The organism is Acidobacteriota bacterium (genome assembly GCA_009861545.1).
Lineage (GTDB): Bacteria > Acidobacteriota > Vicinamibacteria > Vicinamibacterales > UBA8438 > WTFV01.
This window is the reverse complement of record VXME01000092.1, coordinates 1-57,671: the sequence shown is the minus strand read 5'-3', so window position 1 is coordinate 57,671 and position 57,671 is coordinate 1. Positions and strand designations below refer to the sequence as shown.

General features: G+C 69.0%; 45 protein-coding genes, 1 other RNA gene, 1 pseudogene and 1 CRISPR repeat array (1 of these 48 running past the window's edge). Of the genes and pseudogenes, 32 read left to right on the top strand and 15 right to left on the bottom strand.

Annotated elements, in window-relative coordinates; all coding sequences use genetic code 11:
• Positions 1-813, top strand: partial view of a CRISPR-associated endonuclease Cas1 gene (gene cas1, locus F4X11_15240; GenBank protein MYN66362.1) — the 3' end only. The gene continues 822 nt to the left of window position 1, outside the view; the window shows 813 of its 1,635 coding nt (coding positions 823-1,635); its start codon lies beyond the left edge, outside the window; its stop codon occupies positions 811-813.
• 4 nt (positions 814-817) lie between these two features.
• On the top strand, positions 818-1,105 hold the full coding sequence (gene cas2, locus F4X11_15235; protein ID MYN66361.1) for a CRISPR-associated endonuclease Cas2: 288 nt from the start codon (positions 818-820) through the stop codon (positions 1,103-1,105).
• Between the two features lie 210 nt (positions 1,106-1,315).
• A CRISPR array of direct repeats spans positions 1,316-5,028; the repeat unit is 36 nt; unit sequence GTCTTCCGCGGGGAATACCCGCGGCCTCATTGAAGC.
• A 161-nt stretch (positions 5,029-5,189) separates the two neighbouring features.
• Here the strand turns inward: cas2 and F4X11_15230 are convergent.
• Both F4X11_15230 and F4X11_15225 read right to left on the bottom strand, forming a co-directional pair.
• Entirely contained in the window at positions 5,190-6,467 is a 1,278-nt protein-coding gene (locus tag F4X11_15230) for an IS110 family transposase (GenBank protein ID MYN66360.1), read from the bottom strand.
• Positions 6,468-7,028: 561 nt separating this feature from the next.
• Positions 7,029-7,121, bottom strand: a pseudogene (locus tag F4X11_15225) (heparin-binding hemagglutinin).
• A gap of 722 nt (positions 7,122-7,843) precedes the next feature.
• Between F4X11_15225 and F4X11_15220 the strand changes: the two are divergent.
• From F4X11_15220 to F4X11_15210, 3 genes are all read left to right on the top strand, one after another.
• Positions 7,844-9,211, top strand: a complete 1,368-nt coding sequence (locus tag F4X11_15220) for a sigma-54-dependent Fis family transcriptional regulator (GenBank protein ID MYN66359.1) — start codon at positions 7,844-7,846, stop codon at positions 9,209-9,211.
• 25 nt (positions 9,212-9,236) lie between these two features.
• An RNA gene (gene rnpB / locus F4X11_15215) (RNase P RNA component class A) lies at positions 9,237-9,652 on the top strand.
• Between the two features lie 66 nt (positions 9,653-9,718).
• Positions 9,719-10,696, top strand: a complete 978-nt coding sequence (locus F4X11_15210) for an NAD-dependent epimerase/dehydratase family protein (protein ID MYN66358.1) — start codon at positions 9,719-9,721, stop codon at positions 10,694-10,696.
• A gap of 37 nt (positions 10,697-10,733) precedes the next feature.
• Here F4X11_15210 and F4X11_15205 read toward each other — a convergent pair whose 3' ends face one another.
• Positions 10,734-11,312, bottom strand: a complete 579-nt coding sequence (locus tag F4X11_15205) for a hypothetical protein (protein ID MYN66357.1) — start codon at positions 11,310-11,312, stop codon at positions 10,734-10,736.
• Here F4X11_15205 and F4X11_15200 point away from each other — a divergent pair.
• Positions 11,233-12,357 (top strand): glutamate--cysteine ligase, encoded by a 1,125-nt coding sequence (locus F4X11_15200; protein MYN66356.1) that lies wholly within the window; start codon positions 11,233-11,235, stop codon positions 12,355-12,357. The genes F4X11_15205 and F4X11_15200 overlap by 80 nt on opposite strands.
• Positions 12,358-12,371: 14 nt before the next feature.
• Here the strand turns inward: F4X11_15200 and F4X11_15195 are convergent, their stop codons facing one another.
• Positions 12,372-13,160: an ABC transporter ATP-binding protein gene (locus F4X11_15195; GenBank protein MYN66355.1), complete on the bottom strand. Its 789-nt coding sequence runs from the start codon at positions 13,158-13,160 to the stop codon at positions 12,372-12,374.
• 18 nt (positions 13,161-13,178) lie between these two features.
• Here F4X11_15195 and F4X11_15190 point away from each other — a divergent pair, with 18 nt between their 5' ends.
• Positions 13,179-14,240, top strand: a complete 1,062-nt coding sequence (locus F4X11_15190) for a glycosyltransferase family 9 protein (protein ID MYN66354.1) — start codon at positions 13,179-13,181, stop codon at positions 14,238-14,240.
• On the opposite strand, the gene lpxD is transcribed toward F4X11_15190, so the two are convergent.
• Positions 14,218-15,246 carry a UDP-3-O-(3-hydroxymyristoyl)glucosamine N-acyltransferase gene (gene lpxD / locus F4X11_15185; GenBank protein ID MYN66353.1) on the bottom strand — a complete coding sequence of 343 codons (1,029 nt, stop codon included), beginning with the start codon at positions 15,244-15,246 and terminating at the stop codon, positions 14,218-14,220. The genes F4X11_15190 and lpxD overlap by 23 nt on opposite strands.
• A 45-nt stretch (positions 15,247-15,291) precedes the next feature.
• Positions 15,292-15,981 (bottom strand): hypothetical protein, encoded by a 690-nt coding sequence (locus F4X11_15180; GenBank protein ID MYN66352.1) that lies wholly within the window; start codon positions 15,979-15,981, stop codon positions 15,292-15,294.
• Positions 15,982-16,087: 106 nt separating this feature from the next.
• Here F4X11_15180 and F4X11_15175 point away from each other — a divergent pair, with 106 nt between their 5' ends.
• The 3 genes from F4X11_15175 to F4X11_15165 all read left to right on the top strand — a co-directional run bounded on the left by F4X11_15175 (position 16,088) and on the right by F4X11_15165 (position 19,837).
• Entirely contained in the window at positions 16,088-17,371 is a 1,284-nt protein-coding gene (locus F4X11_15175) for an amidohydrolase (protein ID MYN66351.1), read from the top strand.
• 88 nt (positions 17,372-17,459) lie between these two features.
• The gene (locus F4X11_15170; GenBank protein MYN66350.1) at positions 17,460-18,722 is read left to right on the top strand and encodes a hypothetical protein; all 1,263 of its coding nucleotides are present in this window, start codon (positions 17,460-17,462) and stop codon (positions 18,720-18,722) included.
• Positions 18,723-18,814: 92 nt separating this feature from the next.
• Entirely contained in the window at positions 18,815-19,837 is a 1,023-nt protein-coding gene (locus F4X11_15165; protein ID MYN66349.1) for a hypothetical protein, read from the top strand.
• A gap of 138 nt (positions 19,838-19,975) precedes the next feature.
• Here the strand turns inward: F4X11_15165 and F4X11_15160 are convergent, their stop codons facing one another.
• The 4 genes from F4X11_15160 to F4X11_15145 all read right to left on the bottom strand — a co-directional run bounded on the left by F4X11_15160 (position 19,976) and on the right by F4X11_15145 (position 24,484).
• Positions 19,976-21,001 carry a hypothetical protein gene (locus tag F4X11_15160; protein MYN66348.1) on the bottom strand — a complete coding sequence of 342 codons (1,026 nt, stop codon included), beginning with the start codon at positions 20,999-21,001 and terminating at the stop codon, positions 19,976-19,978.
• 135 nt (positions 21,002-21,136) lie between these two features.
• Positions 21,137-21,625, bottom strand: coding sequence for a hypothetical protein (locus tag F4X11_15155; protein MYN66347.1), 489 nt, complete (start codon positions 21,623-21,625; stop codon positions 21,137-21,139).
• 6 nt (positions 21,626-21,631) lie between these two features.
• Positions 21,632-23,587, bottom strand: coding sequence for a C cytochrome precursor (locus tag F4X11_15150; GenBank protein ID MYN66346.1), 1,956 nt, complete (start codon positions 23,585-23,587; stop codon positions 21,632-21,634).
• Positions 23,588-23,842: 255 nt separating this feature from the next.
• Positions 23,843-24,484 carry a hypothetical protein gene (locus F4X11_15145; protein MYN66345.1) on the bottom strand — a complete coding sequence of 214 codons (642 nt, stop codon included), beginning with the start codon at positions 24,482-24,484 and terminating at the stop codon, positions 23,843-23,845.
• 123 nt (positions 24,485-24,607) lie between these two features.
• On the opposite strand from F4X11_15145, the gene F4X11_15140 reads away from it, so the two are divergent.
• The 14 genes from F4X11_15140 (at position 24,608) to F4X11_15075 (ending at position 41,880) form a co-directional block, all read left to right on the top strand.
• On the top strand, positions 24,608-25,273 hold the full coding sequence (locus F4X11_15140; protein MYN66344.1) for a hypothetical protein: 666 nt from the start codon (positions 24,608-24,610) through the stop codon (positions 25,271-25,273).
• Between the two features lie 141 nt (positions 25,274-25,414).
• Positions 25,415-27,565: a carboxypeptidase regulatory-like domain-containing protein gene (locus F4X11_15135; protein MYN66343.1), complete on the top strand. Its 2,151-nt coding sequence runs from the start codon at positions 25,415-25,417 to the stop codon at positions 27,563-27,565.
• Positions 27,566-27,799: 234 nt separating this feature from the next.
• The gene (locus tag F4X11_15130) at positions 27,800-29,773 is read left to right on the top strand and encodes a hypothetical protein (GenBank protein MYN66342.1); all 1,974 of its coding nucleotides are present in this window, start codon (positions 27,800-27,802) and stop codon (positions 29,771-29,773) included.
• Positions 29,774-29,983: 210 nt separating this feature from the next.
• Positions 29,984-30,943, top strand: coding sequence for a hypothetical protein (locus F4X11_15125; GenBank protein ID MYN66341.1), 960 nt, complete (start codon positions 29,984-29,986; stop codon positions 30,941-30,943).
• Between the two features lie 145 nt (positions 30,944-31,088).
• On the top strand, positions 31,089-32,099 hold the full coding sequence (locus F4X11_15120) for a hypothetical protein (GenBank protein ID MYN66340.1): 1,011 nt from the start codon (positions 31,089-31,091) through the stop codon (positions 32,097-32,099).
• Between the two features lie 88 nt (positions 32,100-32,187).
• Positions 32,188-33,192, top strand: a complete 1,005-nt coding sequence (locus tag F4X11_15115) for a 2-dehydropantoate 2-reductase (GenBank protein ID MYN66339.1) — start codon at positions 32,188-32,190, stop codon at positions 33,190-33,192.
• 12 nt (positions 33,193-33,204) lie between these two features.
• Entirely contained in the window at positions 33,205-34,449 is a 1,245-nt protein-coding gene (frc, locus tag F4X11_15110) for a formyl-CoA transferase (GenBank protein MYN66338.1), read from the top strand.
• A 188-nt stretch (positions 34,450-34,637) separates the two neighbouring features.
• Positions 34,638-35,246, top strand: coding sequence for an RNA polymerase sigma factor (locus F4X11_15105; protein MYN66337.1), 609 nt, complete (start codon positions 34,638-34,640; stop codon positions 35,244-35,246).
• Positions 35,243-38,008: a serine/threonine protein kinase gene (locus F4X11_15100; protein ID MYN66336.1), complete on the top strand. Its 2,766-nt coding sequence runs from the start codon at positions 35,243-35,245 to the stop codon at positions 38,006-38,008. Before F4X11_15105 ends, F4X11_15100 begins: the two co-directional genes overlap by 4 nt.
• A gap of 78 nt (positions 38,009-38,086) precedes the next feature.
• A complete protein-coding gene (locus tag F4X11_15095; GenBank protein MYN66335.1) occupies positions 38,087-38,458 on the top strand; it encodes a hypothetical protein in 372 nt (123 codons plus the stop codon).
• A gap of 44 nt (positions 38,459-38,502) precedes the next feature.
• Positions 38,503-39,018: a hypothetical protein gene (locus tag F4X11_15090; GenBank protein ID MYN66334.1), complete on the top strand. Its 516-nt coding sequence runs from the start codon at positions 38,503-38,505 to the stop codon at positions 39,016-39,018.
• A gap of 285 nt (positions 39,019-39,303) precedes the next feature.
• Positions 39,304-39,867, top strand: a complete 564-nt coding sequence (locus F4X11_15085; GenBank protein MYN66333.1) for a hypothetical protein — start codon at positions 39,304-39,306, stop codon at positions 39,865-39,867.
• Between the two features lie 244 nt (positions 39,868-40,111).
• Positions 40,112-40,702 (top strand): hypothetical protein, encoded by a 591-nt coding sequence (locus F4X11_15080; GenBank protein ID MYN66332.1) that lies wholly within the window; start codon positions 40,112-40,114, stop codon positions 40,700-40,702.
• On the top strand, positions 40,699-41,880 hold the full coding sequence (locus F4X11_15075; GenBank protein ID MYN66331.1) for a ParA family protein: 1,182 nt from the start codon (positions 40,699-40,701) through the stop codon (positions 41,878-41,880). The genes F4X11_15080 and F4X11_15075 overlap by 4 nt, the downstream gene beginning before the upstream one ends.
• A gap of 174 nt (positions 41,881-42,054) precedes the next feature.
• Here F4X11_15075 and F4X11_15070 read toward each other — a convergent pair whose 3' ends face one another.
• Complete coding sequence (locus F4X11_15070) at positions 42,055-42,648, bottom strand: hypothetical protein (protein ID MYN66330.1); 594 nt, start codon at positions 42,646-42,648, stop codon at positions 42,055-42,057.
• Positions 42,649-42,926: 278 nt separating this feature from the next.
• Between F4X11_15070 and F4X11_15065 the strand changes: the two genes are divergently transcribed.
• The 3 genes from F4X11_15065 to F4X11_15055 are packed head-to-tail and all read left to right on the top strand — an operon-like array spanning position 42,927 to position 46,547.
• Positions 42,927-44,285, top strand: coding sequence for an aminotransferase class I/II-fold pyridoxal phosphate-dependent enzyme (locus F4X11_15065; GenBank protein ID MYN66329.1), 1,359 nt, complete (start codon positions 42,927-42,929; stop codon positions 44,283-44,285).
• Between the two features lie 4 nt (positions 44,286-44,289).
• The gene (locus F4X11_15060; protein ID MYN66328.1) at positions 44,290-45,921 is read left to right on the top strand and encodes a carboxylesterase family protein; all 1,632 of its coding nucleotides are present in this window, start codon (positions 44,290-44,292) and stop codon (positions 45,919-45,921) included.
• Positions 45,921-46,547, top strand: a complete 627-nt coding sequence (locus F4X11_15055; GenBank protein ID MYN66327.1) for a carboxymuconolactone decarboxylase family protein — start codon at positions 45,921-45,923, stop codon at positions 46,545-46,547. Before F4X11_15060 ends, F4X11_15055 begins: the two co-directional genes overlap by 1 nt.
• An 82-nt stretch (positions 46,548-46,629) precedes the next feature.
• On the opposite strand, the gene F4X11_15050 is transcribed toward F4X11_15055, so the two are convergent.
• Positions 46,630-47,667 (bottom strand): prolyl oligopeptidase family serine peptidase, encoded by a 1,038-nt coding sequence (locus tag F4X11_15050; GenBank protein ID MYN66326.1) that lies wholly within the window; start codon positions 47,665-47,667, stop codon positions 46,630-46,632.
• On the opposite strand from F4X11_15050, the gene F4X11_15045 reads away from it, so the two are divergent.
• From F4X11_15045 to F4X11_15035, 3 genes are read left to right on the top strand one after another with little or no spacing between them, the layout of a single operon-like run.
• The gene (locus F4X11_15045) at positions 47,595-49,325 is read left to right on the top strand and encodes a flavin monoamine oxidase family protein (protein ID MYN66325.1); all 1,731 of its coding nucleotides are present in this window, start codon (positions 47,595-47,597) and stop codon (positions 49,323-49,325) included. The genes F4X11_15050 and F4X11_15045 overlap by 73 nt on opposite strands.
• A gap of 40 nt (positions 49,326-49,365) precedes the next feature.
• Positions 49,366-50,067: a c-type cytochrome gene (locus F4X11_15040; protein MYN66324.1), complete on the top strand. Its 702-nt coding sequence runs from the start codon at positions 49,366-49,368 to the stop codon at positions 50,065-50,067.
• A gap of 46 nt (positions 50,068-50,113) precedes the next feature.
• Entirely contained in the window at positions 50,114-51,031 is a 918-nt protein-coding gene (locus F4X11_15035) for a hypothetical protein (GenBank protein ID MYN66323.1), read from the top strand.
• A 120-nt stretch (positions 51,032-51,151) separates the two neighbouring features.
• On the opposite strand, the gene F4X11_15030 is transcribed toward F4X11_15035, so the two are convergent.
• Positions 51,152-52,537, bottom strand: coding sequence for a hypothetical protein (locus F4X11_15030; GenBank protein ID MYN66322.1), 1,386 nt, complete (start codon positions 52,535-52,537; stop codon positions 51,152-51,154).
• 687 nt (positions 52,538-53,224) lie between these two features.
• On the opposite strand from F4X11_15030, the gene F4X11_15025 reads away from it, so the two are divergent.
• Positions 53,225-54,034, top strand: a complete 810-nt coding sequence (locus F4X11_15025; GenBank protein ID MYN66321.1) for a site-specific DNA-methyltransferase — start codon at positions 53,225-53,227, stop codon at positions 54,032-54,034.
• Entirely contained in the window at positions 54,031-54,822 is a 792-nt protein-coding gene (locus F4X11_15020; protein ID MYN66320.1) for a hypothetical protein, read from the top strand. Before F4X11_15025 ends, F4X11_15020 begins: the two co-directional genes overlap by 4 nt.
• Positions 54,823-54,894: 72 nt before the next feature.
• On the opposite strand, the gene F4X11_15015 is transcribed toward F4X11_15020, so the two are convergent.
• Positions 54,895-56,664, bottom strand: coding sequence for a PQQ-binding-like beta-propeller repeat protein (locus F4X11_15015; GenBank protein ID MYN66319.1), 1,770 nt, complete (start codon positions 56,662-56,664; stop codon positions 54,895-54,897).
• Between the two features lie 66 nt (positions 56,665-56,730).
• A partial coding sequence (locus F4X11_15010) for a beta-lactamase family protein (GenBank protein ID MYN66318.1) occupies positions 56,731-57,671 on the bottom strand: 941 nt, incomplete at its 5' end.

The following is a 57,671-nucleotide window of genomic DNA, read 5'->3' as shown; positions in this document are numbered from 1 at the left end:
AGCTACGGCGGCTGGTTCTTCGGCCACACCATGGGCAACGGGCACAAGAACGTCGAGCTGCGGACGGCCCAGTACCGGGCGAGCTTCGACGAGACGACCTGCCTGCGATTCGCCCGGGGGCTCGTGACCGCGAAGATCCAGAACTGCCGCACGTTGCTCCGCCGCAACTGGAAGCAGGCCGAGAGCAGCAACCCGGTCCTGGTCGACCTGAGGGGCGACGGCCTTCGCGCGGCCCGAACCGAATCGCTGCCCGAGCTGCTCGGCGTGGAGGGGACCGCCGCGGCCCGCTACTTCCGGTCCTTCGGCGCCATGTTGAACGAGTCGGCGTCGGACGCGGAGTTCGCCTTCGACTTCGAGACGCGCAACCGCCGTCCCCCGCGGGATCCGGTCAACGCCCTGCTCTCGTTCGCCTACTCGCTGCTCGTCCGATCCTGGACCGTGACGCTGGCCGCCGTCGGTTTCGACGCCTACCGGGGCCTCTACCATCAACCCCGCTACGGCCGTCCGGCGCTGGCCCTCGACCTGATGGAGCCGTTCCGCCCCCTGGTAGCCGATTCGGTGGTGGTGCAGGCGATCAACAACGGCGAGGTCCGACCGAACGACCTCAAGACGGTCGCCGGCAGCGTCAACCTGACCGCCGACGGTCGCCGCCGCTTCATTTCGACCTACGAGCGCCGCCTCGGCCACGAGGTCGTCCACCCGCTCTTCGGCTACCGCGTCAGCTACCGGCGCCTGATGGAGATGCAGGCCCGCCTGTTCGGGCGCTTTCTTCTGGGCGAGCTTGCCGAGTACCCCAACTTCACGACGCGGTGATCCCGTGGAGCATCTCTACATCGTCGTCTACGACATCAGCGACCCCAAGCGGTGGCGGCGGGTGTTCAAGCTCATGAAGGGATATGGCGAGTGGGTCCAGCTCTCCGTCTTTCAGTGCCGCCTGAGCCGCCGCCGGCAAGCCGATCTGGTTGCGCGGCTCGACGGGATGATCGATCATGCAGAGGACCACGTCGTGCTGGTCGACATCGGCGCCGCCGATGGGGTGGAGCCGCGCTTCGTGAGTCTGGGGAAGAAGTTCCGTGCGGTGCGCCGCGAGCCGGTGATCGTCTGACGCCTCCCGCCGTCCCGGAGCGAGCGCTCCGGTGGCGTCGGGATTCCGGGGGAGTGCTCGAAAAGCCGGTAGATCCTTGAAAACTGAACAGTTACAATGCACCCAGTGATCAGCCACGTCGTCGTCGACAGCGCTCGTACGCCACGGCCGCCGGACCTCTCGCGATGGGGGGGTGAACATCGTTTCATCAGAAGGGGTTGCGAGCGGTCCGTCTTCCGCGGGGAATACCCGCGGCCTCATTGAAGCGGTGTAGTCCGGTTGTTTGACGCATGGCGCTTCAGGGTCTTCCGCGGGGAATACCCGCGGCCTCATTGAAGCGGTCCCCACTTCGCGATCTCCTGGTAGTCGATCTGGGTCTTCCGCGGGGAGTACCCGCGGCCTCATTGAAGCCTGCCTGGTGCGCTCGCGGGTGCGCCAGGCCCCGAGGAGTCTTCCGCGGGGAATACCCGCGGCCTCATTGAAGCGCTGGTACTCGCGCGGCTCGATGCTCGCCATGTGGGTCTTCCGCGGGGAATACCCGCGGCCTCATTGAAGCATCTCGACCGGGAACCTGGAGACGGCGCGGCGCTCGTCTTCCGCGGGGAATACCCGCGGCCTCATTGAAGCGTCGAGATGGCGCGGATCTTCTCCCGCTCCTCGACGTCTTCCGCGGGGAATACCCGCGGCCTCATTGAAGCGAAGAGCCTGCTGACGTCCAGCATCTGGCCGGCCTGTCTTCCGCGGGGAATACCCGCGGCCTCATTGAAGCTGGCTGTGCGTGTTCGTGCCGGCTCCAGGGTGTTCGTCTTCCGCGGGGAATACCCGCGGCCTCATTGAAGCGATCATCGCGTCACGGTGGCGGGCAAGGGCCACGAGTCTTCCGCGGGGAATACCCGCGGCCTCATTGAAGCGACCGGCCGTCGTTCGCGCTGGATGACAATCCGGTGGTCTTCCGCGGGGAATACCCGCGGCCTCATTGAAGCGAACTGGCGTCCGGGTGTTGCGTCTGCCTGGGCGGCGTCTTCCGCGGGGAATACCCGCGGCCTCATTGAAGCTGGCGGTCGAGCAGGAAGGTCGCCAGAAGCTGGCCGTCTTCCGCGGGGAATACCCGCGGCCTCATTGAAGCGGACCCACCAACTCGTACGTTGCGCCCTCCGGAGGCGTGTCTTCCGCGGGGAATACCCGCGGCCTCATTGAAGCGCTGAACACGGGGAACACGCGGTCCATGTTCGCCGTCGTCTTCCGCGGGGAATACCCGCGGCCTCATTGAAGCAAATTGCCCAAGTTGGGCAATTTGCGCGAACATGTAGTCTTCCGCGGGGAATACCCGCGGCCTCATTGAAGCGAGACGGGCATCGGCCGGTCTCGCATCGCGCGTGAGTGTCTTCCGCGGGGAATACCCGCGGCCTCATTGAAGCAGGCCGTCGTGGTGCGCAAGAGTCCGAGTCGATGAGTCTTCCGCGGGGAATACCCGCGGCCTCATTGAAGCGACGGGCAGGACACCATCCGCGAGCTTACGATGGGTGTCTTCCGCGGGGAATACCCGCGGCCTCATTGAAGCATCAACGGCAACCCTGCGGCGGCGACGCCGGAGCCGGGTCTTCCGCGGGGAATACCCGCGGCCTCATTGAAGCAGATCCACACGGAGTAGGCGTCGCCCGCAATCGTCACGTCTTCCGCGGGGAATACCCGCGGCCTCATTGAAGCGTTGGATAACCGGCGCGCCGGCAGAGATTGACGCAAGTCTTCCGCGGGGAATACCCGCGGCCTCATTGAAGCTAGAACCGCGCTGACTACACCCATATGCCGCTCCGAGTCTTCCGCGGGGAATACCCGCGGCCTCATTGAAGCGGATGATTGAGCGTCAAATCCTCGTGCTGGATGATGGTCTTCCGCGGGGAATACCCGCGGCCTCATTGAAGCCCCGTCTCTCGCAGGAGCTGCTGAAGCGCGTTACGAGTCTTCCGCGGGGAATACCCGCGGCCTCATTGAAGCAACATCACCGGTGCCGTCTCGGTGGATGACATCGAGAGTCTTCCGCGGGGAATACCCGCGGCCTCATTGAAGCTGCACTCGGCCGAGCGCTCCGGACGGCCCCCACTTGTCTTCCGCGGGGAATACCCGCGGCCTCATTGAAGCCTTAAGCTACTCGGTTCGGCAGGCGTTGCGGCAGCGTGTCTTCCGCGGGGAATACCCGCGGCCTCATTGAAGCGGGGTAGGCTCCGGCTCCGTCGTGAACGTCTGCACGGGTCTTCCGCGGGGAATACCCGCGGCCTCATTGAAGCCCCATACCAGTTGTATGAGGTCTGCCCGCGGACAAGGTCTTCCGCGGGGAATACCCGCGGCCTCATTGAAGCGAGCGTAGGCGACATGCCCGACGACAGCGCGCCCATGAAGTCTTCCGCGGGGAATACCCGCGGCCTCATTGAAGCTGGGCCGAGATGGACGCCGCCTACGACCCGAGCGAGGGTCTTCCGCGGGGAATACCCGCGGCCTCATTGAAGCAGCTCGACCAGCACGACGGTGCGGTCAACCAGCCACGTCTTCCGCGGGGAATACCCGCGGCCTCATTGAAGCTCGACGAGCTGCCGGACCAGCGACAGGTAGTGCAGGTCTTCCGCGGGGAATACCCGCGGCCTCATTGAAGCGACGGTATGAGAGCAGGCTCCGCATCCTCCTCGCCGTCTTCCGCGGGGAATACCCGCGGCCTCATTGAAGCGCCATTGCCGGGCGCACTTACGCCCGGCAACAGGGCAGTCTTCCGCGGGGAATACCCGCGGCCTCATTGAAGCGGATGTGACGGTGACGGCGACGCTGTCGAGGAGCCTGAGTCTTCCGCGGGGAATACCCGCGGCCTCATTGAAGCTGGGGAGACCAATCCTGGCAGCAGTGGGAGGCGGCGGTCTTCCGCGGGGAATACCCGCGGCCTCATTGAAGCTGACTGCCTGTCGTGCGAGCAGAAACGCGAGGATGCGTCTTCCGCGGGGAATACCCGCGGCCTCATTGAAGCATCTCTGCTTCGCCATCGTCTGTGATGTCAGCGAAGACGTCTTCCGCGGGGAATACCCGCGGCCTCATTGAAAGCGTGCTGCGGGAGTCGGGGCCGCGGTTCGTTCATCTTGTCTTCCGCGGGGAATACCCGCGGCCTCATTGAAGCGACTGGCGACCGTTACATGGATACGGTGACGGTTGGGTCTTCCGCGGGGAATACCCGCGGCCTCATTGAAGCATCCCCACCCAAGCCCGCGCGTCTTCGAGGGCGCTGTCTTCCGCGGGGAATACCCGCGGCCTCATTGAAGCGACGTCGAGCGCGCCGATCAGATCCTCCGCCTCTACGTCTTCCGCGGGGAATACCCGCGGCCTCATTGAAGCATCGCCTCCCATGCCATGTCGTGCACCCAGGCCCGCGTCTTCCGCGGGGAATACCCGCGGCCTCATTGAAGCCCAGCTGCTGACGAGGGGAGTTTACGCATGAACAAGTCTTCCGCGGGGAATACCCGCGGCCTCATTGAAGCGTTGGTGACGGTGCCGGGGTTGCTCTCGACGAGGCGTCTTCCGCGGGGAATACCCGCGGCCTCATTGAAGCCTGCAGATGCACGGCGGCGGCCTGTGCAAGACCGAGTCTTCCGCGGGGAATACCCGCGGCCTCATTGAAGCGTCAGCTCGTTGTTGTCGACTTCGACGTTCTGTGCGTCTTCCGCGGGGAATACCCGCGGCCTCATTGAAGCGCCGGCGGTGGGGTCCGCACGGGCGGCGCCGCACCAGTCTTCCGCGGGGAATACCCGCGGCCTCATTGAAGCCGCTACCGCCAGCTCGGCCGTCGGGCGCTCGGCCGCGTCTTCCGCGGGGAATACCCGCGGCCTCATTGAAGCAGCGCCCGCCGCGGCCGTTTCGTGAGGATCTGGAACGTCTTCCGCGGGGAATACCCGCGGCCTCATTGCTATGAAACGACACCCCATGCAGACACACCAAGGGCGTAACCGCGGATCGGCAGGATCGCGCAGGCGATTGGAGAGCGAACGGAAGGACCCGGATCATCTCGGCGGGCCGGGCAGCCCCGTCTTTGGCCCGGCACGATGCAGCTTGATTCCGGATACCCGTTGAATCAGGTGCGCATGGATCGCACCTCCTCGATCAGGTCGTTCTGCTTGAGCATGCGGATCCAGCGGGGCGCACCGGATTCGATCACGAGACGCTCGTAGTCGATGCGCGGGTCGGAGTACGGCCGGTCATTGCTCAGCACGGCATGGATCACACGCAACAGCTTGTGAGCGGTGGCGAGGATGGCTCGCTGGTAGCCGAGGCGCTTCGCAAGCTCCTGGTGGTAGCGGTGGAACTGCGAGCTGGTGCTGCGGGCAGCGCCGTGGGCGCATTCGGCCAGCGTGGCCCGTAGTGTGCGGTTCCCGGGACGTACCCGCCCGGAGCGGCGTTTGCCGGCGCTGACATGGTTGCCGGGGGCCACTCCGGCCCAAGCGGCGAGATGGCGCGCGCTGCGGAACGCTACGACGTCCGGTCCGATCTCGACCAGGATCGCGGTGGCGCTGCGAAGATCGATGCCCGGAATCGTCTGTAGCAGCAGCAAGGGACGCCTGTAGTTCGCCAGGGCGGCCTGGATGCGCCCGTCGAGTGCGGCGATGGCGGCCTCGGTTCTGTCCACCGCCTCCAGTTGCATCTGCAGCGTGACCAGCGCGACCGGGTCGAGCGTGGCGGCCAGGGTCCTGGTCAGCAATTCCAGCTTGCCCCGGATGTGGCCGGTGACATCGGCCAGGATGCGTCGCGCAGGGCGGCCGGCGGCGAGGCCGTCGAGTATGCGCCGCCCGTTCATGCCGAAGATGTCCGACAGGACGCCGCCGAGGCGGAGGCCGTCGTGGTCGAGGATCTTGTGGATCCGATTGCGTGCGCGGCTGCGCTCGGCGACGAGCGTCCGGCGGTAGCGGGTCAACTGCCGTAACTGGCGGAAGCGACGCGGCGGGACGAAGCTCGGCGTGACGAGACCGAACTGGCACACGCGAGCGAGCCACAGGCTGTCGCTGCCGTCGGTCTTTCTGCCGCGGATCTGTCTGACATGCTCGGCATGGTGCAGGTCGGCGCGGATGCCGGCGTCTTCGAGGGCCTCGAACGGGGCCTTCCAGTACACGCCGGTGCTCTCCAGCGCCGCCGCGGTGACGTCGTGGTCAAGGAGCCAGTCGGTCATCGCCTGGAGTCCATCCGGCAGCGCGCTGAACTCCTGCGTCACTACGCGCGCCGGTCCACCGCCCGCCTCGCAGACCCGTAGCGCGGCGGTGATGCGCGTCTTGTGGACGTCCACGCCGGCCGCACGCGGGCAGACCACGTGCATGTCGTCCGTGCGGAGGCGGTGGGTGTCTTGGGTGTTGCCGTTCATCGCTTGTCCCTCCTTGGGCGACGGAAGCGGGACTGCGCACCCGGTATGACACCCGCCTCGCGGGCGGGGCTCGCATTGCTGTTCGTCCACGGTCCGCTACCGGGTACGATTCGGGGCTCGATGCCGGGCGCGCCGCGTCAATTTGAAGACGGGGACAGGAAGCTGCTGCCCCAACAGGAGCTGCGACGACGACTGCCCCGCATCCGCCGCCTCGGAGGATGGCACGACACACCAATCTGTTGCGGTCACCCGGCCGGGCGTGTGCTACTCTGCCGCGCATGACCATCGAGACGATTCTGGATTACCTAAACGCCGTGCCGGTGCGGGCGACGTTCGGGGCCGTTGGCGAGGTTCTGGGTGTTCGGCCGCAGGCGGTCTCCCGTCTGCTCGGCGCCCGCCGGCCGGAGGCTTCGTGGATCGTCAACGGCAGCACGGGCGAGCCCACCGGCTACACGCCGGATCAGGTGGACCCGCGCCTTCCCGGCACGCACGTCATTCGCTCGGGCGACGAGCTCCGGAGCTGCCTGGAGCGGCATGCCGCGGCGTCGGCCGCGCCCGCGGCGGCGGACGCCGTGGCCGTCGACGAGGCCGCGGAGGCCGGCGTGGCCATCCACGAGGCGCCGCAGGCCGGCGCGCCCGTCGACGAGGCCGCGGCGGCCGGCGTGGTCATCCAGGAGGCGCAGGAGACCAGTGCGCCCGCCCACGAGGCGCCGCAGGCAGGAGGGCCCGTCCACGAGGAGGCGCAGGAGACCGGTGCGCCCGCCTACGAGGCGCCGCAGACCGGCTCGGCCGTCCACGACACGTCGGACATCGAGATCATCGCGATGGGCGGCGACGCGAAGTGGATCATCGGAACCCTCGTGCCGGTCGTCCTGCTGGCGACCGGACTGCTCTCGGCGCAGATCGCCAGCGTCAGCGGCAGCCTGAGCACGCGCATCGACGACGTGAACGAGCGGATCGAGGAGCTGCGCACCGATGTCATGGCGGAGATCGCCGGCGCGAACACCCGCGTCGACGACGTGCGCGACGCACTCGAGGACCAGATCGCCGTTCTGCGCGGCGAGTTGAACGGCATCGCGGCTCGCCTCCCCGGGGTCGCGCCGGCGGCTGAGGAGGCGGACACGGAGTCGGTGGCGGCGCCTGACGAAGCCGAGCCGGACGCCGTCGCGCCGGCGGTGGATCCCGATCCGCAACCGGAGCCTTCAACCGATCCGGCTGCGGCGGCGGCGACCGCCGATCCGCCTCGCGAGTGAAGCGGCGCGCCCGCGTTCGCGCCGACCGCCACACCGCTCGCCTTGCCTGCGCCGCCGCGCCCGGCGGACAATCGACCGCCGCCGGATCGTCGCGCGCGCGGCGGGATTGGACGCAGGGCCGCCATGAAGCACCGCATCGTGGTCATCGACGACGAGATCGCCATCCGCGACTCGCTGAAGATGATCCTGGAGTACGACGGCTACGAGTGCCTGCTCGCCCCCAGCGGGCAGGCGGGGCTGGCGTGCGTCGAGCGCGACGATCCGGATCTGGTGTTCCTCGACGTCAAGATGCCGGGGATGGACGGCATCGAGGTGCTGCGCAAGATCCGGGCGCTGGACGAGCTGCTGCCGGTGGTCATCATCTCCGGGCACGGGACGGTGAGCACGGCGGTGGAGGCGACCCGGCTCGGGGCGTTCGACTTCCTCGAGAAGCCGCTGTCGACCGACCGCGTGACCGTCACGATCCGCAACGCCCTGAACCAGCGCCGGCTCCGCACGGAGAACCGGAGCTGGCGGCGGGCCGCCGAGGCGCGCCACGAGATGGTGGGGGACAGCCGCGCGCTGCACGCGATGACCGAGGAGATCCGGCGTGCCGCGCCCGTACGGAGCGCGGTGCTGATTCAGGGCGAGAGCGGCGTCGGCAAGGAGCTGGTCGCGCGCGCCATTCATCGCAACGGGCCGCGGGTCCGCGAGCGGTTCGTGCAGGTCAACTGCGCCGCGATCCCCGACGACCTGATCGAGTCGGAGCTGTTCGGTCACGAGCGCGGGTCGTTCACCGGCGCCACCGAGAAGCAGGTGGGGAAGTTCGAGCAGGCGGACCGTGGCACCATCTTCCTGGACGAGATCGGCGACATGTCGCTGAAGACGCAGGCCAAGGTGCTGCGGGTCCTCCAGGAGGGCGAGGTGGAGCGGCTGGGGTCGGCCCGCACCATTCGCGTGGACGTCCGCGTCCTGGCCGCGACCCACCGGAACCTGGAGCAGGCCATCGACGCGGGCGAGTTCCGGGAGGACCTGTACTTTCGCCTGAGCGTGCTGCCGATTCAGGTGCCGCCGCTGCGCGAGCGGGCGGAGGACATTCCCCTGCTCGTACGGCACTTCGCGACGATGTTCGCGCGGGAGAACAACTTTCGGCCGAAGCCGTTCAGCGAGGAGGCGGTCGGCGCGCTCGCGCGGCACCACTGGCGGGGAAACGTCCGCGAGCTGCGCAACTCGGTCGAGCGCCTGCTGGTGATGGTTTCGGGGCAGTCGATCACGCTCGGCGACGTGCGTTCGGTGCTGCGGCTCGACGAGCGGCCCGCCGCGGCCGGCTCGGCGGCGGGGGCGCGCACCCTGCGCGAGTTCAAGGAGGTCAGCGAGCGCAGCTTCCTCGTCGCCCGACTGCGGGAGCTCGACTGGAACATCTCCCGCACGGCCGAGGAGATCGACACGCCCCGTAGTAATCTCTACAAGAAGCTGGAGCAGTACCGCATCAGCCAGGAGAGCGACGGCTGACGACAGCGTTCTTTGACATTCCGCCGCAGTCGGCCGGGCGGCCGCTGCGTCCGGCGCGGCCTCGGCCGCGATCGGACGGGGAGGAAAGTCCGAACTCCGCAGGGCAGTGCGCCGGGTAACGCCCGGTCAGGGCGACCTGAAGGAAAGTGGCACAGAAAACATACCGCCGCGCGCCGCGCACGCTCGCTCGGCGCGCGGTAAGGGTGAAAAGGTGCGGTAAGAGCGCACCGCGTCCCCCGCAAGGGGGATGGCAGGCTAAACCCCGCACGGAGCAAGACCAAATAGGGAGGCGCTACAGGGCGGCCCGTCCGAGGCCTCCGGGTAGGTTGCTCGATCCCGCCGGCGACGGCGGGGCCAGAGGAATGGTCGCCGCCGCGTGACGACGCGCTCATGGCGTGACCGAACGCGGTACAGAATTCGGCTTACGCGCCGGCTGCGGCGGAATCCTTGGCGGCGTATCCACCGAGCGGCGTCGGGCGGTCCGGGGCTTGCCGCGAGCCTCCAGGCATGACGCGTTATCTCGTCACCGGCGGCGCCGGGTTCATCGGGTCCCACGTCGTGGACGCGCTCGCCGCGCGCGGCGACGCGGTCCGCGTGGTGGACGACCTGTCGACCGGCTGCCGCGACAATCTGGCGGCGCATCCGGAGATCGAGCTGGTCGAGGCCGACCTCGCCGAGCGGCAGGTAGCCGAGGCGGCGGTGGCCGGGGTCGACTGCGCCATCCACCTGGCGGCGATCCCTTCCGTGCCGCGATCCGTGCGGGAGCCGCGCCGTGCCCACCGCGCCAACGTCGAGGCGACGCACGAGCTGCTGCTCGCCGCCCGCGAGGCCGGCGTGCGGCGGGTGGTGCTGGCCAGCTCGTCGTCCGTCTACGGCGAGTCGGAGACCCTGCCGAAGCACGAGGGGCTGCGCCCCGCGCCCCTGTCGCCGTACGCGTTGCACAAGCTGATCGGCGAGCAGTACGCGGCGCTGTTCAGCCGGCTGTACGGGCTGGAGACGGTCGCGCTGCGGTTCTTCAACGTGTTCGGACCGCGGCAATCGCCGCTGTCGCCCTACTCGGGCGTCATCTCGCTGTTCACGGCGGCGCTGCTCGAGGGACGCGCACCGACGATCTACGGGGACGGCGAGCAGACGCGTGATTTCACCTACGTCACCGACATCGCCCGCGGCGTCCTGCAGGCCTGCGCCGCGCCGGGGATCTCGGGACGGGCCGTCAACGTCGCCCGCGGCGGCCGACTGTCGGTCAACGCGCTGTGCGCGGCGTTGCAGCGGGCCACCGGGAGCTTCGTCGAGCCGCGCCGCGCCGACTCGCGACCCGGCGACGTCCGGCACTCGCAGGCGGACGTGTCGCTGGCCCGCGAGCTCCTGGGCCTCGCGCCGGCCGTGGCGGTCGAGGAGGGGCTCCGGCGCACCGTCGACTGGCAGCGCGCGCAGGCGGGCGGCGTGCCCGTCCGGGATGCGGGGGCGGCAGGCGCCGGCGCGTGAGAGCCGGCCGGCGTCCGGCGCCTCCGTCCGGCCGTTCTCAACCGGACGGGTGGCGAGCGGAGTCGGCCTGCCCGTCGGCGCTCGTTTCCGCGCCGGCGTGCCGAACAGACAGGACGAGCCCCTCGGCGCCGACGACTTCCACCGCCAGCCCCGTGCGGATGGGCGCCGCGTCCCCCGCCCGCGCCCGCCAGAGCTCGCCGCCGATGCGCACGTAACCGGACGGGGCCAGCGGCTCGATGGCCACCCCGCGGCGCCCGACGAGGCGTTCCACCGGGGGCGCCTCGTTCACGTCGTAGGCGCTGCGCAGCAGCGGGTAGAGCGCCATGTCCTTGACGACCCAGACCAGCGGGATCGCGGGCGCCACCCATCCCGGTGCGTCGAACGACGTGTGGATCCACCAGCCGAGGGCCAGGGCCAGCACCCAGCCCGGCACCTGCAGCGCGGTGTAACGCCAGAAGGGCGAGCGGCGCGGCGGCACGACCCCCATATAATCAGTTGGCTTGCGCGCCGGCAAGAGCGTTCGGGAAGGGGCATTGATGAGGATTGCGTTCCGTGGATCGCCGCGTCCGACGGTCGGGGTGGAGCTCGAGCTGCAGCTCCTCGATCCCGAGACCATGAACCTGGTCGCCGGCGCGCCGGCGATTCTGCAGAAGACCGCCGACGTCGCGCACGTCAAGGCGGAGCTCATCGAGTCGACCATCGAGCTGAACACGGACGTCTGCGAGGATGTCGCCGCCGTGCGCCGGGACCTGCAGGAGCGTATCTCCCAGCTCCTGGACGTCACCGACGAGCTCGGCTACCAGGTGGCATGCGTCGGCACGCACCCCTTCTCGAGGTGGGCGGAGCAGCGGATCACCGACTCGGAGCGTTATCGGCGGCTGGTCGATCAGTGCCAGTGGCCGGCGCGCCGCCTCATGATCTTCGGCGTTCATGTCCATGTAGGCATCGAGAGCGGCGAGAAGGCGATCGCGGTCAGTAACGGGTTGACCACCTATCTGCCGCACCTGCTGGCGCTCTCCGCCAGCTCGCCCTTCTTCAACGGCGCCGACACCGGACTGGCGTCCTGCCGGAGCAAGATATTCGAGAGCCTGCCGACCGCCGGCCTGCCCTACCGTCTGCTCAACTGGGCCGAGTTCCAGCGGCTGATGATCACCCTGGTCAGCGCCAAGGCGATCGAGTCGATTCGGGAGATCTGGTGGGACGTTCGCCCGCATCCCACCTTCGGCACCATCGAGGTGCGCATCTGCGACGGCCTGCCGACGCTGGACGAGGTGATGGCCGTCACCGCGCTGATCCAGGCGCTGGTGGTCTGGCTGGGAGAGAAGTACGACGAGGGGATGTACATGCCGCTCCACCGGCACTGGATCGTCCGCGAGAACAAGTGGCGGGCGGCGCGCTGGTCCACCGAGGCGGAGATCATCGTCGACGAGGACGGCAACCTGGAGCGCCTGGACGAGAGCCTGGTCGGACTCGTGGAAGAGGTGACGCCGGTGGCGAAGCGTCTCGGCGGCGACGCCGAGCTGCAGGGCGTCGGCGCCATGCTCGGGACCGGCCTGAGCTACCGGCGGCAGCGGCGCATCTACGACGAGACCGGCGACTACGCGGCGGTGATGAAGGCGCTCGTCCGGGAGTTCCGCGAGAACGCGCCGATCCTGGCCTGATCCCGGCCGGGACTTCATTCACCCCAGGCCATCCAGCGTCCGCCCTGCCGCGCCAGGGCCAGCCGCAGACCGAAGCAGCGGGAGAGGTTCGCCGCCGTCAGCGTGTCGGCAATCGGCCCCTGGGCCGCGACCCGTCCGTCGGCCAGCATCAGCACGTGCGTGAAGCCGGGCGGAATCTCGTCGACGTGGTGGGTTACGAGCACGATGGCCGCGGTGGCGGGGTCGGCCGCCACGTCCGCCAGCATGGCCACGAGCTGCTCCCGGCCGGCGAGGTCGAGACCCGCAGCCGGCTCGTCGAGCAGCAGCAGCGGCGGGTCGCTCATGAGGGCGCGCGCCAGCAGCACCCGTTGGCGCTCGCCGGCCGAGAGGGTGGCATAGCGCGCCGTCGCGAGCCGGGCGCAGCCGAACCGCGCCAGCAGCCCCGCGGCCCGCTCGCGGTCCGCGTCGTCGTACCGGTGCCAGTACGGGGCCAGGGCGGCGTTGCGGCCGGTCATCACGAGGTCGACCGCCTGCAGTCCCGGGCGGAGCATGTCGGCGAGGGCTTGGCTCGTCATGCCCAGTTTCGTGCGCAGCTCCCGCACGTCGGTGCGTCCGAGGCGCTCGCCGAGCACGTCGACGTCGCCCTTCGACGGGTGCAGGTAGAGCCCGGCCAGGCGGCAGAGCGACGTCTTGCCGGAGCCGTTCGGTCCGAGGACGATCCAGCGGTCGCCCGGCGCCACCCGCCAGTCGATGCGGTCGAGAATGGTGCGCGCGTCGCGGACGAGCGACACCCCGGTCAGAGCCAGTACGGGTGCGGTCGGCATGCGGAGAGAATATAGGCCGTGGATCCCGGGAACCTGCTCGTCCGGCTTCCGAACTGGGTGGGCGACATCCTGATGGCGCACCCGGCGGTCTGCGCGCTCCGCGCGCGCTGGCCGCACGTGCGGCTCGTCGGGGTGGCGCACGGGCGGCACGCGGCGCTCGCCGAACGCCTCGGAGTCTTCGATCGGATCGTCGCGGCGCCGGGCGGATCCGGCCTGGCGCGCGTGTCGGCGGTCCGGGCCGCCGCCCGCGCGCTGCGCTCGCTGCGGGTGGACACGGCGGTCGTTCTGGCGCCGTCGTTCGAGGCTGCGCTCAGCGCATGGCTGGCCGGGGCACGGCGGCGGATCGGTCACGACACCGATCGTCGCGGCCTGCTGCTGACCGACCCCGTGGCGCCGCGGCCCGGCGTGCACCGCGCGGACGAGTACCTCGACCTGGCGCGGGTTCTCGACGCCGGCGATCCGCCGGCCGGGGCGCCGCGGCTGTCGCTGATCGCCGCCGACCGCGTTTGCGCGGCAAGGTTGTTCGCCGCCATGGGATGGGGGGACGACTCGCGGCCGCTGTTCGTCAATCCCGCCGCCGCCAAGACGCCGCGCGCGTGGTCGGCGGTCCGGTTCCGGGCACTGGCGGAGCGGCTTGCCGCCGCCGGCCGGCGGGTCGTCGTGCACGATCGTCCACCCTTCGAGGCGCCTCCGGGCTGGGCCGCGGTCCACGGGGTGGCGCTGGTTCGCGACGCGACCCTGCCCGAGTTGGCGGCGCTGCTCGAGCGCTGCGCCCTCTACGTCGGAAACGACAGCGGGCCGGCGCACCTCGCGGCGTCCGCCGGGATTCCGACCGTCACCATCCACGGGCCCTCGTCGCCGGCCCGCACCGCGCCGCGCGCCGGCGCCGGGGAACCGCACGTCGCGGTCTCCGCCGGATTCGACTGCTCGCCGTGCCGCGAGCGCTTCTTCGACGAGTGTCCCTCGCCGCCGTCGCCGGACGGACGTCCGCCCTGTCTCGCCGCCGTCACGGTGGAGGAGGTCGCCGCCGCGGCGCGGCAGGTCCTGGAGCGCAGCGTCACTCGTCGAGCTTCGCCTTGAGGGCGTCGAGCTCGGCGCGCAGGCTCGCGACCTCGGCCGCCATGCGGGGGAGGCGGTGCAGGTAGCCCTGTTGCTTCTTGATGTCCTTGAGCGGTCGCGCCGGGGTCCCCCAGAAGGGCTGGCCGGCCGGGACGCGCTTGCGCGACGGGATGCCGCACTGCGCGCCGACGATGCCGTGGTCGTCGATGCGGCAGTAGTCGGCGATGCCCACCTGCCCGCCGATGATCGCCTCGCGCCCGACGGTGGAGCTGCCGGCGATGCCGGTCTGGGCCGAGATGACCGCATGGTCGCCGATCCGCACGTTGTGACCGAGGTGGCAGAGATTGTCGATCTTCACGCCGGCGGCGACGATCGTCTCGTCGAGGGCGCCCCGGTCGATGCAGGCGTTGGCGCCGATCTCGACGTCGTCGCCGATCTGCGCGCCGCCCACCTGGGGCACCTTGATCTGCCGCTCGCCGTCGAAGACGAAGCCGAACCCGTCGGAGCCGATGACGACCCCAGCATGCAGGATGACGCGGTCTCCGATCGAGTTCCCCGGGTACAGCGTCACGCGCGGGTACAGGATGCAGTTGGCGCCGATCGAGCTGCCGGCGCCGATGTAGCCGCCAGGGTAGATCACGGTGCCCGCGCCGACCGCCGCACCCGCTTCGACGAGCGTCCAGGCGCCGACCGAGACGTCCGGACCGAGGGTCGCGTCGGGCGCCACCAGCGCCGTCTCGTGCACGCCGGGAGCCGGGAGCCGCGGCGGCAACAGCCACTGCGCGGCGCGCGCGAACGCGACGCGGGGCCTGTCGACGACGATCACCGTGCGGTCGGGGATCTCGACGTCCGGTATGAGGACGCACGTCGCCGCGGTGGCATCCACCTTGGCGAGGTGCTTCCCCTCGGCATATGCCAGCGCCCCCTGGGCAGCTCGATCCAGGCTGCCGATGGTCCGGATCTCCAGCGTGCCGTCGCCGTGCACCCGGCCGCCCACCCGGTCCGCGATTTGCTGCACCGTCTTCATCGGTTCTCCCGCGAGGCTCAGGGGTTCGGGACGACGGCCCGGCCGTCAGCTTCCGCCGAGGGCGAGCTCCGTGGCGCCCGGCGCAATCGTGACCGCGTGGCGGCTGCGCTCGGCGCCGGCCTGCACGACGGCCGTGTACGACCCGGCGGCGACGTCCTCGAGCGCGAAGCTGCCGTCGCGGGCCGCCACCGCGGCGTGCGGCGATGCGGTCACCACGACGCTGGCCCCCATGGCGGGATGGATGTCGCAGGCGACGCGGTAGGTGCCCGCGGTGTCGAAGCGGTGCTCGTACGTGCCGCCGATCGGCGTCGAGATGTTGAAGGCGGTTTCCAGCGTGTCGATGTCGTAGACGCGGACGTTGTGCAGCACGTCCTCGCTGTTGTGGAAGTGCACCGGCTGGCCGACGCTGGCGAGCAGAACCGGCGGCAGGAACTCCATGCCGAGCTGGTCCATCTGCACCGGTTCTTCGGGCACCTCGAACGGGCTTCCCGACAGCGGCTCGAGGACGACGACGGTGAGCGAGCCGTCGAGCGACGTCGGCGCCGTGCCGGTGACCTGCAGGCCCTCGCCGGCCGGCTCGGGCACAGCCTCGGCGGCCGGCTCCGCCGCCGGCGGCGGGGCGGGCGAATCGCCGGCACAGGCGGCGCAGGCCGCGATGCCGGCGAGGAACGCCGTCGCGGCGCATCGACGCGCAACGCGGCGCACGGTCCGGACGGCGCTCTTGCCACGGCTCATGCAGACACTCCTGCACCCAATTATACGGACACGAGAGGCGGTTCCGTGCCCGCGCGGGGGGCGCCGGCACGCGCGTCGGCGCGGGTGCTGCCGGTACAATGAAGGCATGCTGCAACGAATCCTCATCGCCTTCGTGGCCCTGGGCGCGGGCGTCGCGCCGGCCGCCGCGCAGTCGGCGCGCATCGATGCCGAGGTGGAACGCGTGATCGCGCGCATCACCGAGCTGCGCCACCGGATCCACGAGTACCCGGAGCTCGGCAACCGGGAGTTCGAGACCGCGCGGCTCGTGGCGGATCATCTGCGCGGCCTCGGGTTCGACGACGTCCGGACCGGCGTCGCGCACACCGGTGTCGTGGCGGTGCTGCAGGGCGGGCGCCCCGGGCCGGTGGTGGCGGTGCGCGCCGACATGGACGCGCTGCCGGTCACCGAGGACACCGACCTGCCGTTCGCGTCCACGGTCCGAACGACCTACCTCGGCCAGGAGGTCGGCGTCATGCACGCCTGCGGGCACGACGTGCACGTGGCCGTGCAGCTCGGCGTGGCGTCGGTGTTCAAGGCGCTGCAGGCGGAGCTGCCCGGCACGGTCGTCTTTCTCTTCCAGCCGGCCGAGGAAGGGCCGCCGCCGGGCGAGGAGGGCGGCGCCGCGCTGATGCTCGACGAGGGTGTCTTCGAAGAGCTGCAGCCGGAAGCGGTGTTCGGCCTGCACGCCCGAGCCGGCCTCGACGTCGGCGGCATCGAATACACGCCGGGCGGCGCGCTGGCCGCGGTCGACCACTTCCGCATCACCCTGCGCGGGGAGCAGGCGCACGGCGCCGCGCCGCACCTGAGCGTCGACCCGGTGGTGATGGCGGCGCAGACGATCACCGCGCTGCAGACGATCCGCTCGCGCAACCTGTCGCCCCTGGCTCCGAGCGTCGTCACCGTCGGCATCGTGCGTGGCGGGACCCGGTTCAACATCATCCCCGGCGAGGTGCACCTGGAAGGGACGGTGCGCACCTACGATCCGGAGGTGCAGGACACGGTCGAGCGGCGCATGCGGGAGATCGTGGACGGCATCGCACGGGCCGCGGGCGGCACCTTCGAGCTCGAGTACGACCGCATCACCCCGGTGGTGCTCAACGACCGGGAGCTGACCGCCTGGGCGGCGCGGACGCTCGGCGGCGTCGTCGGCGCCGACCGCGTGTCGCTGGCCGATCCGTGGATGGCGGGCGAGGACTTCTCCTATTTCGCCAACGAGGTGCCGGGATTCTTCTACTTCCTGGGGACGCAGAAGCCCGGCACGACGTCGGGCGGCCACCACTCCCCGACGTTCCGCGCCGACGACGCCGCGCTGCCGGTCGGCGTGCGGGCGATGGCCCACCTGGTCTGGCGGTACCTCGAGGACCGGTGAGCGGTTGATCCCGCCCTGCGATGGCGATAGACTATCGACACGAAATCTGTCGGGCGGTTTTGTGCGTGCCGCTCCTGGAGGTGCTCAGATGAAGAAAGCCACATTGGCGCTGGTCGCTACCGCGGCCGCTCTTGTGGTGCTGCTGCCCGGCGTCGCCGCCGCGCAGACCGACGACGTGACCTTCCACAAGGATATCGAGCCGATCCTGCAGCGCTCGTGTCAGGTCTGCCATCGGCCGAACAACATGGCGCCGATGTCGCTGATGAACTACCAGGAGACGCGGCCCTGGGCCCGCTCGATCAGGAACAAGGTCGTCGCCCGCGAGATGCCGCCCTGGCACGTCGATCCGAACGTCGGCATCCAGGAGTTCAAGCAGGACCGCTCCCTGTCGCAGGCCGAGATCGACCTCGTGGCCGCCTGGGCCGACGCCGGCGCGCCGCGCGGCAACCCGGCCGATGCGCCGCCGCAGGTCGAGTTGCCCGACTTCGGCGCCTGGGAGATCGAGCCGGACGTCATCGTGACCTCGCCGCCGCACACCGTGCCGGCCGAGGCGGGCGACTGGTGGGGCGACTACATCGTCGACTCCGGCATCCCGAGCGACCGCTACATCCAGGCCATCCAGACCAGGGCGGGCGATCTGCGCGTCGTGCACCACGCGCTGACCTACGCGGTCACGGATCCGGATGCGCCGCTCAACGACAGCTCGAACGACTTCTTCCTGAACGAGTACGCGGTCGGCAAGAACGCCGACAAGTACCCGGACGGAACCGGAAAGATCTTCGAGGGCGGCTCGCGCGTCCGCTTCAGCTTCCACTATCACTCGATCGGCGAGGAAGTGGTGGACCGGACGGATCTCGGCCTGGTCCTCTATCCGGAGGGCGAGGTTCCCGACAAGATTCTGTACTCGCGGCAGCTCGGGCAGGCCGGCGAGCTCGACATTCCGGCCGGGCAGGTCACACGGCACGACGGCTACGCGACGATGTATCTGCCGGGCAAGCTGACCGGCTTCCAGCCGCACATGCACTTCCTCGGCAAGCGGCAGTGCCTGGAGCTCATCTACCCGAATTCGACGACCGAGATGGTTAGCTGCGTCAACTTCGACTTCAACTGGCACATCGTCTACAACTACGAGGACGACGCCCAGCCGGTCTACCCGGCCGGCACGAAGTTGCACGTCATCAGCTACCACGACAACACCGAGTCGCACCGGGGCAACGTGGACGCGCTGAACTGGACCGGCGGCGGCAGCCGCACGATCGACGAGATGGCGTTCGGCTGGATCAGTTGGTACGACCTCACCGAAGAGGAGTACCAGGAGGAGCTGGACGCCCGCGCCAACAACAACGACTAGCGTTACGGTGACGGAGTCAGGGTTTGGACCGAGCACTCTGCGGGGGCGTCCTCCGCAGAGTGCTTTTCTTTTTCGATACGACAGAGGGCATCATGAAGACGTATTTCCGTTGGATCTGCGCCGCGGTCGTGGCGGTTCTGGCCGTCGGCGCGGTGGGCGTGACCCACGCGCAGGTGAATCCACGCGACGTGCCGATCGCCTCGCAGCCGCAGCAGCGGTTCGACGGCGGCCAGGACATCCAGCCGATCTTCGAGGGCTGGACGCGCCGCGACGACGGCGGCTACCTGTTCCACTTCGGGTATCTGAACCGCAACTACCGGGAGCAGCCGAACGTTCCGGTCGGTCCGGACAACTTCTTCTCGCCCGGCGACGAGGATCGGGGGCAGCCGACCCACTTCTATCCGCGCACGCAGCGCTACCAGTTCACGATGCCGATGCCGGCCGATACCGGCCCCAATCCCGAGGACGGCGTCATCTGGTCCGTGACCGCGCACGGCAGCGAGCAGCGGGCCTACGGCTGGCTGCAACCGGAATGGGAGATCGACGAGAACACCATCACCTCGAACTCGCGCACCGGATTCGGGCGTCCGGTGGAGCAGTTGTTCGCCAATCGGCCGCCGGAGGTGGAGGTGTCGGCGAGCGCAGAGCGGGTCGGCGTCGGTGAGGCGCTCACGCTGACCGCGGTGATTCGCGACGACGAGTTGCCGTTGGAACTGGCGCCGCGTGCGCCGCGCACGCGTCTTCCCACGCTGATCCCGCCGGATGGGCAGCCGCGCGTTCCGGACAACATCCGCTGGTACGAGAAGCCGCGCCCGCCGCGCAACGGCCTGTCGCTGCACTGGATCGTCTACCGCGGTCCGGAGGACGGCGACTTCGAGCCGGACGGCTTCCAGCGCTCCGTCGAGGAGCGGGAGCTCGAGCGGGAGGTCGACGGCGTGTTGACCGCGCCGACCTCGTCTGGCAATCCGGCGACGCACATCGACGGCGACGGCTGGACCTCGGCGACCTTCGAGACGACCGTCACGTTCGACTCGCCCGGCACCTACACGCTGCGGGCCTGGGCGTCCGACGCGATGTTCCTGACGCCCGCCGACCTGACGGTTACCGTGCGGTAGGAAGCCCCACTGCCGCGGCGGCCGGCGGGCGATACCGTCGGCGCGGATACCGGCGAGGGAGCCTCACGTGGGGGCTCCCTTCGTCGTGTACGGGCCGTTGTTCTCCGGCATCCGACGGTGCGATGAACCCGCTCGGGCTCAGCGGTGAGCGAGCGCGTCGAGGCGTTGCAGGAAGTCTTCCTCGTTCCGGCACTCGACGGCGGCGCGGATGAGGGCCGCGACCGGCAGCCCGGTGAACGCATCCAGCCGCGCGGCGAACGTCGCCGACCGGCGGACGTCCCGCACGTCGAGGACCTCGAGGACGGCCTGGCGTGCGCCATCCCACGCGCCTTCCGCCCGGCCTGCCACACGACTCTCGCGCCGCTCGGCGGCGAGGAACGGATCGTCGTCCGGTCCGGTGCCCGACCGCCGGCCCAGAGTACGGCCCACGCGCCGGAGAACGTCCACGGTCTCGCCGGACAGCGCGTCCTCGTTCAGGGCTCGATGGATCTCCGCCGCCGACCAGCCGGAGAACGCCCGGCTGGTCGCCGCCGAGCCGTACCCATCTGGCCCCAGCAGGTGAATCGTCAATCCGGGCTTGCGCGAGGCCGGGCTGCTCGGCGTACGGCGATCCGGAACGTCGACCCATACCTCCGGGAACCCCCACGACTCGTACAGCGCCAGCTTGCCGCGGCGGACGTCGGTTGTCAGATCGACCTCCAGGATCACGTCCGGCAGTTCGTCCCGACCCATTTCGATGGCGGGCCCGATCCGGCGGACCGCCTGCTGGCGCAGATACACCACCTGGTCGGCCTGGAGGATGCGCTGGCGTTCGCCGGCCGGATTGCGAAGCAGAAGGTCCGCGTTGCCGACCGTCTCGATGGCGGCTCCCCGAACGGCCGCGATCCGCTCGACGAGTCGCGCCAGGCGTTGTCCGGGAAGCTCGTGCCAGACGCTGACCGGTGCGCGGACCACCCACGCGGTCTCGGTATCCGCCTCCCAGTACTCCAGGCGCCCCTCGTAGTCCGCTATCGCGCTCCGGGAAACGTGAATCGGACGGCAGCCGGGAAACTCGGGGGTTGTCGCCGTCGCCGATGGCGAGGCGCCGGCGGGCCGGGCGCCGGGGCGCCGGTCGGTCAGCCGCGACGGGGTGCGCCGGTGAACTGGTTTCGTCGTTTGCTCCATAAGCCGTGTACCACCTACCGGAGCATAGCACGTTCATCCACGTATGCGAGGCGCGGAGAGCGATCAGCCGTTCCGGCGGCGCTTTCTGTCGCCTCGCCACGACTCCACGCCCATCCAGAACGGCGCGGAGAGCGATCAGCCGTTCCGCCGGCGCCTTTCCGTTGCCGCCGGCGGGCCGGACGGGGTAGAGACGGCGCGCGCCAGCAGAAACACGGCGATCGCCAGGCAGGCCGCGCCGACCGGCACGAGGGCGATGCCGACGCCGGGATCGCCGCTGTAGAACGTGGCGCCGCCCGCGAAGAACCCGGCCGGCAGCAGCACGGTTGCCGCGCGGAGTGTCGCAGAAATCAGGGGGATGCGTGGGTCACCCGGCAGCTCCGGCAGGGTACGCAGCGTCACGCCCGCCGCGACGTTCACGATTCCGAGCAGCGCGCCGTGGGCGTGGGCGAGCGTCCACATCAGCCGGCGCGTCTCGTTGGACACGTCCAGGTAGAAGCCGGCCTTGAAGCCGTGCAGGGTCTCGAGCGTCGCCCCGAGCAGCAGGAAGACGAAGAGCGACCACCAGCCGAAGCGCAGGTGGCGGCGGACGTAGTCGGGTCGCGGCGGGGAAGGGCTGGGGGCCACGGACCGCTACTCCCGCAGGAAGAGCGGCCGCGTGTCGCGCCGGTCGAAGAGGCGCCGCATCGCCGCGGTGTCGAGCGTGCCGTCGACGCCGAAGAGCAGCTCGGGATCGCGTCGCGTCCGTGCGCGCGGGCTGTTGCGCCACGCCCGGAGTGCGCCGACGGCCGCCTCGATCCGTGCGTCCCGACTGCCGGTGAAATCGTACTGCAGCGTCTCGAAGCCGGAAATCGTGCGCAGCGACCGGGCGGCGATGAAGCGGACCGCGTCGTAGGGGTCTCCGAGAAGCTCGCCGAGGTAGGGCACCATCCAGCTCGTCCCCGAGGCTTCCTGCGCCGGCTCCCGGCCGTAGCTCCAGGCGGTGAGGGCGCGCTGGCCGGCATCGCCGGCGAGCAGCCAGAGGACGGACGCGGCCACCGAACGTTCCTCGCCACGAAGGTCGGGGGGCGACTGACCGTACCAGTCGCGCAGTTGGTCGGCCGACCACGCGAGGGTGCGATCCAGGTGGCACAGGTTGCAGGCGTTCGGCCTGCCGATCTCGACGCTCTCGCGCACCGTCGGGCTGGTGACCGTGTGGCTCCGGATGGCGCGCAGCAGGCCGTACGAGGTGTACGGCATGTGACAGTTGTAGCAGCGGCTGCCGGCCGATTCCGGCGCGTGGTGCGTATGGGCGGCCACGTCCGCGGCGATCCCGTCGTGGCACTGCGTGCACGCCGCGTCGCCGCCCATGCCGGCGGAGACCTGGTGGGTGTCCGCCCACTCGGCGATCGTCCGCGGGTCCTCCGGCGTCTTGTGCATGGTGTGGCACGAGAAGCAGGAGAGCGTGCGTTCCGGCGCGGCGGCATCGGTGAAGCAGGGCGAGTCGATGAGGCCGTTGTACTCCCGGCCCGAGACGCGGACGAGTCCGTCGGCCCAGAACGATCCGCGCACGAAGTCGGGGTCCGCGGCGATCAGGTTCCGCATGGCCGGTGAACGGCCGTTCACCCGCGGCTGGGCGACGAAGCGGGTCTCCCGCAGCTCGTCGCCGGGCCGGAACGGCAGGCCGGCGGCGCTGGCCGCGCGCTCGGCCGTCGGGTCGGGAAACTCCCAGATGCTGTGGCACTGGCCGCAGACCTGCGACGAGCGCCGCGGGTCGAGGCGCGTCGGTTCGACGATGGTCGGATCGGACGCGCCGCCGGCGTGGAGCGCGTAGCGGCGCAACGGGTTCCGGTTGGCGGCGACGTGCGCGGCGGCCGGTCCGTGACACGCTTCGCAGGCGATGCCGAGCTCGGCGACGGTGGTGTCGACCGACTGATTGCGGATCGGCTCGGAGCGGAACGGGGTATCGAAGCGGGTCTTGCCGTGCGTCGTGTGGCAGTCGATGCAGACGGCGTTCCAGTGCCCGTCGAGCATCGCCACGCCCTGTCCGGGCGGCGCCAGGACCACCGCGTTGCGGGGAGTCCAGCGCTCGTCGTCGAGCAGGTAGACGGCGGGCAGGACGTTGAGCGCCCGCTCGTGCCCGGTCGAGTACCAGTAGATGTTCTGGTGGTGCGAGCCGGTGATCATCACCACCTGCCGGGTGATGCGCGGTCGGTCGCGCGGGTCGCCCTCCCAGCCGGGGTCGTCGAACTCGGCCCAGAACTCGTCGCCGCGGCGCTCGAGCCGCATGGGGCGGCCGGGTCCCGCGTCCACCGCGACGCCGTCGAAGTCGGCGCGCACGGATTCGGGGGTGGCGACCTGCGTCATCGTCCGGTGGAACGATCCATGCCACGTCTGGTACTGCGAGGGGTGGCAGGCCCGGCAGGTCTCGGACGAGACGTAGCGGTCCTCGGTGACCGCGATGGGGCGATTCTCCACCGCGGCTTCCGGAACGATGGGTTCGAGCGAGACCGCCGCGGCCATGCCGAGGACGGCCGCACCGGCGATCAGTGCGGCGGCCGGAACGAACGTCCCGTGCCGGGAGCGGGAGGACGTAGAAAGCTGCATCATGCAGGTGCCTTCTGATTATATCGGCGTGGCGAGGGGACCCTCGTCCGCACACGAAGAGGGCCCGCCGCCCCGGACTTGCCGGGTGCGCGAGCCAGGTCTGCTCCTCCGCACACAGGACGGTACGCGAAAAGGGCCCGCCGCCCCGGAATTGCCGGGACGGCGAGCCCACGTCCTCGAATCCCGCATCGCAGGAGTTTCGCGCCAGCGAAACTCCACCCCAACCCGCAGGTCGGGCCGCGACCGGCAGGGTCGCGCCTAGTCGATGGCGAAGCAGTAGTAGAAGCCGTTGCCGCCGGTCGCCTGCAGGTTGGCCTGCCCGCAGCCGCGCGAGCCGTGCGCGGTGCTCCAGTGGCTCGGGTTGGCGCCGCCGCCGGTCCGGTCGTGGTGGCCGACGAGCGCGCTGCCGTCCGCGGCGTTGCTCGTCCAGTTGCTGCAGGTGGTGTCGCCCTCACCCTCCCACGCCGTGCCGTCGAGCTGCGTCCCGGTCAGGATGTCGTGCATGTTGGGATCGTCGCCGCGGCCGTTGACGATCTCGCCCTTCTCGTTCAACTGGGTCTGCTTGGTCAGGTTGTTGTCGCCCAGCAGGTTGGCGACGCTCGAGGCGATCTCGACGCCATCGGCGTTGTACCAGGGGCCGCTGCCGATGCGGTCGCTGGCGTTGACGCCGGTCGTGCCGGTGGTGCTGAGGTAGGCGCGCCAGGTCTTGCCGCCGACCCCGGCCGTCTCGGCCAGCATGGAGCAGTGCGCGTCGGCGCCTTCGAGCCCGCCCAGGTTGGCGCCGTCGCCGGGCCCGGCGCTCGTGATGAAGAAGCTCATGCTGTTGGACTGCGTCGCGGCCGGCGCGGCCATGACCATCGCCAGCAGCAGGGCGATTCCGAACGAACGTGTGCGTGTCATCTTTCCCTCCTCGTCCCGTCACCGGATGCCTCGTGCATCTCTTCGACGCGGGACTTCACAATGGCAACGCGAGTGTATAGCAAGGTTGCGTAGGGATCACGACGACGGCGTAGTATAGGACTCGTGAAGACAAGAAGATTCGGGGTCCGGGGAGCGTGCACCGCCGTGGTGCTGATTGGGCTGGCCTGCGCCGGGGCGGCGGCGCAGAACCCGCGCGCGGTGCTCGACCGCGCCGTCGGCGACTTCGCCGCCGGGCGCCTGGCCGCGGCGGCGACCGGGTTCGACGAGGTGGCCGCGCTGGTGCCGCGCGCCGCCCCGCAGCTCTGGCAGCGCGGGATCGCCCTCTACTACGTCGGCCGCTACCAGGACTGCCGGGAGCAGTTCGAGTCGCACCGCCTGGTCAATCCGAACGACGTCGAAAACGCGGCCTGGCACTTCCTGTGCGTGGCGCGCGCCGATTCGCCCGCCGCGGCGTTCGAGGCGCTGCTGCCGGTCGGGCCCGACTCTCGCGCCCCGATGCGCGAGATCTACGAGATGTTCCGGCGGGAGCTGACGCCGGAGGAGGTGATAGCCGCGGGTGAACGCGCCGCGGCACGCGGGCGCGCGTCGGGACTGTTCTTCGCGCATCTGTACGTGGGGCTGTATCACGAAGCGCTCGGCAACGACGCCGACGCGCGCGTGCACCTGGAGGCGGCCGCCGACGAGCGGTACGCACCGGCCGGTGGATACATGCACATGGTGGCGCGCGTGCACGTGGATCAGTTGGGAGGCGCCGCGCCGCGGCGATAGCGCGCAAGGCGCACCGCATCGCAAAAGATGCTACTGTCGGCTGTTCGAGGGCGATCCAGCCGGGCCTGGTCGGACACCGGCCGGCCCGGTGGACACGGGTGTGCAAGAGCGCTGACTGGAGGCGACGAGATGCGTAGTGACATGCTCTATCGAGCCGGTATCGCGGCGGTGATCGGCGCCGTCGTCGTGGCCCTGTCGGCCGGCAGCGCCGGCGCATGGCAGGCGGTGGCGGTGGACGGCGACGACATCGGCGGCGTGGTGACCGGCCCCGACGGCCCCGAGGCGGGCGTCTGGGTGATTGCCGAGACCACCGATCTGCCGACGCGGTTCAATCGGATCGTCGTCACCGACGACGACGGCCGCTACCTGATTCCCGACCTGCCGGATGCGACTTACGACGTGTGGGTCCGCGGCTACGGCCTGGTCGACTCGGAGAAGGTCCGGACGCCTCCCGGCTCGACCCTGAATCTGACCGCCGTCGTCGCGCCGGACGAAGCGGCCGCGGCGCAGTACTACCCGGCAGGCCACTGGCTGTCGCTGATCGAGGTTCCCGACCGCGATCAGTTCCCCGGCACGGGTCCGGACGGCAACGGCATCTCGCCGAACATGCGCAGCCAGGCGGAGTGGATGCGCACCGTCAAGTCCGGCGGCTGCACCGCCTGCCACTCGCTCGGCAACCTGGCGACCCGCGAGGTGCCGCCGGAACTCGGCGAGTTCGACTCGATGGTCGCGGCCTGGGACCGGCGCATCCAGTCCGGGCAGGCCGGCGGCTCGATGTCGAACGGGCTGAACCGGATGGGGCGGCAGGCGGCGCTGGAGATGTTCGCCGACTGGACCGACCGGATCATGGCCGGCGAGCTGCCCGAGGCGCCGCGCCGGCCGCAGGGCGTCGAGCGCAACATCGTCGTGTCGCAGTGGGACTGGGCCGACGAGAAGGCCTACCTCCACGACGAGATCTCGACCGACAAGCGCGATCCCACCGTCAACGCCTACGGCCCGATCTACGGCGCCCTGGAGGCGAGCGCGGACTACGTGCCGGTGCTCGACCCGGTGGCCAACGCCTCGAGCGAGATTCCGGTGCCGGTGCGCGATCCGGACACCCCGTTGGCGGCCGGACCGCCGATGGCGTCGTCGCCCTATTGGGGGGACGAGGCGATCTGGAACAGCCAGACCAACGTTCACAACCCGATGCTCGACGCGGACGGCCGCGTCTGGCTGACCTCGCGCGTGCGCGGGCCGCAGAACCCGGACATGTGCCTCGAAGGCTCCGATCACCCGTCGGCGCAGGCCTTCCCCAACGCCCGGGCCAACCGGCACCTGGCCGTCTGGGATCCGGCGACCGAGGAGATGACCCTGGTCGGCACCTGCTACAGCACGCACCACCTGATCTTCGCCGAGGACGAGAACGACACCCTCTGGACCAGCGGCGGCGGGCCGGTCATCGGCTGGCTGGACACGAAGATGTTCCTCGAGACCGGTGACGAGGAGGCCTCGCAGGGCTGGACCGCCCTGGTGCTCGACACCAACGGCAACGGCCAGCGCGACGAGTTCACCGAGCCGAACGAGCCCATCGATCCCACGAAGGATCGCCGGGTGACCACCGGCTTCTACGGCGTGGCCTACAACCCGGTCGACGGAACCATCTGGGGCTCGTCGCTCGGCTTCCCGGGCTCGGTGCTGCGTCTCGATCCGGGCGACGATCCGTCCAACACGGCGCTGACCGAGGTGTTCGAGGTGCCGTGGGAGAACCCCGGCGCCGAGGTGCAGGGCTACTCGCCGCGCGGCATGGACATCGACCGCAACGGCGTGGTCTGGACCCCGCTGGCCAGCGGGCACATGGCCAGCTTCGACCGCAGCAAGTGCACCGGGCCGCTGAACGGGCCCGACGCGACCGGCCAGCACTGCCCCGAGGGCTGGACGCTCTACGAGGAGCCGCTGCCGAAGTTCAAGGGCGTCGACGATTCCGGCAGTGCCGAGGGCAGCTACTACACCTGGGTCGACCAGTTCGACACGTTCGGCCTCGGCGACAACATCCCGATCAACACCGGCAACGCCTCCGAGGGGCTTCTCGCCCTGAAGGACGGCGAGTGGGTGATCATCCGGGTGCCGTATCCGCTCGGCTTCTACACGAAGTGGCTCGACGGCCGGATCGACGACCCGGACGCCGGCTGGAAGGGCCGCGGACTGTGGGCGACCTACGGCACGCGGGCGCCGTTCCACACCGAGACCGGCAAGGGGACGCCCAGCAAGGTGGTGCAGTTCCAGCTCCGGCCGGATCCGCTGGCCAGGTAGATTACCGGCGCGGATTGCAACTACCGGCGCGGCGCGCCGTTCGGACGTTTCCGGACGGGCGCGTCGCGCCGTTCGTTTGTCGGAGAGCAGGCGGCGAGGGAGCAGGCGGACGGCAGGGAGCGGTGACCACCGCGGGGGAGGATTCGGAAGACTCCGACGCGGGCGGTGACGGTGGTGTCCGAAGCGCGGTCCGAGGGGAATGAAGTGATGGGAGTCAGGACAGGATTCTCCGCAGTGTCGCTGGTTCTGTGCATCCTCACGCCGTCGGCGCCCGCCGGCGCGGAGGTGATTCAGGTGACGATCACCTCCCGCGAGCCGTTCGCGGACGACGTGCCGGACAAGGTGGGGCGCTACGAGCGGATCCGCGGGCGTGTCGTGTACGCGCTCGACCCGGAGCACGAGGCGAACCGGGCGGTCGTCGATCTGGGCCTCGCCGCGGACAACGGCGAGGGACGGGTGGAATTCTACGGGGACTTCGAGATCATCGCACCTTTGGACCGCTCGCTGGCGCAGCCCACCGTGCTCTACGACGTCAACAACCGGGGGCGCCGGCGGTGGGGCATGCAGCCGTTCTTCCTGCGGCACGGCTACGTGACGGTCTGGAGCGGCTGGATCGCCCAGGTCCCGCCCGACCCGTCGCTGCTGCGTCTTGCGGCCCCCGTTGCGCTGGACGAGGACTACGTGCCGGTCACCGGGACCGTCCGCGCGGAGATGATCAGCGACGTGGCCACGGATCGCCTCGCGGTGTCGGACCGGCGGCAGCTCGCTTTCGAGCCGGTTGCCAGCGCGCTCCCGCGGGCGACCCTGACCAGGCGGCTTCGCGAGCGTGACGCACCCGAGCTCATCCCTCGCGACCGGTGGGAGTTCTTCCTCACCAGGCGAGCGCGCGAGGAAAGCAGCGGTCTCATCGAGGGAGACATCCGGCTCGATGGCGGCTTCGAGCCCGGCGTGATCTACGAGCTGACCTACGAAGCGTTCGGCTCCGTCGTACAGGGCGCCGGGTTTGCGGCGATCCGCGACTTCGTGTCGTTCCTGCGCCACGACGATTCGTCGATGAACCCGCTGCGCGACGTCCGCGGCCGGCCCCTGGCGCAGCGCGTCATCGGCGAGGGTCGCTCGCAGAGCGGGCGGGCGCTACGGACGTTCCTGTACGAAGAGTTCAACGCGGACGAGCAGGGACGTATCGTATTCGACGGCGTGATGCCGCTGGTCGCCGGCGGGGGCCAGGGCTTCTTCAACCATCGCTTCGCGTCGCCGACGCGGACCGCCACCGAGCACAGCGGCCACCTCTACCCGGTCGACGTCTTTCCCTTCACCTACGGCGACGAGACCGACCCGTTCACCGGTCGGACCGACAGCCTGCTGCGCCGGGCCCGCGCGAGCGGCACCGCGCCGAGGGTGATGCATCTCGATACCAGCTCCGAGTACTGGCACCGGAGCGCCTCGCTGGTGGTGACGGATCCGACCGGGCGGCGCGACAGCGCGATCCCGGATGACGTGCGTGTCTACGTCTTCGGCGGTTCCCAGCACGGCCGGGCCACCGAACCGTCCAACCGCGGGCAGTTGCCGCCGAATCCGAACGTCTACCAGCCGTTTCTCGAGGCGCTGTTCCTGGCGATGGACCGCTGGGTCACGGACGGCGTGCCTCCGCCGCCGAGCATGCACCCGCGCATTGCGGACGGCACCCTCGTTGGCTGGAGGGCGGAAGAGGCGGGCTGGAAGGCGCTCCCCGGCGTCCGGTACCCGACGGCGATTCAGCAGCCCGACTTCCTCGACTACGGCGAGGATTTCGCGACGGAACGGCGTATCGACAACCACCCGCCGGTCAGGACAGGCAAGCGCTACGGCGTCGGCGTGCCGGTCCTCGACGACGACAACAACGAGATCGGCGCGCTGCGCATGCCGGCCGTCGTGGTCCCCGTCGCCACCTACACCGGCTGGAACCTGCGGAATCCGGCAATCGGCGTCCCCGACGCGCCGCTCGGACTCGCCGGCGGCTACATCGCGTTTCCCCGGACGAAGGCCGACCGCGAGGCGTCCGGCGATCCGCGCCTGTCGGTCGAGGAGCGCTACGGCAGCTTCGCGGAGTACCGCGCGCGGATCATGCGCGCCGCCGAGGCGCTGGTGGCCGAAGGCTACCTGCTCGACGAGCACCTCGCGGGAGTCGCGGCACGGGCGGAGGCCAACCGCAGCCTGTTCGACAAGTGAGCGGCACGGTGGATGACGCCGGGGATCTCCTGGTCGCCCGCGGCGGAGGGCCTGCCGCATGAGGCTGCTGCACTACCTTGCAGTACGCAACTTCCAGCGTTTCGGCGAGGCGCAGCCCATCGAGCTCGATCATCCTGCGGTGCGCATGGTCAGCGTCAAGCTGGACCTGCGGAGAGACCTCTTCGCCGCCGCGCGCCCGGAGGAGGAGACATGAGCCTTCTCGAGCACCAGGGCGGCCTCGTGCCCGCGGTGCGGTTGTTGACGCCGCGTTCGATCGGCATCGGCGTCGGCAGCGGTGTTCTCGTCGCCGTGGGATACGGACAGTTCTACGGCGTGGCCTGGGGACTGGCTGTCCTGGACGGCCTCGCCGCGGGCGCGCTCGCGCTGGCGACTTCCATCTGCCTGCGCGACGGCAGATTCGCCGGCCTGATGGAGACAGGGCGCCACCGTCGGCTCGACGTCGGCATCGTTCTCGCCTGCGCTGTCGCGGCGCCCGCGGTCTTCATCGAGGACGCCCTCGGGATCGAGCTGCTCGACCGGGGGGACGGGTCCGCGCTCAGCCTGCTGTTCGCGTGCACCGGGTCTGCTGCCTGCACGCTGAGCGGCATCACGGCGACCTGGGCGCCTTCCGACGGCAACGTCGGCGCGGCCGGTCCGCGCCTGCATCGCGTGGTCCCGCCGTACGGTGGCCATGGACCGGGGAAGCCCCGGCGGGCTCTCAGGGCGCAGCCATACGCAATTGCGATGGCAACCGGCGTACTCGTCGCAATCGCGCTCCGGCAGTTCCTCGACCTGGCCTGGGGCCTGGCCATCCTGAACGGGCTGGCCGCCGGCGGGCTGGCCCTGGCGCTCTCCATCGGCGGTGACCTGGCCGGCGGCTGGTTCGACGCCACGGACAACCGAAGCCGGTCCGGCGTCCGGGGCCTTACCTGCACCGTCATGGTGGCGCCCGCACTCCTCGTGCACCGTTACGTCGAGCTTCGTCCGGCCGACGAGGTCGCCGTCTCCCTGCTGTTCATGCTCACCGCCGCGGCGGCCTATGTCCTCGGCCGCGTCATGGCGACTCTGGAGCACCTCGACGGCGACAGGTCCGTGCCCGTCGATCCGCGTCTGCATCGCGTCACGCCGCCGCGTGGCGGAGACGGTGGTCGTCGGGGGCAGGGTCGGTGATCCCGAAGCCGCCGGGGCCGGGCACGCGGACGATTTCCGGACCGGAGGAGGAGTCCTGACGCGGTGGCGTCGCGGCGCTCCGACCGGCTACAATCACGGGTTGCGCGCCGCGCCGGTCCGAATGGCGCGCACGAGGAGATCCCAGATGCGTAGACGATGCCCGATCTCGACGGGTCTGCTGGCCGCCGTGGTTGCCGTGGTCGCATTCGCCGCGCCGGCCGCCGCCCAGGACGGCGACTGGACACTGCCGCGCACCCCCGACGGCCAGCCCGACCTGCAGGGCGTGTGGGCCAACAACAACGCGACGCCGCTGGAACGCCCGCCGGAGTGGGCGGGCAAGGAGCGGCTGACCGACGAAGAGCTCGCGGAACTCAGGGCTGCCGCCGCGCTGGCCGTGGACGACGGGGACGCCCTGTTCGGCGATCAGCTCGTCCTGGCCGCTATCGAGCGGACGAAGGCCTCGTCCTACGATCCGACGACCGGCAACTACAACCAGTTCTGGATCGTCGAGCGCGACTTCAACGACCGGACGTCGCTGGTGATCGATCCGCCCGACGGCCGCATTCCCGCCCTGACCGCCTCGGCGCGCGACCGGCAGGCGATGCTGCGGGCGCACCGGCGCGACCATCCGGCCGACTCCTACACCGACCGGCCGCTCTCGGAGCGCTGCGTCACCTACGGGGTGCCGCGCCTCGGCGCCGGCTACAACAGCTACTACCAGATCTTCCAGAGCCCCGACCACGTCGTCGTCTACCACGAGATGAACCACGACGCGCGCGTCATCCCGATCGACGGGACGCCGCCGCTCGACGACGACGTCCGGCTGTGGCACGGCGACTCGCGCGGCTACTGGGAGGGCGATACGCTGGTGGTCGAGACCGCCAACTACTCGTCCCAGGCGACGTTCCGGGGCCTCTCGTCGCAGCATCTGCGGGTCACCGAGCGCTTCACGCGGGTCGGGCCGCGGACGCTGAACTACGAGGTCACCATCGACGATCCGACCACCTACACGCGGCCCTGGACCGTGCTGATTCCGCTGATGGGCACGACCGACGCCATCTACGAGTACGCCTGCCACGAGGGCAACATCGGCATGGACGGCATTCTCGCGGGGCACCGCGCCGAGGAGCGCGAGGTGGCCGGCGGCGCGAAGTAGCGGTTCGTGCTCCCGCCGCGATTGCGGCGAGGCGTTGCCTGCGCCGGTGGCCGGGTGGTCGCCGGCCGATCCGTCCGGAGGACCCTTCATGAAAGTCTGCGTTGTCGGCGCCGGGGCCATCGGCGGCTACATGGCGGTGCGCATGTCCCGCGCGGGGCACGACGTCTCGGTCATCGCCCGCGGCCCGCACCTGGCCGCCATCCGCGCCAACGGCATGAAGCTGATCGAGGACGGTGCAGAGTCGGTCGCCGACAACCTGACCGCAACCGACCGGATCCGCGACCTCGGGCCGCACGACGTCGTGCTGCTGGCCCTCAAGGCGCATCAGATCGCCGCCGTCGTCGACGACCTGCCGGCGCTGCTCGGGCCCGATACCTGCCTCGTGACGCTGCAGAACGGCATCCCGTGGTGGTACTTCCAGAAACTGGGCGGACCGTACGCGGACCGCGTCGTCGAGACCGTCGATCCGGGCGGCGTGTTGTTCAACGCCATCGATCCCGAGCGCATCATCGGCTGCATCGCCTACCCGGCCGCCGCGATCACCGAGCCGGGGGTGATCAAGCACATCGAGGGCATCCGGTTTCCGGTGGGCGAGCTCGACGGCAGCGAGTCGGCGCGCGTGCAGCGCGTCGCCGGGCTGCTCACCGAGTCCGGCTTCAAGGCGCGCGTGCTGACCGACATCCGCTCCGAGATCTGGCTCAAGCTCTGGGGCAACCTGACCTTCAACCCCATCAGCGCGCTGACCCACGCGACGCTGGTCGACATCTGCCAGTTCCCGCTGACCCGCGCGCTGGCCGCGGCGATGATGACCGAGGCGCAGACGATCGGCGAGCGCCTCGGGGCCGGCTTCCGCGTGACGATGGAACGGCGCATCGCGGGCGCCGAGAGCGTCGGCAAGCACAAGACCTCGATGCTGCAGGATGTCGAGGTGGGCAAGCCGCTGGAGATCGACGGGATGCTCGGCGCCGTCGTCGAGCTGGCGGAGGTGACCGGCGTCGAGGTGCCGACCCTGCGCGCGCTCTACGCCTGCGTCAGCCTGCTCAGCAAGACCATCGTGGACGAGCAGATCAGGATCAAGGGTTCGCCGAAGTAGACGGAGACCGACATGAAAGCGCTGGACGGAGTTCGCATTCTCGACATGACCCACGTGCAGTCCGGCCCCACCTGCACGCAGTTGCTCGCCTGGTTCGGCGCCGACGTGATCAAGGTGGAACGCCCGGGGGTGGGCGACGCCACGCGCGGGCAGTTGCGCGACATCCCCGACGTGGACAGCCTCTACTTCACGATGCTGAACCACAACAAGCGCAGCATCACGATCAACACGAAGTCCGAGACCGGCCGCGCGATCTTCACGCGCCTCATCGAGTCGTGCGACGTGCTGGCCGAGAACTTCGCGCCGGGCGCCCTCGACCGCATGGGCTTCACCTGGGAGCGCATCCAGGAGATCAACCCGCGCATTATCTACGCCTCGGTCAAGGGCTTCGGCCCCGGCCCCTACGAAGACTGCAAGGTCTACGAGAACGTGGCGCAGTGCACCGGCGGCGGCGCCAGCACCACCGGCTTCGACGACGGGCCGCCGACCGTCACCGGTGCCCAGATCGGCGATTCCGGCACCGGCCTGCACCTGGCCCTCGGCATCGTCACCGCGCTCTTCCAGCGCGAGAAGTCCGGCCGCGGCCAGCGCGTCGTCTGCGCCATGCAGGACGGCGTCCTCAACCTCTGCCGGGTCAAGCTGCGCGACCAGCAGCGGCTGACCCACGGCCCGCTCAAGGAGTATCCCCAGTATCCCAACGGCACCTTCGGCGAGGCCACCCCGCGCTCGGGCAACGCCTCGGGCGGCGGCCAGCCCGGCTGGATCGTCAAGTGCAAGGGCTGGGAGGACGACCCCAACGCCTACATCTACGTCATCACCCAGGCGGCCGCGTTCGCCGGCCTCGCCCGCGCCATCGGCCGCGCCGACTGGCTCGACGACCCGGAATGGAACACCCCGGAGGCGCGCCTCCCGAAGCTGGAGCAGGTCTTCGACGCCATCGAGCAGTGGACCAAGACCAAGACCAAGTTCGAGGTGATGGAGATCCTCAACCCGCTCAACGTCCCGTGCGGCCCGGTGCTGTCGATGCAGGAGCTCTCCCGTGAGCCGTCGCTGCGCGGCACCGGCACCGTCGTCGAGGTCGACCACCCCACCCGCGGCAAGTACCTCACCGTCGGCAATCCCATCAAGCTGTCGGACTCGCCGGCCGACGTCGTGCGGTCGCCGCTGCTCGGCGAGCACACCGAGGAGATTCTCGGGTCCGTGCTCGGCATGAGCGACGAGGAGATCGAGGCGGCGAAGGCGGCCAAGGCCGTCTGAGTGTCCTGGTAGATGTTCCCACCGTCCAAGGATGCACTCCCCGTCGTCGCGGCACCGTGTGTACACGTTGGCGACAGCGAGCCCGTCGCGTCCGTGATATTCTGGCGACAGTCTTGGGGGGGATAGGGGATCGCCCCGAACCCCGGTGGTTTTCAGGAGCAGCGCGGCTACGCGCTGGACGGCGAGATATGCGCACGGAACGAGTGGAGCCGTCGCGGCCGGAGGCGTCGGCGTCCTCTTCTCAGGAGCTGTTGGAGCGGGCGCGCGAAGGGGATGCCGGAGCGCTGAACCGGTTGTTCGAGCGCTATCTCCCGCGCCTCCATCGGTGGGCGCACAGACGCGTTCCGACCTGGGCGCGCGATGCGGCCGACACCGCCGATTTCGTCCAGGAGACCGTGTTTCACACCTTGCGCCGCCTCGATTCCTTCAAGCCGCAACGCGATGGCGCACTGCTGGGCTGTCTCCGGCGCTCGCTCGTGAATCGGGTCCACGACCAGTTCCGGCGCGCCTCGCGCCGACCCCAGGTCGAGCCCCTGGTGGACGGGCTCGACGAGCGCGTCTCGAACGACGAGGAATCACCGCTCGACGTGGTGATCGGCCACGATGACCGGCGACGTTACGAAGCGGCGTTGAAGCGCTTGCGACCGATCGATCGGCGGGCGATCGTAGCGAGCATCGAGCTCGGGTACAACTACGAGCAGCTCGCGCTCGTGCTGAACAAGCCCTCCGGTCCGGCGGCCCGACTCGCCGTCCGACGCGCGCTGCTTCGTCTCGGCGATGAGATGGGTCGTGAATGAGTGGGCGCCAGCACCTCGACTCCATTGCTGATGCCGTCGCGGCCGGCGAGGCCGTGGACTGGCACGACGTGGAGTGGGGCACGACGAAGACCCGCGACGCTGACCTGATCCGCCAGCTCAAGATTGTTTCCGCCATCGGTGCGACCCGCCGGACCCAAGCGCCATCCGGCCCGAACTGGTGGGACCGCACGGTGGAGGCCGGTGTGGCCGTCGTGCTCGGCATCGCTGTCGCGCAACTCGCGCTGGCGATCGTAGGAGCTCCCGGCGCACTTGGCCGGGTGGGGTGGCCCTACATCGTCAACGGCTTCGTCTTTGGCGTGGGAGGGGTGGTGTTGTTGGCGGGCGGTGGGCGTGACCGCCGGCTCCCGTTGTTGGGCGCCCTGTTTCTCACAATCAGTTCCGCTTTCGTGATCTGGTTGATGCCTTCGGCTGGGACCGTGCTCAGCGGCACGCTGACCGATGCGCTCGGCGCGCTCCAAGCGGATGCGTTCGTGACGCTGATGCTGTGGCGTTTCGTCCGCGAGTTCCCCTCCGACGCCCAACGACCGGGGCTGCGCGGAGTCGCCAGCGTCTTCGTGAGAGTCTCTTTTGGCGTAGGCGCGGTGCTGTTCGTGCCCAACGCCATTGGCGGCTTCGGCGATTCGATAGTGCCGGCGTGGTCGATGGCGCTGTTCGAGTTGCTCGACCGCGACCATCCGGAAGGGGCTTACTGGCCCGTGCTCTCTGTCGTCGCGGCTCCCGCTATTCCGTTTCTTCTGTGGAAGACGCGGCTTGAGGCGTACGAAGACCGCCGCCGCGTGATGTTCTTCGTGGGAGCGCTGGCGGTCGGGCTGGCGCCATTCGCGCTCGCCGTAGTTGCTACGCCGTTCGTGTCGGCACTTCGGGACTCGTCGGTGCAGCAGGGTGTCGGCGTCGTTGTCTACGTGGGGCTTGCGTTGATCGTGCCCGCTACCGCCTACTCCGTGGTGGTGAATCGCGTGATGGAGATGCAGTTGCTCGTCCGTATCACGCTGCAATACGCCTTGGCACGGTACGCCGTCTGGGGCATCAGCCTCGGGCCGCTCATCTATGTAGCGTTCGACATCCACGCGAACCAGCAATTGACCATCGGCGAGTACCTAGAACGCTCTCGGCCCGCCGGCCCTCTTGCGGTCTCCACGGTGGGCCTGGTCGCCCTCGCATCTCGCCAACATCTGCTCCGTGCGGTCGACCGATGGTTTCGTCTCGAGCCAGCCGACCAGACACAGACACTCGCCCGCCTCGATCAGCGTTTTCGAACAGCGGACAGTCTCCGTAGCGTTACCGGGGCGTTCGCCGAAGAACTGCGCCGGGGGTTGAATGCGACGTCAGTGGCGGTCCTGCTCCTAAACGACGACGGGACCGCACTCGTGCCGGTCGACGGCACGGCGGCGGCGATCCAGCGAGATTCGGCGCTACTCGACATTCTTCTTTCGACCCGGGGCGACGTTCGGCTCGATACTCAAGCGTTGGCGTCGATTGCGCGATTGCTGCCCCCTGCGGATCGAGTGTGGTTGAACGACGCTGACGCGCACTTGTTGTGTCCCGTCGTCGGGTCTACCGGGATACTGCTGGGGGCGGTGGTGATCGGCGAGGCTCGGACCGGACTCCCGTACTCGGCCGTTCACTTCGCACTGGTGACGGCCGTCGGCGGCCAGGCGGCCTTGCAGATCGAGAATCGCCTGCTACGGGACCGTGAAGCCGATAGATGCCCCCCGCGGAGCGATCCTGGTGCGCAGGGGCTCGCTTGGCAGAACGAGCCGGCGGCGTACTGTCCGGTGTGCTCGCTGGTCTGGAGCCCGGAGACCCGCCAATGCTCGTGCGGCGCCACCACGAGCGTTGCCGCGCTTCCGTTGTTCGTTCAGGGCAAGTTCCGTCTCGAGCGTCTGGTCGGCGCGGGAGGCATGGGCGTCGTTTACTTGGCGGTCGACATGGTGCTAGACCGTCAGGTGGCGATCAAGACACTGCCGTCCCTCTGGTCCGGGTCGGCCGACCGACTGCACCGCGAGGCGCGCACGATGGCGAGGGTTCTGCATCCGAACTTAGCGCTCATCTACGGAGCCGAGCAGTGGCGCGGCACGCCGATGCTGATCGTCGAGTATCTCGACGGCGGCACGCTGCGCGACTGCATCCGCCGCGGTCCGGTACCGTACGTGGAGGCAATCGATCTCGGAATCGTACTGGCGGATGTGCTCGCGCGTGTGCACGCGTCGGGGGTGCTACACCGCGATGTGAAGCCGAGCAACATCGGCTACACCAGCGATCGCCGACCAAAGTTGCTTGACTTCGGGTTGGCCTTGCTCGACAGGCCCCAGGGTTCTCGGCCGACGGCGGAGCCGCTGTCGGGGGGCGCGACCGAAGCGTTGTTCCGGTCGGATGATCCCGCGGCCACGGTGACCGTAGACGAACGTCTGGTCGGGACGCCGTTGTATCTGGCGCCAGAAGCACTCGCCGGCAGCACGCCTCAACCCTCCTTCGATCTGTGGGGGCTCGCGCTGGTGCTCTATGAAGCGGTCGCCGGGCGTCACCCGTTCGCTGCCGACGACGTAGGGACCGTGCTGGCCGCCGCTGAACAAGCCAGTGTGCCCGATGTCCGCGACTACCGGCCGAGGTGCCCTCTCGGCTTGGCGTCGTTTCTGCGTGCCGCGTTGTCACCCAACATCACCCGGCGACCGGAAAGTGCTGGCGCCATGCGAAACGAACTGCACCGGCTCCGCGCAAGCATTCAGGCGCACGCTCACTGAGCGGCGCCCGGAGTGTACCGAATCACGAGCAGCGGCGTTCTCCTCTAAGTGCGAGGCATCCTGCACGAGGAGGCGTCCATGGCTCCGGCCACAGAGCTCGACTACATCCTCTCTGACTGTTTTCTGGCCGTTGGTCAGGCCGTCGGCCCTGACAAGGGACTGGATTTCGACGCCGTGACTTGGTGGCACCGTCGGTATCGCCACGCCTTTCACCATGCGATGACCGGCAGAGGAACGCTTTGGGCCGCGGACCGCAACCGGGTGACTGCGGTCGGCCGGTACCTCGGCCAGCGGGCTGTCGAGTACGCCGGTCATGGAGCCACGATCCACCAGCCGGCGGCTGCCCTCGCGTCGGCCGAGGTCGAGCGTGGCTGTCAGATGCACGCAACCCGCGAAGCCCTTCTGACAGCCGACTGTACGGATTCGGCCACGACGGCGTTCTCCATCTAGGGATGTGACCGCCGTGCTGCGGTAGCGCCAGGAGAGGTGAAGAAATGAGTGAGAGGATTCCACGATCGCAGCCTGCAGGCGACCCCGCCGCCACACCGTTGCCATCCCGTACGGACATGGCTTCCGCCCAGTCCGGGGCTGAGGACCAGGCACTGCAGGAGGAGGACCAGGCATTGCAGGAGGCGGTGCATTACGTGTTGGGCGATTGCTTCTTCGCCGTCGGACAGACGATCGGAATGCGGATGACCGTCGACTACGACGCGGTGGTCTGGTGGCACGACCACTTCCGGACGAAGTTCTTGGCAGCTATGCGTCGTCAAGGAAACCGGTGGCTTCAAGACCGGGAGAACGTGACCGCAGTCGGGTGGATGCTTGCAGAGCGCGCGGTGCGACATGCGACCAGTCAGAATTCGATCGATGTGGAAGCGGCCCGTCGTGCCGCTGCAGATGTCGAACGGTACTGCGAACTTCACTCGAAGAGAGCTTCGCGACCCGGTGACCACGACGCGGAAAGCAGTCCCCGCTTGGCTGGGTACTGGTGCACTCCCTATCCCCGCTGAGGCGCTCTGCGTTGTGTCGCCACGCTTACCGTTCTACGCTGGTGGGCGGTGGAGGAAAGCGAATGTTAGGCGTGAACTCGGCATCGCCGTAGGGCAAGGGGCAAGACTACAATGAGCAGCGGCTCCGCAGGTAATGGTGGCCCCAAGCGCAATCGGTTGTACATCCCCGTGGCTGGCACTTGGGCGCGGCGGAAGTTTCGTAAAAATGCGTGGTATCGAACAGGTTCATTGTTTGACGATAAGTTGGCCTCGCTAGGCTACACTCGCGTTGACCAGAATCGTGACGTGAGCCGGCCGGACAGCGGTTTCTGGAGCGGTGACGTCGGTGGCCTGCTTGTCCAACAACTCGGCCGGTGGCGTTCTCACGACGGTGTTTGGCAGGAAGGAGGCAGGAACCTCGAGACCTTCATCTCCAGGCGCTTCAGCGAATTGAGCGAGGCCGAGGAGGTTGTCATCATCGCGCATTCCCATGGGGGGCAGGTTGTAGCGTTCGCGCTGGACCTCGTGCCGGAAGACCTGCTCCCCCTGAAGAACTTTCGGGTGATTACCGTCGACATGCCCGTGCGGACCGGGCGGTTTCTGGGCATCTTCCCTCGCGGGATGGACGATGTCTACGAACCTGCAGTAGACGCCGTGAATGGCAAGTGGGACCATCTTTACAGTCAACGTCTCTGGAGACGGCCGTGGGCGACGCGGTGGCGCTGGCTCGGCTCGCGGTTCGGTCCGCGGCGGTTCAAGTACGCTCGTTCAAACCGCGAAATCCCCGGTGGGCACTCAAAGATCCTGTCGGATCCGAAGCTGCTTTATCACTGGGACAATATCATGGCTGGGAAGCCACTGAAATGGTGAGCGCCCCGACCAGCAGGATTTCCGGAATGATAGAGAGGCGTCGTCGGGCGTTCGAGCCAATGCCCAAGCGCGCCAGCCTGATGGCAGTTCGAGGCGTCCCGGAACTTCAGGTGTGCCTCACGTTCCTGACCGATGTAGCACTAGCCGTCGACCTCGGCGGTCAGGACGCTCGACGCGAGGACCAGCTATGTGGTTCCGCGACGTTTGCGGTCGTGGGACGCCGTTTCGCATACGGCCCGCGCGCATGCGCTTCGTACACATTGTGGTGGCGACCATCGGCTGTCGGAAGATAGAAACTGCCATGGGCTGGATTGAGAAATTACTTGCGTGCCGTTCCGCGGCCGAATGGTACGAGGAGAAGTGCAATAACCACACGATGCGAGTGTACTACGACATAGACAAGGCGTTTCCCATCTATATCCGCGGGTGGCAGGGCAAAGTTCGTCTGGATTTGGACGCCAACATAGCGGCTGAGTACTCTACACTCATTCAGCGCGTGGCCGAAGACCTGGATCGGGAGAGTGCCAGAATCAATCTGGCCTTTCGTGCAGCGTATTTGTTGTTCCAAGGAAGTCCGTGCAAGAACGAGGACGACTTCAGACACACCCTGCAGGTCGTGGTCGGCAGCCACGAGGATTCCCTCGCCCTCAGGGGTGCGATCGTCAATCTCGTGAGATTGGCTCGAACCGGTCTGGAGCCGGAGGCGTTTTTCGAGTCTTCCGAGATGAGGGAGGTCGAACGCCTCAGTGGGGACCCTCTTCCGGAACTGGCGTCGTATCGGATTGCGAGGGCGCGAGCCGAAATGGGCAAGAGCATTCGTGAGACGAAGAAATGACCACCTACTGCATCGCCAGCGCAAAAGGCGGGTCCGGCAAGACAATCCTGTGTGCAAGTATCGGCGCATTTCTTGCCGACATAGGCAAGAAGACTCTTCTGGTAGACCTCGATCACGCGACGCACGGGATGAGTCTCCTCTATTTGAACCAGGTGAACCGCCATAGGAGTTCGGCTGGCGGCAAGGCACGTGGCATGTTCGATGGCGATTCGTTTTCCTACGACCGTGATGTCGTGCACTTGCCGACTAAGACCGATCTCGTGCCGGCGACCTTTGCATTCAAAGCGGACTATGCGGGTTCGGATGCGGCCATTTTCCTGTCCGTGTTGGAGCAGGTCATCGGGGCGGCAAGGACCAAGGAGTACGACTATGTGTTCCTTGATGCTCAGGCCGGCGGAGACGTATACTCACGTATAGCAATGAAGACAGATATAGCTGATGAAGTAGTTATTGTGTCGGAGTATGATCCGCTTTCCTCGGCAGGTGTAGACCGACTGCGGGTGAATCTCGGCCAGGACTTGGGTTATGCAAGGACATGGCTTCTCATGAATAAAATGTTGCCTGACTATATAGGTCGTTACAGAGACTTTCTCAAAGTTACAAGGTACCTGAGCCCCATACCGTGGAATGCGGACGTAGTTCGGGCCTATACGCATCGGTCGTTGCCGCTGGACCTGGAACGCGGAAATGAGTTCACTCTGGATTTGATGCAGACCCTGAAGCAGCTCCTGGACGACGAAGTCGTAGCGGAAATGGAAGCGTGGACCGAAGGAAGGGAGGCGCGGATCCGTGAGCCCTACGAGAGGAAATACGCGACGACGTTGGAAGAGATTGCCAAGCATGCGGACGAGAGGAGGCGTAGGGCCGGCTGGAATTCCTCGATCAACTTCATGATGTTCACTGGTGGGGCTCTGGGCGTGGTTCTTGGCGCCGCGTATGCTGGCCGGGATACGCTCGGATTGTCCGAAGTGACGAACTACTCGATTCTGATTCTCCTCGTGGCCGTGGTGGCGAGTTTTTTTGTGTTGCCGATGTTGCGAAGGCACGTCGGGATGGATGAGATGGACGAAGCGCGTATCGTCAAGACCATTCACCAACTAGAGGAGGACTTGGAGCGTATTGACGTTCGTCGGAAAGCGCCTGTGGAGACACTGATAAGGTCCGCGGACGATGACTGACCGGTGGCAGAGGGAAGGGGAGGGCAGGTCGGAAGCACGGGCGCGATGTCTTGGCTCGCGGGGTTGCCGGTCGCCGGTCGCCGCTGATGGACACCATCCCGTGGCAACCATGGGCGGAGGGTGTCAGCAGTGACGGTTACGGTCGTTCCCGGCGCCCTCGCCCACCACGTTTCGTCACCTCAGAACCCACTGCAGGCCAGCGATCACGGTCGCCGCATTCAGGCCCAGGTTCTCGCCCGCGGTCCCGGCGTTCGAGATGTGGTGGTTGCGGAGTTCCACGAGAAGCCCCGGCCCTCGGGGCGGGACGACCCGGACGCCCACGCCGTACACGACCTGGAAGTTGAAGACGCGCTCGATCTCCGGTACATCCAGCGACGTCCACAGCAATCCGGCGATGCCGACCGCGTACGGCGTCCAGGACCGGTCACGCCAGACGTGATATCGACCGCCGAGCCCGGCCAGCCCGCCGCTGACGGCGAGGGCCGGCCGCGCGTAGACCAGCAGGGTGCCCTCGCCGTACAACTCGAGATGGTCGGTCACGAAGCGCCCGAGTTGCGGGTGGAACGCCGCGAAACGGACGTCGCTCTCGGTCTTGCCGTAGCCGGGGACGCCGTGCTTCCAGGCTTGACCCCAGCCGCCGGCCAGACCCCGCGTCCAATAGCCCTCCGCCAGCCGGGGTTGCTGTCCAGGTTCCTGTCCGGCCACGACGGGCGTGCAGGCCAGCACGAGAAGAGCGACGACGATCGGGGCACGCAGTAGGCTTCTCATCGGGTCGCCGGCGCCGAGGCCAGTCCGCCTTCAATGTCTACGCCGCCCCGGCGCGGTCGACGCGGAAGCGCGCCGTCGAGAACGACCTCCCATCGAATGGCCGCTGGCTCACCGTCAAAAAGGGCGCCCGCGCGCGGACCGAAAAGTTGACTCCCCAGCCGGTGGATCTATGCTCTCATGAGCGAGCACGGAAACCGCCACGGCAGGACGGCGGCCGTGGCGGCGACGCGTGGCGTCGGCGGTGGTCGACGTCGAGGAAATACGAGAGGAGTCCACAGATGTCCAAGCTCAGTCGACTCGGCCGGCGGGCGTTCCTGCGCAGCACCGGGATGACCGCGGTCGCGGGCGCCGTCGGCGCCACGGTCCCGGTTTCTCAGGCGGCGGCGGCGGCCGGCGGCGCGGTTCAACAGCAGGGCGGCCGCTACGACTTCGACACGATCTACAGCCGCATCGGGACGGATTCGTCGAAGTGGGACGCCCAGATCGCCCGCTACGGGCGCGAGAAGATCGAGGTCGGGATGGGCACCGCCGACCAGGACTTCCGGATTGCGCCGGCCATCACCCGGGCCCTGCGCGACCGCGTCGCGCACGAGAACTACGGCTACCTGTCGATTCCCGCCTCCTACAAGGAGTCGATCGTCGACTGGAACCGCCGGCGCTACGGGCTGGAGATCGATCCCGACACCATCCAGCACGCGCCCGGCGTCCACGCCGGCGTCATCAGCACCCTGCGCGCCTTCTGCCCCCCGGGCAGCAAGGTGCTCATGCAGACGCCGGGCTACAACGGGTTCTACACCGACATCCGCGTGGTCGGGTGCGTGGCGGAGGAGAGCCCGCTGAAGCTCGTGAACGGGCGCTACCAGATGGACTTCGAGGACCTGGAGCGCCGGATCGACCACGACACGCACGCGTTCATCCTGTGCAACCCGCACAACCCGACCGGCAACGTGTGGTCGCGGTCGGACCTGATGACCCTCGGCGAGATCTGCAACCGCCGGCGCGTCGTCGTGCTCGCCGACGAGATCCACTGCGACTTCGTCACGAAGGGCCACACCTACACGCCCTTCGCCACCCTCGACGACGAGGCCATCGTCCGCAACAGCGTCACCTTCAAGTCGGTGAGCAAGTCGTTCAACCTGTCGATGATGAAGTGCGCCTACCAGTTCTCGACCAACCCCGACTACCTGGACCGGATCGAGGGGGTCGGACAGCACCGGCAGGCGATGAACACGCTCGGCATCGTCGCGGCCGAGGCCGCCTACAACGAGTGCGAGGACTGGCTCGACCAGCTTCTCGAGTACATCGACGGCACGCAGGACCTCGTCGAGTCGACCGTCAACGCGAACGTGCCGGGGGTGAAAACGGTCAAGCCGGAGGGCACCTTCCTGGCGTGGCTCGACGTCGCCGAGGCGATGGACAGGACCCGGATGAAGCAGGCGGCCGAGGCGGCGGCGCGGCCGACCACGCCGGAGCAGGCGTTCCAGCGCTGGCTGGTGGAGCACGCGCACATCCACCTGAACCCGGGGTCCAGCTACGGCCTCGGCAGCGACGGCCGCATGCGGATGAACATCGGCACGTCGCGCCAACTGGTGGAACGGGCGCTCGGCAACATGGCGCAGGCGCTGGCCGCCGTCTGAGGGGATGGTCATGATGCGGAGCGTGCTGCGCGGCGTCCTCGCGACCGGTCTGGCGGTCTCCTTCGTCTTCCTGGCGGGCGCCGGCGGCTCGCCGGTGCGGGGCCAGTCCACGGATGCGGTCGTCAGCGTCGAAGGCGGGCAACTCGCCGGGGCGCCGTCGCCGCTCGGCGACGACGTCATGGTCTATCGGGGCGTGCCGTTCGCGGCGCCGCCGGTGGGCGACCTGCGGTGGCGTCCCCCGCAGCCGGCGCCGGCGTGGGAGGGCGTGCGCGACGCCACCGCGGCGGGAGCGGCGTGCATGCAGCGGGCGATTCCGGCGGAGGTGGGCCGCTTCTACAATCCGGGCGTGGACCGGATGCGCGAGGACTGCCTCTATCTGAACGTCTGGAGCGCGGCGGGGCCGGAAGACCGGGCGCCGGTGCTGGTCTGGATCCACGGCGGCGGGCTGAGCATCGGCAACGGCGCCGACATCACCTACGACGGCACGCGGCTGGCGCAGCGGGGCGTGGTGCTGGTGACCATCAACTACCGGCTCGGGGCGTTCGGCTACCTCGCCCATCCGCTGCTGAGCGCCGAGTCGGAGCACGCCGCGTCCGGCAACTACGGGACGCTCGATCAGGTCGCCGCGCTCGGCTGGATCCAGCGGAACATCGCGGCGTTCGGGGGCGATCCGTCCCGCGTCACCATCTTCGGCGAGTCGGCCGGCTCGTGGAGCGTGAACCACTTGATGGCGACGCCGCTGGCGCGCGGCCTCTTCCATGCCGCGATCGGCGAGAGCGGAGGTGCGTTCGGGCCGCGGGGAGGGGCCGACCCGAAGGCGGAAATCGAGTCGGCCGGCGAGCGCTTCGTCGAGGCATTGCTCGGCGAGGGCGTGCGGCCCTCGGTCGAGGCGATGCGGGCCGCGAGCGCGGACGACGTGCAGGCGGTGGCGGCGGATCTGGTCCTGTCGACGGCCAACGTCGACGGCTGGGTGTTCCCCGACACGGTCTACAACATCTTCGCGGCGGGAGCGCAGCACGACGTGCCGGTCATCGTCGGCTCGAATGCCGACGAGATGTCGATCCTGGGCGGTGCGGCGGGCGCCGAGACGCTGGCCACGTACCACGAGTCGATCCGCGACGAGTACGGCGAGCACGCCGGCGCGTTCCTGGAGACCTTCCCGGCCGGGACCGACGAGGAGGCGCGGCAGGCCCGGGCGGCGAGCGGCACCGACGCCACGTTCGGCTGGGAGATGCGGACCTGGGCGCGCCTGATGGAGACGGTCTCGTCGCCGGCGTACCTCTACTTCTTCAGCCGCGTTCCGCCCGCGCCGGACGCCGACCGCTACGGCGCCTACCACACGGCCGAGATCGCCTACGTGTTCGACAACTTCGGGGTCAGCCCCCACCCGTACGCCAACCGGGACTACACCGACACGGACCGGAAGCTCTCCGATATCCTGGCCTCCTACTGGGTCAATCTGGCCGCTACCGGGAACCCGAACGCCGACGGGCTGCCGCAATGGCCGGCCTATGACCCGGAGGCCGACGCGGCGTTGCACATTGGCGACACGATCACCGTGGAGCAGGGCATCCGCAAGGATCGCCTCGACTTCTTCGACCGGTACTACGCGGCGCAACGCGGAGGGAAGGACTGATGCGGAACATTGGCACGACGACCGGCGCGATTCTCGTCTGCGGAGTTTTCGTGTTCGGCGCGGGCATGGCTGGCGCGCAGGAGCCGGGCGCGAGCCGCGTGTCGCCGTTCGAGCACCTCGACGCCCCCCGGATCGGGCTGCCCGACGGGGCGGGGGAGGCTCCCATGCGGGAGCTCTGCCCCGACGTCACCGACATGTGCCAGCGGTACTGGGCCTATACGGGCTATTTCGTCCGCAACGCCACGATTCCCACGCGCCATCGCGAGCTGCTCATCCTGCGCACGGCCTGGCTGTCGCGCGGCGACTACATCTGGGGCCGGCACGACGTCATCGGGAAGGAAGCCGGACTGACGGCCGAGGAGATCGCCCGGGTGACGGCCGGTCCGGACGCGCCGGGCTGGGACGACTTCGAACGCGCGCTGCTCGCGGCGGCGGACGAGCTTCACGCCAGCCGGTTCATCTCCGACGCGACGTGGAACGTGCTCGCGGAGGGCTACACGGACGACGAGCTTCGTCAGGTCGTGCTGGTCGTCGGCAACTATACGCAGTTGGCGATGTTCCAGAACGCGTTGGGCGCCCAGCTTCCCGCGGGCTTCCCCGGGCTGCCGGACGACAACGACCGCTGAGGCGCGGCCGGCCGCAGTCTCCACGCGCGATGGATGCTGCGGCCGGCGCTCGCCGAGGCAGTCGGCTCGCGAATCATCCCGGTCAGCGCGTGCGGGAATGCTGGCGGAAGAAGGAGACGATCCGCCGGGTGGTCTCGCGCGGGTAGATGTGGGCGCCGGGATGGATCCAGGTCATGACCGGCGCGGCCGTGTCGGCGCCGTACACCGTGCAGCCGGCTCCGCAGGACGCCGTCTCGTCGACGCCGTTCACCTCGACGGCGGCGGCGATCGCGGCTTCCTGGTCTTCGAAGCGGACCACCCGATCGCGTTCCCCGGCCACATGGAAGACCGGGGCGGCCTGGGTGGGCCGCACCGAGGGACGGAGGCGGGCCGCCACCGGGGCGTAGGCGGCGAACACGCCGGGACGTTCCGCCCACAGGAGGTAGGTGAACATCCCGCCGTTCGAGTAGCCGGTCGCGTAGATGCGATCGTCGTCGATGCGGTACGTCTCGCGCAGCGACCGGAGGGCCGCGTCGACGAGCTCGAGGTCGCGGTCGCCGTTCGCGCCGGGCTCCACCTGCCAGCCGAGGAGGCCGCGGCGCCGCTCGAGTCCCTGAAAGTAGACGACGATAGCGTCGGGCCACGCGACGTGCACGTTCGTGTACTGGAAGTTGTGCATGTGGTCGCCGAACCCGTGGAAGGACAGGACCAGGGGCGCGCCTTCCGCCGCCGGTGACGCCGGCGCGTGGACGATGGCTTCGCGGGTCACGCCGTCGACCTGCCATCGCATGACCTCCGCCGCCGCGTCCGCGACGCCGGGAATCAGGAGCAGGCCGGCCAGAACCAGGTGCGTCGGACGCATTCTCATCCCTACCTCCACGTTCGTTGACGACGGAGTCCGCAGCGAGCAGGACTGGACGTGTTCGCTGCAAGTGGCCTCCGGCCGGACGCGCTTCATGGCGTGCAGCCTCCTGTGCCGGCGGGCTGTTGGGTAGGATAGCAGCGACGGCAGCTCGGCCGGGCCGGCTGGAGACGGTGGCCGAGCCGTCGAAGCAGCCGGCCGGTGGCATGGCGGCGATGGCAGCTCGGCTGGGCCGGCTGGAACGGTGGCCGAGCCGTCGAAGCAGTTGGTCGGCAGCATGGCCGCAACGTAAGCTCGGCTGGGCCGGCGTCGCCACCGGCGGCGTCCGGGCTATAGTGAACGGTTGGTCGGAAGAGACACCGATGGACAGGCGCATCTCTCGTCGCCAGTTGCTGAACGCGGTCGGCGCGGCCGGCGGGTCGGCCGCCGTGCACGCCGCGGCCACCGCCCTGGGGTTGCTGCCGACGGTCGCCCGGGCCGGTCAGCTCGACCTCCGCCCGGCCGGCGGCCGGGCGCCGCATGTCGTCGTCATCGGCGCCGGCATCGCGGGGTTGACCGCGGCGTACGAGCTTCGCAGGGCGGGCCATCGCTGCACCGTCCTGGAGGCCTCCCACCGGCCGGGGGGGCGCTGCCTCACGCTGCGGCGCGGCGACGTCGTCGACGAGCTGGGCGCCCGGCAGGTCTGCGACTTCGACGATCAGCCGCACCTGTACTTCAACGCCGGCCCGGCGCGGATTCCCGGCACGCATACGAGCCTGCTGCACTACTGCCGCGAGCTCGACGTCCCGCTCGAAATCTTCGTCAACGAGAACCGCAACGCCTGGGTCCACGACGCCGCCGCGTTCGGCGGCCGGCCGATCCGCAATCGCGAGTTCATGACGGACGCCCGCGGCTTCCTCGCGGAGTTGCTGGCGAAGTCGGTCGCCCCGGGCGCCCTCGACGCCCGTCTCGACGCTGACGATCGGGAGCGGCTGCGGGAGTTCCTGCGCGCGTACGGCGATCTCGACGCGTCGCTCGCCTACAGCGGCTCGGACCGCGCCGGCTACGCGAGCGGCGGCATGACCTCGCCCGGCGTGAAGAAGCCGGTGCGCGATTTCTCCGCGCTGCTCGACGCGAACTTCTGGCGCGAGTACATGCACTGGGGCGAGCTGGCGGATCAGGCGGCGCCCATGCTGCAGCCGGTCGGCGGCATGGACCGCATCGTCGACGGCTTCATGCGCCGCGTGGGCGACGCGGTCGAGCTGCGGGCGGCGGTGCGCGAGATCCGGCTGGGCGAGACCGGGGTGGAGGTGGCGTATGCCGGCGCCCGGGGCGAGGTGCGGGTGGTGCGGGCCGACTACTGCCTCAACAGCATGCCGGCGCACCTGGTCGTGGGGCTGCGCCACAACCTGCCCCCGCGTTACGTGCGCGCGCTGTCCGCCCCGGGGCGGGGCAGTCTCGTCAAGCTGGCGTTCCAGGCGCAGCGCCGGTTCTGGGAGGACGAGCAGATCTACGGCGGCATTTCCTGGACCAACCAGGACATCACGCAGATCTGGTATCCGCCGCACGGCATCCACGCCGGCACGGGCGTCATTCTCGGCGCCTACGCCTTCGACGACGAGCCCGGCACACGGCTCACGCGGCTGTCGCCGGCCGAGCGCATCGAGGCGGCGCTGGCCCAGGGCGAGAAGATCCATCCCGACTACCGGCGTCACGTCGGCCGCGGCGTCAGCGTGGCCTGGTATCGGATGAACCACGTGCTCGGCTGCTCGACCCGCTGGACCGACGAGGCGATGCGGGACCATTTCGCGACGCTGCAGAACCCTGCCGGCCGGCACTACATGGTCGGCGATCAGATCAGCCACCACCCGGGCTGGCAGGAAGGCGCCATCCAGTCGGCCTACCACGCCCTGCGGGACATCGACCGGCGGGAGCAGGAGGCCGGCGCCGCCGGTTGAGGAGGAGGGCGGGAGCCCGGAAGGCAATGGGGCGTTTTCGATGATGCAGCGGAGCTTCCGCCGCGTTCTCCCGATGTCGGGGCCGGCCGCCGTGGCGGCGCTGGCCGTCGCGGCGGTTCTCGCTGCCTCGGCGCGGCCGGCGGCAGCCCAGGCGCCCGACAGCGGCCCGTCCGCGCCCAGAGCGCTGTACGGGGCCGCCTGCGCGTCCTGCCACGGCACGGATGGACGGGGCAACCCGCGCATCGACGCGCCGGTGCTCGCGGGGCTGAGCGCCGCGTATCTGGAACGGCAGCTCGACGGCTTCCGCCGCGGCTACCGGGGCCGCCACCCCGAGGATGTCGAGGGCCTGGAGATGCGCCCGATGGTGGAGGGTTTCGCCGCCGCGGACCTCGCGGCCGTGGGGGCATGGCTGGCGTCGCAGCCGCCGCCGGCGGCCGGCGACGCGGCGGTGACCGGCGCAGCGGGGCCGGAGCGCGACCCGGCGCGCGGGATGGCGCTCTACGCGGCCTGCGCGGTCTGTCACGGGCGGTCCGGCGAAGGCAACGACGCTCTCGGGGCCCCGCGGCTCGCCGGGCAGGCGAGCTGGTACACCGTGCGCCAGCTTCACAAGTTCATCGACGGCATCCGGGGCTCGCATCCCGACGACAGGTCCGGCGCCTCCATGCGCGCGAGCGTGGCGGGCCTGGCGCCGCGCGACGCGGCCGACATCGTGGCCTGGATCGAGACGTTCCCGGTGAACTGACGGTGCGCCGGCGGCCCGGCCGGCGGGGCAGGCAAGGGGAGACCAGATGCAACGATTGGCGACCGGCGGCGGCCCGATACTGTGCGCGCTGGTCGCGCTGGCGCTGGCCGCGCCCGCGGCGGCGGAGGCGCAGGCCCTCGGGCGCTTGTACATCGAGGCGCTGGACGGCGACGGGCGGGCCGTGCCGGGCCTGACCCCGTCCGACTTCCTCGTGCTGGAGGACGACACGCGGGTGAACATCGTCTCGGTCGAGCCGGTCGGGCCGATGAAGGTGGCGCTGCTCATCGACAACGGCGACCGGATGTCGCAACTGGCTGCGCTCTACCCGCTGCGGGACGCGACCGAGATGTTTCTCGACACGCTCGGGCCGGAGCACGAGGTCGCCCTGTTCACCATCGCCCGCAACCTGCAGCGCCGCGTCGACTTCACCATGGACCGCGAGGCGTTGAAGGCGTCGGCCCATGAGATCTTCCTGGATTCGGGCGCGGGCACCCCGCTGCTCGACGGCATCCGGGAGACCTGGGAGCGGCACTACGACGGTGACGAGACCCTCCCGGTGCTGGTGCTCATCCTGACCGACGGCCCCGAGAACAGCAGGAACTACAGCGACGCGGCCTACGCGGCGTTCGTCGAGTCGCTCATCGCCGACGGCGTCATGGTGAACGTCCTGCAACTGTCGGGCGGCAGCCGGGGCGACAGCGTCAGCGGCAGCGTCATGCGCGGTTACGCCCGCAACATCGCCGGCAACACGGGCGGCGCGTACGAGACGTTCTCCGCCGTGACCGGCATGGCGGAGTGGATGCGCCGGTACGCGGAACGTCTCAACGCCCACCACGCAGAAGTGTCGAAGCGTTACCGCGTGCTGTACGAGCCGCCGGATCCGCGCGGCGCGCAGATCTCGGCCGGCGCCCGCCCGGGCGTCAACATCCGCCTCTTCGTCGACCTCCGCGCGGCGGAGCAGTAGGCGCGCCGGGAGCAGACCGGCAACGAGCAGTCTCCCTTGCGCTCCGCTATCGCCTCCCGCGCTCGAGGGCCAGCGCTGCCGCTGTCCGGCACCGTGACCCCGAGAATGGGTCTCGACTCCCTATTCGCCCGCAAACCGGCTTGGCTCGGAACGGCCCAGAAGGAGCACGGCGTCGAACGACATCACGAGATTCCAGTACTCCCACCCAGCCGGATAGGACTGCAATGCGTTCAGTCGCGCCTGCCTCAGCGGTGCGCGCAGCCCTCGAAGGTCGAACAATGTCCAGTCTGCCACGGCGGCGGAGCGAAACGGCCGCAGCGCTCTCTGTTGCTCCCAGGTGCAAGGTCTGGGAAAGTCCCCGGGAGAAGTATCCTGGCAGTTGACAATCGCAAGGTTCAGCATCCTTGTGCGCTCGGCGATAGCCAATTCCGCGACGAAATTCGCGAGTGTAGAGGAGCCGAAGTCATGCATCAATCCGCGGGCGGCATGGTAAGCGCCGAGCCGGAACATCACGCGCGGCTTCGGTTCGCCCTCTTCCTTCGCAGCGTCGTATTGGCGCAGGAAGAGCTCCTTCTTGAGGTTGCGGCTCGTGTGTTCCCGGGGGTCGGCAATCCGCCAGCGCAGCGCATCGAGTATGTAGCGCAGCTCGGTCTCCGGCTCGGCTCGCGCCTGTTGGATGACTTGCTCGATGGCGCCTCGGAAGGCGCGGGTGTTGTAATCGCCGCTTCTCTCTGCGGCCCCTACCTGCTCCAACAGGGATTGTGCCGCCTGTAGCGTCGCAAGCCGCGGCGACAGCTCCAACAGCCTCTTCAGCAATGGAGCGGCTCGATACTCGGCATCCAGCCCCCAGATCAAAGGAGCTGCCGACCTGCGGTGTGGGCCGCTGACGCTGCCAAGCCTCCTGTAGAAGGCAATGTCCTCCTCCGAGATCGGCGGCACGCTATTGTTCGGCAGACGAGGCAAGGTCGCCCCCCGGAAATCAGCAAGGGCCTGTTGATCGGCAAATCTTGCGAACTTGTCCAGCCTGTCGCCGAGCCAGGGGCCAGCTTCGATCGCTACGTGCTTGTAGCCGAGAGGGACGAGCTCCCGCCAAAGAGCGCCCACCAGAATCGGGACCTCCCGGACATCATGCTCTTCGCCGATGAAAACAAACTGGGCCTCGGCCGCCTCGGTGCGAAACCATTCCGTCGCAGGCCCTTCGAGCCCCCCGTCAGCATTCAGGGCGACCTCGAGGGCGCTCCGTTCCAAGTAGGCGGCGACAGTCTCGTGAATTCCCCGGCCCTGCGCCTCGTCCATCTGCTCCCGCATGGCGCCGCGCTGCGTGCCGGCCGTGTCTCTCGCTGCCGTCAGTGCATTCGAAACGGAACGAATCTCGCGTTCAAGACCCTTGCGCGTCGAGTCGATGCGCTCGACAATCCACACCGCTCCACCAAGCAGCGCAGTCATGAGTGCGAGCGTGACGGTTGCTACCGCCATCCACTGCCCGACCGAGACTTCGACTTTCATGCCACGCCCCCTCGAGGATCGCGAAGGTCCGCGGAGCGGAACCACCCCGTCGGACGGCGCGCGCGGTCAGCCGCGCCAGCCCCTCGCTCGATGACCTTGCGCCAGCACACCGCGGAAGGACTCGTCGCCTGTACGCAGCACGACTTCGAGCGGGGCTGGGGCGGCGCAGTGCACAGGGTCCATTATGGCCGAGATTTCCTGCTGAGCGTGTCGACGTGGGGGGAGCAGTCGCCGCGCCTGGGTGTCGGACTGACGACTGCCGAGATCGCGACCAGGGTCTCGACGGACGAGCCCCGCGTGCGCGTTCGCCGGCCACTGCGCGCCGCGCCCGGGCGTGCTCCGGACCGGGGTGGCGGACGGCATGCCGTATAGTGAGGGGTAGCAACATCCTGCACCGGAGACAGACGTCGTGGAGGGACTATTCGCAGGCCCGCGGCTAGCCGCGGAAGACGACGCCGAACGCGAACCGTCGGACCTGCCCGGGCTCCCCGGGTGGCGCCGGCCCGTCGGCGGTGCGCCTCACCCGCAGGACCTGCGCGAGATCGTCGGGTGACCGAGGCACCGAGTGCCGTGACTACGCTGTTTCCAATCGGGTTCACTGAGCCGGCTACCCGGAGCGATGCGCGGGGCGACCACGCGCCACAGTACCTCCGCCTCGATGCTGAAACGGACGGTCAAGTCCCTGTCTTGCCGGCCGCCACACTGATTCGCGGGAAAGCCTCGGACGCGCTCGGCTTGCTGCCCACAGAAAGCGTGCGGACAGTCGTCACGTCGCCACCGTATTGGTCGCTACGTGACTACGATATCGGAGACCCGTTCGGACGGAACGACACGCTAGACGACTACGTGACGAGCATCGTCGCCGACTTCCGCAAGCTCCGGCGCGTGCTCAGGGGCGACGGAACGGTATGGCTGAACATCGGCGACGCCTACACCTCCGGGAATCGCCGTTACCGGGCGCCCGACAGGAAGAACCGGGCGCGGGCTATGTCCGTCCGGCCCCAGACGCCGCACGGACTCAAACCCAAGGATCTGATCGGGCTCCCATGGCGCGTGGCCTTCGCGCTGCAGGACGACGGCTGGTGGCTGCGGTCCGAGGTGATCTGGCACAAGCCGAATGCGCACCCTGAGTCAGTCGGCGACCGGCCGACGAAGGCGCACGAAACGGTCTTTCTGCTGTCGAAGGCTCAGGATTACTACTACGACGTCACCGCAGTCCGTGGGGCCAACGAGCGGCGGCTGAGGACGGTATGGGACATTCCGACCCGCCCGCGCCGGCGCGGGCAGATCCCGGACGATGATCACCCCGCACCCATGCCAATCAGCCTAGCCCGGCGGTGCGTCACGCTCACGAGCGAACCTGAGGATGCCGTGCTGGATCCGTACGCCGGCTCGGGCACGACCCTGATCGCGGCGGCACAACTCCAACGGCGGTGGGTCGGTATCGAGCTCAAGGCGGAGTTCGTGCACCTGATCGAACGTCGCATGAGCCGATGAACGATCGCGACAGACTCAAGGCGCGAATCGACACGCTGTCGCCGATGGCTGTGCGGTTCGTTGCGCGGCTGGTTGACTCGCTGGTAGACGCGCCCGCGCCGAACACAATCACGCCGACCTGGCTGACTCGGCATCCAGAGTGGGTCGAGTACTTCGGACTCGCGGTTTCGGCTCACCACGGCACGACGACGGAACCTCTCGGACTGACAAGCTTCGAGACCGTGTTTCGCAACGCGTGCGAAGCCCTGGAATGGTCGATTGACGCGCCCGGATCGGCGACACGAAGATTCGTGGACGTGACGCTCACGCCGGCCGACGGCACGACGCGGCGCCTGTCGCTGAAGTCGACAGCTGCCAAGAACCTCCGGGAGCGTACCGCGCACGTCTCGAAGCTGACAGAAGCCGCATGGATTCAGGATGTGAGGAGCGCCAGAGCACGCCGACTACGCACGCTAGAGCTGTTCCGCGACTATCGTGCGGCGGTAGATGCGATCGTTCTGCTCAGGGCATTCCGCGAGCCGGGCACGATTCCGAACCGCTATCAGCTCGTCGAGATTTCCAGCGACCTGTTCAAGTCTCTGGACGACGTACCGGAGTCGGCATTCGCGGCCGACGGTCCAGTGATCGACTGTCCGTACGGAGGGCTTTCTTCAGCGGCTCAAGTGTCGATTGATCGGTCGGACGCCAAGATCACCATCCGGCGGATCCAGCTTGCCGCCTGCACCATCCACGCGGAATGGCGTCTGGTCAAGTCCACCACTGTTTCGTCCAGCGCACGGGCTCGCTAGTTGAGTTCTCGGCCACGCATTTCATAATCAAATCCGCCCATGTGGAGTTCCGGATAGGCGGGACCACCTCAGTCAAGGCAGAGCGAACACGAAGAGGTTGTTCCCCGTACCCGGCTGCAGCTCGGTCGTCAGGCGCAGGTTGTCCCGCGTGCTGAGCGACGAGCCGGTGCTGATGGCGATGTACTGGGTGCCGTCCACCGCGTAGGTGATCGGGAAGCCGGTCACCTGCGACCCGAGGTTGACCTCCCAGAGCACTTCTCCCGTCTCGTGGTCGAGGGCGCGGAAGCGGCCGTTGCTGTCGCCGCCGAAGATGAGGCCGCCGGCGGTGGCGACGAGCGACGTGGTGCCGGCGCGCTGCTCGTAGAGCCAAGTGGTCTCGCCGGTGGAGGCGTCGATGGCGCGGACGGTGCCCACCTGGTCGGTGCCGGGCGCGTTCACGATGCGCTGCGAGAGGTTGTAGAGGCTGCCGTCGGCGATCGCCAGCATCCGGGCGCAGGCGTTGCGCAGCGGGAAGTACATCATGTTGGTGATGGGGCTGTAGGCGCCCGATTCCCAGTCCTTTCCGCCGGTGACGAACGACGGGCAGATCAGCATCTCGTTGTTCTCGCGCGTGAAGATCAGCTCCGGGTTCTCGGTGACGGCGCCGGTCGCCCCGTCGATGTGGGTGATGACGTTCTGCGCGGTGGTCGGCGTCGCCCAGAGGAACTCGCCGGTGGCGCGGTCGAGCGTGTAGACCACGCCGGTCTTGCCGGGGATGCCGGTCATCACCTGGTACACCTCGCCGTGCCGCAGCCGCGGGTTGATCCAGGAGACGTGCTCCGGGTCGGGCGTCATCGCGGTGTCGACCAGCAGCCGCTCGTAGGGATGGTCGAGATCCCAATGGTCGTTCAGGTGCTGGTAGAACCACTCGATCTCGCCGGTGTCGGCGTTCAGGGCGAGGGTGGAGTTGTGGTAGAGGTGCGTGTTCTCGACGCCGCCGATCATGAACTTCGGGGCGGGTGAGGTGACCGACGTGCCGATGTAGACCAGGTTCAGCTCGGGGTCGTAGCTCGGGACCATCCACGCGCCGACGTGCTTGCGTTCCTCGAACGGCACGCCGCCCCAGGTCTCGTCGCCGAACTCGCCCGGGCCGGGAATGAGCCGGCGGCGCCACAGCTCGTCGCCGGTCGCGGCGTCGTGGGCGACGATGACGCAGGCGTTCGGGCCGCCGCGCGGCGAGCAGCTCCGCCCGGAGATCACCTTGCCGTCGGCGACGATCGGGCCGGACGTCTGGTTGGCCGGGTTGACGGTGTAGTCGAGCACCATCGTCTCCCACGCGACGTCGCCGGTCCGCGCGTCGATGGCGATCACCCAGTCGTCCGACGTGCTGTCGAAGAGGTAGTTGCCGTGGATGGCGATGTTGCGATTGGTGTCGATCAGGCTGCCGATCATGTAGTCGGCCAGGTCGTCGGGCCGCTCGCGGCGGTGCTCCCAGACGAGGTCGCCGCTCACCGCGTCGATGGCCTGGATGATGTCGCGCGGATTCGGCATGTAGAGGACGCCGTCGTAGACGAGCGGCGTGCCTTGCTGCAGGCCGGGCCCGAGCGGGCGCGTCCAGACCAGCCGGAGGCCGGCCACGTTGCCGCGGTCGATCTGGTCGAGGGGGCTGAAGCCCCAGGTGTTCAGGGTGCGGCGCCACATCAGCCAGTCGTCCGGGTCCGGGTCCTGGAGCATGGCGTCGGTGACCGGGATGAACTCGCGGTCGTCCTGCTGCGCCTGCAGCGGCACGCCGAGAAGCGCGGCGGCCGCGACAAGGACGAGCAGGAACGACAGCGGCGTCGTGACGTGGTTCCGGACTTTCATGGGGGCACCTCGGTCAAGCACGCGAGTCGCGTCCGGGAAATCATCGGCGACCTGCGGGTGTGCGAATCAGTCGACGATGGCCTGCAGCACGGCGTTCTGGAAGTCGGCCCGGAGCGGACCGCCCGGGGTCTGCACCATGAGAATGGCGGTCATCTCCTCCCTGGGATCGACCCAGAAGGTGGTGCCGAAGGCGCCGCTCCACCCGAAGCTGCCGGTCGAGCGGTGGTCTTCGCGGGCGACGGCGGCGTCGAGCACGACGTCGACGGTCAGCCCGAAGCCCTTCCCGGCACGGCCGCCGACGCGTCCGGCCTCCGCGTAGAGGTCGCCGACGTGATTCGCCGCCATCAGATCGACGGTCCGCGGCCCCAGCAGCCGCGTGCCGTTCAGCTCGCCCCGGTTGACGAGCATCTGGGCGAACTGCAGGTAGTCCTCGGCCGTCGACCAGAGACCGCCGCCGCCGCCGTGCAATGTCCTGGTGGCCACCCATTCCGGCACGGGGCGGTGCTCGAGTCCGTCGGGGGTGCGGCTGTAGAGCGTCACGACGCGCGGCATGCTCTCATCCGGCACGTTGAAGGCGGTGTCCTTCATCCCCAGCGGCTCGAAGATCCGCAGTCGCAGGAACTCGTCGAACGTCAGTCCCGAGGCGACCTCGACGATGCGCCCCAGGGTGTCGATCCCGGCCAGTCCGCTGTAGGCCCAGCGCGTTCCCGGCTGGAAGTCGAGGGGGGCCGCTCCCAGCGCCGCCGCCCAGTCCGCGACCGTGCCGGTCAGCTTGCGGGGCGCGATGCGTGATGCCGCCTCGCTTCCCGCGCCGCCGCTCACCAGGCCCGACGTGTGGGTGATCAGATCGTGCACGGTGATCTCGCGGTCCGCCGGGACGGTATAGATGCCGTCTTCCCCGCCCGGGGCGTTCGAGCGCGGCATGGCGACCTGCGTGTCCTTGAACTCCGGAATGAAGCGGGACACCGGATCCGACAGGCGGACCTTCCCCTCTTCGACCAGCATCA

Bases quoted from the DNA above. Each gene is read 5' to 3' on its own strand.
- F4X11_15065 (MYN66329.1), top strand. From the start codon at position 42,927: ATGTCCAAGCTCAGTCGACTCGGCCGGCGGGCGTTCCTGCGCAGCACC.
- F4X11_15100 (MYN66336.1), top strand. From the start codon at position 35,243: ATGAGTGGGCGCCAGCACCTCGACTCCATTGCTGATGCCGTCGCGGCC.
- F4X11_15095 (MYN66335.1), top strand. From the start codon at position 38,087: ATGGCTCCGGCCACAGAGCTCGACTACATCCTCTCTGACTGTTTTCTG.
- F4X11_15170 (MYN66350.1), top strand. From the start codon at position 17,460: ATGAAGAAAGCCACATTGGCGCTGGTCGCTACCGCGGCCGCTCTTGTG.
- F4X11_15070 (MYN66330.1), bottom strand. From the start codon at position 42,648: ATGAGAAGCCTACTGCGTGCCCCGATCGTCGTCGCTCTTCTCGTGCTG.
- F4X11_15175 (MYN66351.1), top strand. From the start codon at position 16,088: ATGCTGCAACGAATCCTCATCGCCTTCGTGGCCCTGGGCGCGGGCGTC.
- F4X11_15195 (MYN66355.1), bottom strand. From the start codon at position 13,160: ATGCCGACCGCACCCGTACTGGCTCTGACCGGGGTGTCGCTCGTCCGC.
- F4X11_15160 (MYN66348.1), bottom strand. From the start codon at position 21,001: ATGGAGCAAACGACGAAACCAGTTCACCGGCGCACCCCGTCGCGGCTG.
- F4X11_15020 (MYN66320.1), top strand. From the start codon at position 54,031: ATGAACGATCGCGACAGACTCAAGGCGCGAATCGACACGCTGTCGCCG.
- F4X11_15045 (MYN66325.1), top strand. From the start codon at position 47,595: ATGGCGGCGATGGCAGCTCGGCTGGGCCGGCTGGAACGGTGGCCGAGC.
- F4X11_15200 (MYN66356.1), top strand. From the start codon at position 11,233: ATGAGGATTGCGTTCCGTGGATCGCCGCGTCCGACGGTCGGGGTGGAG.
- F4X11_15220 (MYN66359.1), top strand. From the start codon at position 7,844: ATGAAGCACCGCATCGTGGTCATCGACGACGAGATCGCCATCCGCGAC.
- F4X11_15075 (MYN66331.1), top strand. From the start codon at position 40,699: ATGACCACCTACTGCATCGCCAGCGCAAAAGGCGGGTCCGGCAAGACA.
- F4X11_15080 (MYN66332.1), top strand. From the start codon at position 40,112: ATGCGCTTCGTACACATTGTGGTGGCGACCATCGGCTGTCGGAAGATA.
- F4X11_15210 (MYN66358.1), top strand. From the start codon at position 9,719: ATGACGCGTTATCTCGTCACCGGCGGCGCCGGGTTCATCGGGTCCCAC.
- F4X11_15050 (MYN66326.1), bottom strand. From the start codon at position 47,667: ATGCTGCCGACCAACTGCTTCGACGGCTCGGCCACCGTTCCAGCCGGC.
- F4X11_15150 (MYN66346.1), bottom strand. From the start codon at position 23,587: ATGATGCAGCTTTCTACGTCCTCCCGCTCCCGGCACGGGACGTTCGTT.
- F4X11_15040 (MYN66324.1), top strand. From the start codon at position 49,366: ATGATGCAGCGGAGCTTCCGCCGCGTTCTCCCGATGTCGGGGCCGGCC.
- F4X11_15165 (MYN66349.1), top strand. From the start codon at position 18,815: ATGAAGACGTATTTCCGTTGGATCTGCGCCGCGGTCGTGGCGGTTCTG.
- F4X11_15090 (MYN66334.1), top strand. From the start codon at position 38,503: ATGAGTGAGAGGATTCCACGATCGCAGCCTGCAGGCGACCCCGCCGCC.
- F4X11_15205 (MYN66357.1), bottom strand. From the start codon at position 11,312: ATGGTCTCGGGATCGAGGAGCTGCAGCTCGAGCTCCACCCCGACCGTC.
- frc (MYN66338.1), top strand. From the start codon at position 33,205: ATGAAAGCGCTGGACGGAGTTCGCATTCTCGACATGACCCACGTGCAG.
- F4X11_15035 (MYN66323.1), top strand. From the start codon at position 50,114: ATGCAACGATTGGCGACCGGCGGCGGCCCGATACTGTGCGCGCTGGTC.
- F4X11_15180 (MYN66352.1), bottom strand. From the start codon at position 15,981: ATGAGCCGTGGCAAGAGCGCCGTCCGGACCGTGCGCCGCGTTGCGCGT.
- F4X11_15135 (MYN66343.1), top strand. From the start codon at position 25,415: ATGCTCTATCGAGCCGGTATCGCGGCGGTGATCGGCGCCGTCGTCGTG.
- F4X11_15115 (MYN66339.1), top strand. From the start codon at position 32,188: ATGAAAGTCTGCGTTGTCGGCGCCGGGGCCATCGGCGGCTACATGGCG.
- F4X11_15030 (MYN66322.1), bottom strand. From the start codon at position 52,537: ATGAAAGTCGAAGTCTCGGTCGGGCAGTGGATGGCGGTAGCAACCGTC.
- F4X11_15230 (MYN66360.1), bottom strand. From the start codon at position 6,467: ATGAACGGCAACACCCAAGACACCCACCGCCTCCGCACGGACGACATG.
- F4X11_15125 (MYN66341.1), top strand. From the start codon at position 29,984: ATGAGCCTTCTCGAGCACCAGGGCGGCCTCGTGCCCGCGGTGCGGTTG.
- lpxD (MYN66353.1), bottom strand. From the start codon at position 15,246: ATGAAGACGGTGCAGCAAATCGCGGACCGGGTGGGCGGCCGGGTGCAC.
- F4X11_15060 (MYN66328.1), top strand. From the start codon at position 44,290: ATGGTCATGATGCGGAGCGTGCTGCGCGGCGTCCTCGCGACCGGTCTG.
- F4X11_15055 (MYN66327.1), top strand. From the start codon at position 45,921: ATGCGGAACATTGGCACGACGACCGGCGCGATTCTCGTCTGCGGAGTT.
- F4X11_15015 (MYN66319.1), bottom strand. From the start codon at position 56,664: ATGAAAGTCCGGAACCACGTCACGACGCCGCTGTCGTTCCTGCTCGTC.
- F4X11_15105 (MYN66337.1), top strand. From the start codon at position 34,638: ATGCGCACGGAACGAGTGGAGCCGTCGCGGCCGGAGGCGTCGGCGTCC.
- F4X11_15120 (MYN66340.1), top strand. From the start codon at position 31,089: ATGCGTAGACGATGCCCGATCTCGACGGGTCTGCTGGCCGCCGTGGTT.
- F4X11_15145 (MYN66345.1), bottom strand. From the start codon at position 24,484: ATGACACGCACACGTTCGTTCGGAATCGCCCTGCTGCTGGCGATGGTC.